A 54,592-nucleotide genomic window follows, 5' to 3' on the forward strand; every position below is an offset into this window, starting at 1 on the left:
CGACCGCACCACCGCCTCCACGGCATCCGCAGCCAGCACCGCCAACCGCTCCGCCGGAGCGATCACGACCTCCATCAGACCCTCGCCTCCTCGGGCACCGTCCGGTGCTCCACCGCGACCACGTCGCCCGTCTCGACCGAGCGGTACGCCGCGTCGATCACGGCGAGCGACGCGCGCGCCTCCTCGATCCCGTAGTCCGGCCGTCCGCCGGCCAGCACCGCCCCGACCACGTGCCGCAGGTACGCCGCCGCGGCGACCTGGCCCGCGTCCGCGGCGATCGTCGTCCGACCGTCCGCGCCGAACCGCGCGACGGCCGGGGCGTCGTCGTCCGTGACGGCGTGGCCGTGCGACCCGAGCAGCCGCACCGACGACGTGGTGGGCGTCCCGCCGGGCGCGAACGGGACGCGCCCGAGGGTGATCGTCGCGGTCACGCCGCGCTCCAGCTCGAGCGTGACGACCGCCGTGTCCTCCACCCCGGCCTCGCGGTGCGGCTCCAGGAACAGCGACCCCGCGAAGGCGTGCACCTCGACGGTGCGCAGCCCGGTGAGGTGGTGCGCCGCGTCGGCGCAGTAGCCGAGGAAGTTTCAGCAGCTCGCCGCCCCCGGAGAGCGTGCGGTCGACGACGAGGCCCGGGCGCTCGACCGACGTCGCGAAGTGGGCGCCGGACGCGAGGAACTCGAGGTCCAGGTGGCGCGGCAGGCCCACGTGGCCGGCGTCGACCCACGCGCGCAGACGGCGCAGCGCGGGCGCGTGCGTGCGGTTCACGACGGCGCACGTGCGCTCCGTGCGGGCGGCGACGGCGACGAGGTGGTCGGCGTCGGCGAGGGTCGTCGCGACGGGCTTGTCGACGAGCACGTCGAGGCCCGCCTCCAGCAGCGCCGCCGCCAGGCGCGCGTGCCGGGTCGGCTCGGCGCACACGACGACGAGGTCGACGGTGCTGCCCAGGGCCTCCGCGGCCGCGGCCACGTCGGCGACCTCGGCGTAAGGCACTCCGGCGCGCTCGGCGACGGCGCGCGAGTCGCCCCGCACCCAGCCGGGCGCGTCCGCCTCCTCGACGACGCCGACGAGCTCGACGCGGTCGTCGGCGCCGAGGATCCGCAGGTAGTCGGCCGCGTGGCGCACGGCCGACGCGAACGCGACGCGCAGGGTCGTGCTCATGCGGCCACCCCCGTGGTCGCGTAGCCGGGGACGTCGGCGACGCGCTCGCGCCGCTCGGAGACGAGCGAGCGCTGCGCGGCGAGCGCGGTCGCGAGCGCGGCCCGCACCTGCGGCGTCGTGACGACGGGCGCCGCGTCGCCGCGCACCACGTCGAGCCAGTGCGCGAGCTGGATCCCCAGCGCGCCCTCGACGGAGACGGGCGGGGCGGTCGTGGCGTCGGAGTGCAGGCCGTCCTCCTCGGTGGTCGAGTGCGCGAGCGTGCCCTCCGTCCCCACGAGCACGACCCGGCGCACGAGCTCGCCGCGGCGGCGCAGCGCGTAGCAGAGCTCGAGCGTCGCGAGCGCGCCCGACGCCGTGCGGAGCTGCACGTGGAACGAGTCGGGCGACTCCATGTCGGGCGAGAACGTGCGGAAGCCGCGCGCGAAGACCTCGACCGGCTCGTCGTCGAGCAGCCACCTCGCGGCGTCCATGATGTGGGTGCCGTTGTGCACGGGGTGCCCGCCCGAGAGCTCCGGGTCGAGCTGCCAGCCGCGCCACCCGGCGGGCCACGCGTGGCCCGTGTACCAGGAGATGTGCGCGAGCCGCGGGGTGCCGATCTCACCCCGGCGGGCTGCGGCGGCGAGCGCCGTCACGGCGGGCTGGAAGCGTACGGTCTGCCCGACGACGAGCGTCGTGCCCCGGCCCTCGGTCGCCGCGACCATCGCGTCGAGCTCGGGCAGCGACAGCGCCGCCGGCTTCTCGACCTGGACGTGCTTGCCGGCCTCGCCCGCGGCGATCGTGTCGCGCGCGTGCGTGGGTGTCGCGGTGACGACGTCCACGGCGTGCACGGCGTCGTCCGCGAGCGCCTCGTCGAGGGCGGTCGTCGCCCGGGCACCGGGGACGAGCGCCGCGAGCGCGCGGGTGCGCTCCAGGTCGTGCCCGACGACCCAGCGCACGTCCGCGCCGTCGAGCGCCGCGAGCGCGGTGAGGTGCTCGCGCGCGAACGCCCCGATGCCCACGACGGCGATCCCGACGGGGCGGCGGCTCGAACGTCGCCCGGCCGGGGGGAGGTGCTGGGGTCTCACGCGGTCGTCACCCCGAGGGCCCGGTCGATCGGCTGGTAGTGCGAGGCGACGGCGGCCCGGAACGCGTCGACGTCGCCGGCCTCGGCGGCGTCGAGCATCGCGCCGTGCGCGCGGGCGGTCTGGTCGAGGTCGGCGGCGACGGAGAGCCCGAGCTTGGGGATCACGGCGGTGTGCACGTCCCAGAACGCGGCGACGAGCTGCCCGACGAGCGAGTTGTCGAGCCGCGCGAGCAGGCCGGTGTGGAAGGCCCGGTCCTGGGTGGGGAACGACTGGCCCTGCGACGCCGCGGCGACCATCTCCTCGACGAGGGCGTGCAGGTCGGGGTTCGACGTCCCGGTGAGGCTCGCGACGATGCGCTCGGCCATGGCGAGGTCGAGGGACTGGCGCACCTCGACGACGTCGCGCAGCGCCCGCAGGTCGTCGCCGGGGGAGAGGACGCCGCGGAAGACGAGCGCCTCGACGAGCGCGTCGAGCGACATGCTGCCGACGAACGTGCCGTGCCCGTGGCGGACCTCGACGATGTCGAGGGTCGACAGGGTCCGGATCGCCTCGCGCACGCTCGACCGGGAGACGCCGAGGTGCTCGCACAGCTCGGCCTCGGTGGGGAGCGGGTCCCCGGGCCGCAGCCCCTCGCCGAGGATGAAGTCCTTGATCCGGTCGGCGGTGGTGGTCCGCCGCGGTGCGGTCGCACCGGTGCTGCCGGCTCTGGAGGCGTCGAGCGTCGCGAAGCTCCTCCGCCGTGGTGTCGCCATCTTGACCCCTTCGGTTTCTGGTCCTAGTGTCATGCTACACAACGTCAGACATCAGACATCTTCTCTCCGGAAGAGTGTCGGTCTCATGTCAGGAGAACCAATGAAGCTTCACGTCAGCTCACCTCCCCGTCGCCGGGGAGTCGCTGCGGTCGCCGCGGGCGTCGTGCTCGCGCTCGGCCTCGCGGCGTGCTCGGGTGGCGACGCCGCGCAGGACGACCCGACCGAGGGCACCGCCGCCCAGGGCGAGATCGACCAGGACGCCGTGATCGAGGCGGGCATCTCGTACTCCCTCTCCGGTGGTTTCGACCCGATGATCACCACCGGTGCCGTGACAGTAGCCGCGAACTGGCACGTGTTCGAGGGACTCACCGAGCTCGACCCCGCGACGCGCGAGGTCTACGCGGCGCTCGGCACCGATCTCCCGGCGCAGGTCGACGACACCCACTACGAGGTGGACATCCGCGAGGGCGCGGTCTTCCACGACGGCACCCCCGTCACCGTCGACGACGTCGTCTTCAGCTTCGAGCGCGTGCTCGACCCGGCGAGCGAGTCGCTCTACGCCGGATTCATCGACTTCATCGAGTCCGTCACCCCGGTCGACGACGACACGGTCTCGATCAACCTCAAGTACCCGTTCAGCCTCGTCCCCGAGCGCGTGTCGGTCGTCAAGATCGTCCCGAAGGCGCTCGTCGAGTCCGACTACGAGGCCTTCAACGCCCTCCCCGTCGGGACCGGCCCGTTCAAGATGACCCAGGCGACGCCCGACGACAAGATCACGTTCGAGCGGTTCGACGACTACAACGGCCGTCGCCCCGCGCTGGCCGCCGGTCTCGTGTGGAACCTGCTGTCCGACCCGGCCGCGCGCGTCACCGCGATGAGCTCCGGCACGGTCAGCGCGATCGAGGACGTCCCCTACATCGACGTCCCGACGCTCGAGGGCGCCGTGGACGTGGAGTCGGTCCAGTCGTTCGGCACGCTCTTCATGATGTTCAACACCGACCTGCCCCCGTTCGACGACGTCCGCGTGCGCCAGGCGTTCTTCTACGCCCTCGACATGGACAAGATCATCGACAACGGGCTCCTCGGCAACGGTGCCGCGGCCACGAGCTTCCTGCCGCAGAGCCACCCGAACTACCACGAGGCGTCGACCGTCTACTCGTACGACCCGGAGAAGGCGAAGTCGCTGCTCGCCGAGGCCGGCGTGAGCGACCTGTCCATCACCCTCATGACGACGGACACCGGCTGGGTCGCGGACATCGCCCCGCTCATCAAGGAGAACCTCGACGCGATCGGCGTCGACACGACGCTCGACATCGGCCAGTCCGGCGGCCAGTACACCAAGGTGGACAACGGTGACCTGCAGGTCATGGTGGCGCCCGGCGACCCGTCCGTCTTCGGCAACGACCCCGACCTGCTCATGCGCTGGTGGTACGGCGACAACGTCTGGTCGCAGTCGCGCTACCGCTGGAACGACGACCCGAAGTTCGCCGAGCTCCAGTCGATCCTCGACGACGCCGTCCGCACGTCGGGCGACGAGCAGCAGGAACTGTGGAACCAGGCGTTCGACCTGATCTCCACCGAGGTGCCGCTCTACCCGCTGCTGCACCGCAAGCTGCCGACCGCGTGGGACGGCGACACGCTCTCCGGCTTCAAGCCGCTGCCCATCACGGGCCTGTCGTTCCTCGACGCCGGCCTCGTCAAGTAGCCGCGGGCGCGTAGCCCTCGGCGCCGACCGACCCCGGGCCCCTCGCCCGCCCCGGCGAGGGGCCCGGTACGCGCCCGGCACCCAGAACGGACAGACATGCACCGCACCCCCGACGCACCAGGAGGTCGACCATGAGCGCGCTGCTGCGACTCGTCGGACGCCGCCTCCTGCAGCTGCCGATCATGATCCTCGGCATCACGTTCCTCGTGTTCCTCGTGATGTCGTTCTCGCAGGTCGACCCCGCGATCCAGGCCCTCGGCGAGGGTGCCTCGGTCGAGGCGCGCGAGGCGTACCGCGAGGCCAACGGGCTCAACGACCCGCTCCTCGTCCGGTACGTCGCGTTCCTCGGCGGCCTCCTGCACGGGGACCTCGGCACGTTCAGCGCACGCCAGGTGCCCGTGGCCGACGAGGTCGCGCGCGCCCTGCCGATCACCCTGCAGCTCACGCTCATGGGCCTCGTCATCGCCGTCGTGGCCGCGCTCGTCATGGGCATCCTCGCGGCGCTCTACCGCGACCGGTGGCCCGACAAGGCGATCCGCGTCGTGTCCGTCGCGTCCCTCGCGACGCCGTCGTTCTGGCTCGCGGTGCTGCTCATCCAGGTCGTCACGCTGAGCGCCGGGTGGCTGCCCGCGAGCGGGCCCCTGCCCGACCCGTCCGAGGACCTCGGCGGCTACCTCGCGCGCATGACGCTGCCCGCGCTCGCGCTCGCGATCCCCGTCGTCGGCCAGCTCACGCGCGTCGTGCGCACGTCCGTCGTCGAGGAGCTCGACAAGGACTACGTCCGTACCGCGATCGGCGCGGGCATCCCGCGCCACGTCGTCGTCGGGCGCAACGTGCTGCGCAACGCGCTCATCACCCCGATCACGGTCCTCGGCCTGCGCGTCGGCTACCTCATCGGCGGCGCCGTCGTCATCGAGATCATCTTCGCGCTGCCCGGCATGGGCACGCTCATCCTCAACGGCGTCACCAACAACGAGCCCAACCTCGTGCAGGGCGTGACCCTCACCGTGGCGCTCGCGTTCGTGCTCATCAACATCGTGGTCGACATGCTCTACGTGCTCGTCAACCCGCGGATCAGGACGGTGTGACGTGCGCCGACAGCTCACCGAACGACTCTCGACCCCCGGGCTGCGCCTGCGCGCGCTGCCCCTCGGGTCCAAGATCTCCCTCGCGTTCGTGCTCCTCGTGGCGCTCGCGGCCGTCTTCGCGCCGCTCGTCGCGAGCCACGACCCGCTCGCCACCGGCACGCCCGTCCAGCCCCCGGGCGCGGAGAACTGGTTCGGCACCGACCGCCAGGGGCGCGACATCTTCTCCCGCGTCGTCTACGGCGCGCGGTACTCGCTCGTCATCGGCCTCGGGGCCACCGCCATCGCGCTCGCCGCGGCCGCCGTGCTCGGCGCCGTCGCCGCGACGGCGCGCAAGAGCGTCTCCGAGACCCTCATGCGCGTCCTCGACATCGTCATGTCCTTCCCCGGCATCGCGCTGGCCGCCGTGTTCGTCTCGGTCTTCGGCCGCTCGCTGCCCGTGCTCGTGCTGACGATCGCGTTCCTCTACACGCCGCAGCTCACGCGCGTCGTGCGGGCCAACATCCTCGACCAGTACGGCGAGGACTACGTCGCCGCGACCCGCGTCATGGGCGCCCGCACGGCCTGGATCCTCGCGAAGCACGTCGCCCGCAACTGCGCGGCGCCCGTGCTGGTGTTCACCACCGTGCTCGTGGCCGACGCGATCGTCTTCGAGGCGTCGCTGTCCTTCATCCAGGCGGGCGTGCCCGACCCGGAGCCCTCGTGGGGCAACATCATCGCCGCCGGCCGCGACCTCGTCATGGGCGGCTACTGGTGGGCGACGTTCTTCCCGGGCCTGGCCATCATGCTCACCGTCCTGTGCCTCAACATCTTGTCCGAGGGCATGACGGACGCGATGGTCGCCGCCCCGCGGGCGACGCGCGCCACCCCGGCGAAGGCCCTCGCGACCGACTCCGACGACGCGGCGGTCGCCGCGGAGCTCACCGCGATGGACGCCGACGAACCGGTCGAGACGGCGGACGAGGCACGCCTCGCCGAGTCCGAGCCGGTCGTGCCGGACGTCGAGCCGCAGGTCGCGCACGTCGGGCGGGCCGTGCCCCTCGCCTCGCGCCTCGCCACGCTGCGCGCTGCCGAGTCGGCCCGCACCGACCGTCCCGTGTACGACGGCGACGCCGAGCCCCTGCTCGAGGTGCGCAACCTGTCCATCCGCTTCCCGCGCCACGGCGACGTCGCGGTGGTCGACGACGTCTCGTTCTCGGTCCGCCCCGGCGAGACCATGGCGCTGGTCGGCGAGTCCGGCTGCGGCAAGTCGATCACCTCGCTCGCCGTCATGGGCCTGCTGGACCCCTCCGCGCAGATCAGCGGCGAGATCCGGTACGGCGGCAAGGACCTGCTGGCGATGGGCAACCGCGAGCGCGCGGCGCTGCGCGGCACCGAGATCGCGATGATCTACCAGGACGCGCTGAGCTCCCTCAACCCGTCGATGCTCGTCCGGGCGCAGATGAAGCAGCTCACGCGCCGCGGCGGGACCCGCACGGCCGAGGAGCTCCTCGAGCTCGTGGGCCTCGACCCGGAGCGCACGCTCAAGAGCTACCCGCACGAGCTCTCCGGCGGGCAGCGCCAGCGCGTGCTCATCGCCATGGCCCTCACGCGCGACCCGAAGCTGGTCATCGCGGACGAGCCGACGACGGCGCTCGACGTCACCGTCCAGGCCCAGGTCGTCGCGCTGCTCGACGAGCTGCGCGTCAAGCTCGGCTTCGCGATGGTGTTCGTCAGCCACGACCTCGCGCTCGTCGCGCAGATCGCGCACCGCATCACGGTCATGTACGCGGGCCAGGTCGTCGAGCAGGCGCCGACGAGCGAGCTGCTCACCGACCCCCGCCACGAGTACACGCAGGGCCTGCTCGGCGCGGTGCTCTCGATCGAGCAGCGCTCCACGCGCCTGCACCAGATCCCCGGCACCGTCCCGTCGCCGCGCGACTTCCCGACGGGCGACCGGTTCGCGCCGCGCTCGTCGCGCCCCGACCGCGGCCTCGACGTGCGGCCCGTGCTGCGCGCCGTGGACGCGGACGGGCAGCACCTCGTCGCGATGCCGCCGGACGAGCCGGTCGGCGCCGTCGCGGGCGGTGGCCCCGCCCCGATCACCACCGGAGGGACGCGATGAGCGCCACCGACCAGACCCCGTCCGCCGCGGAGCGGGGGTCCGCGACCGACCACGACACCCCCGTCGTCGAGCTGCGCGGCGTGCACGTCGTCTTCAAGGCCCGCACGGGCACGCTCTTCAAGGCCAACCGGGTGCACGCCGTGAACGACGTGAGCGTCGCGGTCCGCCGCGGCAGCACGCTCGGGATCGTCGGCGAGTCCGGCTCGGGCAAGTCGACCATGGCGAAGGTGCTCGTCGGGCTGCAGGCGCCGACGTCCGGCGAGATCCGCTTCCGCGGGCAGCCGGTCGACAAGTACACGACGCGCGTGCGGCGCGACGTCGGGCGGGTCGTGTCCGTCGTCTTCCAGGACCCGGCCACCGCGCTCAACGCCCGCATGCGCGTGCGGGACGCCCTGCGGGACCCGCTCGACGTGCACCGCGTCGGCGACGCCGCGTCGCGCGAGGCGCGCGTCCGCGAGCTCGTGCACCTCGTCGGGCTGCCCGAGTCGGCGCTCGACGCGCTGCCCGGCCAGCTCTCCGGCGGGCAGCGGCAGCGCGTCGCCATCGCGCGCGCCCTCGCGCTCGCGCCGGACGTGATCGTCGCCGACGAGCCCACGTCCGCGCTCGACGTGTCCGTGCGGGCCCAGATCCTCAACCTGCTCGCCGACCTCAAGGCCGAGCTCGACCTGGGGATGGTCTTCATCTCGCACGACATCCAGACGGTGCGCCACGTCTCCGACGAGATCGTCGTCATGCAGGGCGGCCGCATCGTCGAGTCCGGCCCCGCCGCGCGCGTGCTCGACGACCCCCAGGACGACTACACCCGCACCCTGCTCGGCGCGGCGCCCGCGCTCCTGTGAGCGCCGCCGCGCCCCGCCCGACGCCGGGCACCACCCCGACCACCACACCGCTGAACCCAGAACCGGAGCTCCTCGTGACCACCCCCTTCCGCGGGATCGTCCCGCCCGTCCTCACCCCGCTCACGACCGAGGGCGAGGTCGACGTCGCGTCCCTCGAGCGTCTCGTGGACCACCTCGTCACCGAGGGCGTGCACGGCCTGTTCGTGCTCGGGTCGACCGGCGAGGTCGCGTACCTCACCGACGCGCAGCGCGACGTCGTCGTGCGAACCGTCGTGCGCGCTGCCGCCGGTCGCGTGCCCGTCATGGGCGGCGCCATCGACCTGACGACGGCGCGCGTCGTCGAGCAGGCGAAGGCGCTCGTGGCGGGCGGGGTGGACGCGGTCGTCGCCACGGCCCCCGTCTACGCGCTCAACGACCTCGACGAGATCGAGCGCCACCTGCGGGCCGTCGCGGCCGCCGTCGGCGTGCCGCTGTTCGCGTACGACATCCCGGTGCGCGTGCGGACGAAGCTGCCCGCGGACCTCCTCGTCCGGCTCGGCACCGAGGGCGTCCTCGCGGGCGTCAAGGACTCGTCGGGCGACGACGTCGGCTTCCGCCGCCTCGTCGCCGCCAACGCGGCGGCCGGCTCGCCCCTCGCGCTCTTCACGGGGCACGAGGTCGTGGTCGACGGGATGCTGCTGCTCGGCGCCGACGGCGTCGTGCCGGGCCTCGCGAACGTCGACGCGGGCGGCTACGTGCGCCTGTGGGACCTCGCCCAGGCCGGGAAGTGGGACGATGCCCGGGTGGAGCAGGACCGTATCGCCGCGCTGTTCGAGATCGTGTTCCAGGCACGCGGCCGCTCGGGCGACGCCGCGGGCGTCGGGGCGTTCAAGGTGGCCGCGCAGCGCCAGGGGCTCATCGCGACGGAGACCCTCGCGTTCCCCGTCGAGCCGCTCGCGGACGACGTCGCCGCGCGCGTCGAGGAGATCACGCGCGCCGCGGGGCTCCTGCGTGGCTGACGCCTCTCCGGGCGCCGCCGCGCCGACGGTCGTCGTCGGCGTCGACCTCGGCGGCACCAAGACGGCCGCGGCGACCGTCGCGGCCGACGGGACCCTCGGTCCCGTGCTCGCCGTGCCGACCCCGGCCGCCGGCGGCCCCGACGCGGTGCTCGACGCCGTCGCCGGGGTCGTGCGCGAGGTCGTCGCCGCGCTGCCGGGCGCGGCGCGCCTGCGCGCGCTCGGGGTCGGCGCGGCCGGGGTGGTGGACGTCGGTCGCGGCGTGATCGTCTCCGCGACCGACACTCTGCCCGGCTGGCCCGGGACCGACGTCGCGGGTGGCCTGCGCCGCCGGCTCGCCGACCTCGCTGAGGTCCCCGACCTGCCCGTGTTCGTCGAGAACGACGTCGACGCGCACGCCGCGGGCGAGGTGTGGCGCGGCGCCGCCGCGGGCGCGCGCAGCGCGCTGCTCGTCGCCGTCGGGACCGGCGTGGGGGGCGCCGTCGTGCTCGACGGGCATCCCCTGCGCGGCGCGCACCACGTCGCGGGGGAGCTGGGGCACGTGCCCGTCCCCGGTGCGGAGCTGCTGCGCTGCCCGTGCGGACGCACCGGCCATCTGGAGGCCATCGGGGCGGGCCCGGCCGTCCACCGCCGCTACCTCGCGCTCGGCGGGGACGCGACCAGCCCCGACACGCGCGACGTCGTCGCCCGGGCCGACACGGGCGACGAGCTCGCGGCCTCGGTCGTGCGCGACGCCGCCCGGGCCGTGGGCCGCGCCGTCGCCGGGGTCGTCACCGTGCTCGACCCGGAGGTGGTCGTCGTCGGGGGCGGCATGGCCGGCGCGGGCGACCTGTGGTGGTCCGCGCTCGAGGAGGCGCTGCGCGCGGAGGTCGTCGACGTGCTCGCCGACCTGCCGCTGCGGCCCGCCGCGCTGGGGAACGTCGCGGCGGTCGTCGGCGCGGCGCGCGGCGCGTGGAACCTGCTGGACGACCGCACGACCGACGGAGGAGCGCGATGAGCGCGGAGCAGCACGACCGGACGCCCTGGACGCGCGAGCGCGTCCTCGACGCGATGCGCGGACGCCTCACGGTGTCGTGCCAGGCCTACCCCGGCGAGCCCCTGCGCGACCCGCGCACGACGGCGCAGATGGCGCGCGCCGTCGTCGCCGGGGGCGCGGCCGCCGTCCGCGTGCAGGGCCTGGACGACGTCGCGGCCGTCGTCGCGGCGGTCGACGTGCCCGTCGTCGGGCTGTGGAAGGACGGCGACGGCGGGGTCTTCATCACCCCGACCCTCCGGCACGCCGTCGCGGTCGCGGACGCGGGTGCGCACGTCGTCGCGCTCGACGGCACGCGCCGGCCGCGCCCCGACGGGCTCACCCTCGCCGAGACCGTCGCGCGCCTGCGCGAGACGACGGACGCGCTCGTCATGGCGGACTGCGGGTCGCTCGACGACGCGCTCGCCGCGCAGGACGCGGGCGTCGACCTGCTCGGCACGACCCTCTCCGGCTACACCGGCGAGCGGCCCCGGACCGACGGTCCGGACCTCGCGCTCGTCGACGAGATGGTCGCGGGCTGCACCCTCCCGGTCGTCGTCGAGGGCCGCGTGCACACCCCCGCCCAGGCCGCCGAGGCGATGGCGCACGGCGCGTTCGCCGTGTGCGTCGGCACCGCGATCACCCACCCGACGACTCTGACGTCTTGGTTCGTCGACGCGGTGGCGCCGCCCGTCTGACGCGGTGCGCGCCGGGGTTGCGACCCGTCATCCCGGTTTCCGGGAGGGGAACGGGCGCGTCCAGCGCGAGTTCGTCACCGCCCTGGCTCGCGAGTCCGGCCATCGCCTGGACTGGACCAGGGTGACGCTCGGCAGGCCCGGGTACGAGTCCGAGAACGACCAGACCTCCCGCCTGGCCCGCACGGGAGACCGCGGCCCGCTGCGCACCATGTTCGCGCGCATCACCACCAAGGCCGGCGCGATCGACGACCACGTGAACGACGCCCTGCGCCTGGTCGCCGCCTCCCGACCCCCGTCCACCGCCCCGCCGCCCGCCAACGCGTCGGCCGTCGCGCGCGTCAGCCGTCCCGCACCCGGCGCACCCGGCAGGGACTACGGCAGATGAGCCCTCGCCGCCGCCTCACCGTCCTGGCCGCCACCACCGTCGTCGTCGCCGCCGCGTGTAGCTCGCCGCGGCCCGAGGTCACGGTCGAGGTCGGGGGAGAGGCGTTCGCCGTGGAGCTCGCGGACACCGCCAGCGAGTAGAAGGAAGGTCTGGCCGGGCGCGAGGAGATCCCGTCCGGCACCGGGATGCTGTTCCAGTTCGCAGAGCGAGCCGAGCACCAGATGTGGATGGCCGGCATGCAGGTCCCGATCGACGTCGCCTGGATCGACGACGCTCGCGTGATCGGCGTCGCGACCCTCGACCCGTGCACCGAGGTCGATCAGACGACCTGCCCGCGGTCGACGGCACCGGGCCCAGCGACCGCGCTGCTCGAGGTACCGGCCGGAGCCCTGGCCGACGTCGCCGCCGGCGAGGCGGTGACGCTGCGCGAGCCCTGAGAAACCAAGCGCTATAAGATGCCTAATGAATGGAGGTGGTGAGCATGTCGACCATCGATCAGCCCACCGTGCAGGAGCTGCGCCGGCTACGTAGCCGGCGCTCGGTCACCGAGCTGTCCTACCAGCGGACGCTGCGCGCGCTCGCAACGACGATGACGCAGAGCGAGCTCGCCGCCGAGCTGCACGTCACGCAGTCCGCGGTGAGCCAGGCGCTGAAGACCGCACGGATCGTCGACGACGTCCGGCCCGGGTTCTCCGGCGCGAGCCCGTACGAGATCGCCCAGCGGTACGCCGCGGGGGAGCTGGACCGCGACCGTGCGCTGGAGGAGCTCATGCGCTGGCCGTACGACCCGGTCGCGCGCAGCGACGGGTACGACGCCCTGGTCGTCGACGCGCCCGGGGCGCACACGCTCGAGGAGGTCGTGCGCGCCTACCGCGAGGGCCTGATCGACCAGGACATGTATGTCGCGGTGGGCCAGGCGCACCAGACGAACTAGGCTCCCAGGCCGTGACGACGGCCGCCGAAGTTGACCGCCATGCCCAGACTGTCCGGGCCCTGTCGGCACCCGGCGCGCCGCTGTCGCGCGAGAGCCCGCATGCCACGATCGCGAACCCGGCCTGGTTCTTCACCCCCGGGATGCCCACCCCGATGCGCGAGGAGCTGCACCAGCAGATCCTCGGCCGCTTCCGCGCCACGATGGAGACCGAGGTCGCGCACGACAAGCGCGCCATCGTCCTCGCTGGGCCGCCCGGGCCGGTAAGTCACGCCTTCTGGGAGAGCTGATCGGTGAGCCCGGCACCGAGGGCCGACGCCGGTGGCTCGAGGTCGACCCCGACGAGATCAAGACCCAGCTCCTGGACGCGGCCGCCGCTGACGGGTCCTACGAGACGTTCATCAAGCCGCCCGCGGTGCGCGAGTTCGAGGCCCAGGGAGAGCGGTTCTTCCCGCTCGACTTCGCCGCCCTCGTGCACGAAGAGTCCTCCGCGCTGGCCAAGGTCGTGCGCGAGGAAGCGATCCGCGCCGGCGCCAACGTCGTCATCGACTCGGTCCTGTCCAAGCCGGACGCCGCCGTCGAGCTCGGGCACCAGCTCGAGCGCGCCGGCTACCGCGTCGACGTCGTGGACGTCGAGGTCCCCTTCGACGTCTCCGCCGCCAGGATCGCTCAACGCTGGCGTCACGACTACACCCTGGCGCTCCAAGGAGACCCCGAGCACCGCCACGGCGGCCGCTGGGTCCCCGAGGACTATGCCCGCAGCGTGTACGCGGGGGAGGGGCCACGCGCGATGTCCCAGGAGTCCGCCATACGCCTCGCGCAGTGCAGCAATATCACGAGCTTCCGCCGCTACTGGACACCCGCTAGCGACCGCCCGCGCGTCACCGAAGTGGATCAGGTGCGCGGCCTGAACGGCGGTCTCGTCGATCGCCGTGCAGCGGACGCCGCTCGCAGCGCCCGCGCTAGTTTCCCGGCCGCCCCACAAGTACGTCAGACGCATCGAGGAAGGCGTCCCGGGCGGACCGGGCCTGAGCGTTAGGTCGGGTCCAGAGCGCCGACGGCGGACTCCAGCTGAAGTGATGCGGGAGCGGACGGGGGAGGGCGCGTCCGTGTGCGCGGTGCAGGAGGCGGGAACCCCGCCGGGCCGGCGCGGCGGTGCGCAGCACGGGAAGAAAAAGTAAACCCGTCCCCAGAGGGGACGGGCGGTATGAAGGCAACATTACGTGCTGGGGTTGAGATACCGCAACCTTCTGTCCGTGTGTTACAGCGGAGACTATGCCGCGGAGAGGATGTCCGGAAGCAATATGCGGTGACGATATGCCTGAGCGGAGCGTCGGAGGCAAGACGCGGAAGCCGTCCGCCCATGGTAGGCGTCTGCGTCTGCGGGCGGTCTGACCTGCTGGAACACGCCCATCACAGGGCCGGAGAGGTGGCACCTACCAGGCAGCCGGGCGAGTGAGCTTGCCAACGGTCACCGGTAGCTGTGAGGCGTACAGGTCGTCGCACGTCAGCTGGTACCACCAGTGCCCACCTGGTCCCTGGGCGGGGTCGCCGTTGAGCTTGCCGGCCGGGTAGCCCTTGGTCGGGTTGACCAGACCGATCGGCACGAGGCCGCGGGCATGGCGCACAGGGAACTCCAGGTCGGAGTCGTTGGAGATGACCACTGCCGCATCCACAGCGCCGGTGAGGACGTCGATCAGCAGGTGCGCGGCGACGTTGACGTCCGAGCCCTTCTCCTCGCGCCGCGAGACCGAGGCCATGAACGTCGCGTCCGGCACGTCGCCGTCTGAGTTGCGCACCATCAGCGGCCAGCGCGGGTGAGCGAGCACCGGCCGTCCCCGCGGGCCCACGGTGGCCAAGGGCGCCATAGCGACCCGCGTCACGTAGGCGCCCATCGCGAGCTCGTCAACCGCACCAGCAGCCTCGAGCGCGCGCAGGTACACGTCCTGCTCACGCTGACCCACCGCGTTGTCCGCCCCCGAGATCCGCGCCGTGCAAAAGACGACCCGTGACACCTCCGGCGCGTCCCATCCCGATTGTTCCGCAACCAGGCGCCCCGACAAGGCACGCAGATCCAGCCACCGCCACCCCGCGGTGCTGCGCCCGCATAGGCCCCGCGCACCGTAGTAGAGGTTGAACCCGTCGATGTAGACCCCGACTCGCATGCACGCACGGTAGCCCGCCGATGTGGGCCGCAGGTGTCACACTCACCTGCATGGACGCTCAGGCAGCGGTTGGTGTTCAGTTCGAGGCCGTCGACCTCGCCGACTTCGGTGTCGCTCCTGGCGAGTCACCCGTCACCGAGCTCGTCGCGTGGTGCGCGCTGACGCTCGGTGCGAACGCCATCGAACCCGAAGCGGTCCGACTCGTCATCGCGGGGGACTTCACCGCGTCGGTGAACGCGCGCATGGGGGATCTGGGTCCAGTCTTCGACACCCGGCGCAACGGCGGGACCGTGGGCGGCAAGACCATGGCGCTCGAGGACGGGACGATCGACGTCGTTCTGCCCGCCGCCTTCTTCAGCATCGACATGGAGCCCCTGTACCGGGCCCGTGTAGACCAGCTGACCAAGCGGACCGTGACGCACGAGAGTTTTCACGTGGCGATGATGCAGGCAGGCGAGGGCGAGCAGAGCTACGCAACCGCGCCGCTCGCCCGCCAGCAGTTCCTTGCGTGCGCGGACTTTGTGATCGGCGAGTACCGGGCCGAGGCCGCGGTCCCGTCCGAGCTGCGAGGCGACGAACCTGGTTGGGACCTAGCCGACGTACTCGAGACGCTGCGCCGCGACCTAACACAGATCACCACGATGGACTACCAGCAGCACCGCGACGTCGGCCGGCTCACCGATGCAGTCATGTCGGAGGTGCTCACGGCCTGGAAGATCCTTGCCGTCGACATCGCGGTGAACGAAACCCTCGAGCCCGACGACGCCAACGGCCTCTGGGACACGATGGTCGGTCCGCACGGCGACGCCCTCACGGAAATCCTTCACGGGCTCCCGCCCGGCAGCGAACGAGTCAACGCGGACGACCTTGAGCGCGCCACGGCTCGTCTCGCCGACGAGTTCGACGATTGGCTGCACCGTCTCGGGTTCCACCTCGTCGACTACCCAGACGGTCACGCCCAGTTCAATATCGTGAGCTGGGACCTCTTCGTCCAGTCCTAGTTGACGCCGTGGCCAAGGTGAGGGCCGCGCTACGCGCCTGTCCGGTGGCGCTACACCCTCGGGACGCAGTGTGCTCATCCGACTTCGAGAAGATGGGCACTGACGTAGCAGCGCTCAGTCTGACCCTTGGTGGGATCTACGACTGGCTGTACGAAGAGCGCTAGCGGTCGCGGACTGAGCACTGGTAGAACCGTCGGGTCTGCTACACAAGTTGGTGACCTGGCCAGGCTGTCGAGTGACTCGGTGCACGCTGCCGGGCTGTACGCATGGCCAAGGGAGTGGAGACAGGTCGCATATCGTGGAGGATCCTGTGGCGGATAAGTCCAAGAAGTCACGCAAGAAGTCGAAGGCGCGGACGAAGCAGCGGCAGTCCAAACACGTTGCCGCGGACATCGGTGTCGAGATCGTTCGCCGCAAGCTGCCGCTTCAATGGGTAGCTCGGCCCATCAACCCCGACTACGGACTCGATCTCCATGTCGAGGTGTTCGAGCCTGACGACGATGACCCGACGAGTGGCAATACCTTGGGGGAGCACCTCTACGTGCAGGTGAAGGCCACGAAGAGCGTGGAGCTGAAGCGGGTGACGGTCCGCAGTCGAAGAAACGTCGCGAAGTGCGAGCCCGAAACACAAAGCGGCGAGCCGATCGAGATCGAGGTAGCGAAGTTTGCGCTGGATACTGAGACGCTTCTGACGGTGGAGGCGATGGGTGCTGCCGTCCCGGTTCTTCTGTGCTACGTCGACCTTTCCGCCGAGAAGGTCTACTACGTCTGCTTGAACGACTACATCACCAAGGCTCTGCTGCCCTATAAGCCGACGTATGAGGGCCAAGGCTCCGTAACCATCATGATCCCGAGTTGGAACGTGCTGGACTGTACAGACCCAAGCATCACGTACCTGTGGTTACTGGCTCGCAGGGGAAAATACTACGCGGCCTTCAATATGTTCGGCTACCAGTACAACGAGCTTATGTGGGCGCAGTCAGAGCATCCGAATCTCGTACACGAGGACCATCCGGAGATGGTTTTGCCTGCCGCCGAGATGCTTACGATGGCCCGAAGCTTCCTGCGCTCGGCTCTGCGACTGTCGATCTGGGGCCCGGCGGGTCCCGGGTATTGGGCTCCCCTTGGAGACGTTCAGAAGCACTTGCTGTTCCTTCAGGAGCACCTGCCGCCAGCAGGACGCCTGCTGCCAGCGGTGGAGGTTGCCCAGTACCAGCACTACCTGCTCGACGGTTTCAGACGGGCTGCCAACCTGGGACGGATGTACGAGGAGTTAGTCCGCGAGTGGCGCATGCCGACGGCCCTCGCCGCACTCTTGGACTTCGACGAGGGCAACAAGTACAACCCGCCAGACTACGCGCCGTAGGTCGGCTCGACCGGTGGCGGTGGGATCGTCTCGCCGGTGAACGTCAGCAGCAAGTAGATGACGAGGGCGACGGCGAGGATGGCGGTCACGATCTTGCTTACATGCCTTGGGTGCGCGATGAGGAGCCCGACGACGGTCGGCGCGACCAGCATCCCGATCGACTCGGCATACCCCTGAGCCGCTGTGTGGCCGCATGTGTCAGGGATCGGCCCCGACTCGCGACAGTTGCCGTTCTTGAAGTCGGTCGCGACGGCGAAGGTGATCACCATCGGGATGAACAGTGCGACGGTGCCACCGAGAGCAACGATCAGGCCGAGCAGCGCGCGCCACCACGGAACTCGCGGCGCTGTGGTCTGCGGGGCTCCTACCTGTGAGCTCACCACCGGAGTGTCCCATCGCGCGCCGCGCGCAATGGGATGCCTCCCGAGGTTTCGTGCATCAGATGCACGGAACCTGCAGTGATCTGCGCCAACACGGCATGGGCCGAGAGATCCCGGCGACGGATATGGCAGGGAGACGGGCGCCCTGACCTGCACAGGCGCGGACTTCGTCGCGAGGCGCGAGCTCCTGCGTCAGATGCAACTCGCACTCCTCGCGCGCCGATAATTGCCCTTATGTCATTACTCATACGTTTTGTCGGGTTTGACATAATGTGGCGATAGTTGCTGTTGTAGCACCATCGTCTCTTGGATCGCCACAGACCGGTTATCCGGGCAATTGCTCCATTGCTCGTTCGATCTGCTCGACCACGACCCCGCCCAACGCTCCTCCGGCACCAGCAGCGATCGTGGTCTTGATCTTCGCCAGGATCGACCTGATCAACCCAGGTTCCTTGGAAGGGTCTACGGTGCGCGCTTGCTCGAGCGCTTCAGCGAGGGCTGCTCGATCGGCACCTGCCTGCGCGAGGGCTTCGAGGGTCTCGCGCACGAGGTCCAACGCATTGGTCGCTGCCTCGACAGCCTGCAGGTCGAGGGTTGTGGCTGTCTGGGTGAAGCCACTGCCGCCAACGGCGACGTTCGAGATCTGCCCGGTGAACTTGGTATGGAACGTCTGCTGTACGGGGGCAGCGTGAGGGCTGTTCACGTCGGCACCGCTCTCGACCACCTGAGTCCCGCTTGCTGTGATCGTCGGACGCGCGATACCGCCACCGGAGGACCCCTGTCCGTCGATGTGCCCAGTCTCACGGAGCCACCTGGATGCCTGGTGAAGCTCGCGCTTGCTGAACGGCTGACCGTGAAACTGGTTGTGCTCAGACTGTAGGAAGTGGTCCAGGGTCGGGTGGGCACCGACCCCTTGGTCGTAGACCCAGCGCAGCAGACTGTTCCGCACCGCCTTGTTGCGCTCCACAGCCGACGCGCGCACACGTCGCACCCGCTCGACCAGGTCCTCACCGACTGGTAGGAGGATGCCACCGCTGAACCCCGCGATGCTCGCCCACGAAGAGACCAGCCTCATGTCCACCAGCGCCTGCAACGCATCCTGCACCCGCTCAACACCCAACTCGTCGTTCAGAGGCTCGATGGACGTCTCCTGGGAAGACGAACGGCCTGGCGCGTCGTACAAGAACTCCAGGACGCGCAACTGCCTGGTGCGGGTTGCTGAGAGCATCGGTGCTTCGAGCGGCGACATCGCTACCTCTCCTCTGGTCTGGAACGCGTTAACGCACCGGCCCTAGCCAGCGCCCAGGACGCCAACGTCTACGCACAGTTTGTTGCCGTACGCATAATCAAGGAGCCGGGCACGATGCATCTGGTGAACAGCGACACCCGGAGAGACGCCCACACGGGCGGCAGTAGACCGGATGTCATTGTCCCAGCTCAAGCCCTTGAACGGTGTCAACCCATCAGCGCCGAACAGGGTGTCCATCGCGAACTTGTTCGCCGCCTTCTCGGCGACGCTGTTTCGCTTCTTCTCCGTGCTGTACTCCACGTGGACGTCGCCGCGCGGATCGTTCAGTACGTGCCCGATCTCGTGGAACAACGTCCAGATGACAAATCCGTCTTTCTGTCGTCGCCCAGACTGCTGAATCACCGGCACGCGCTTGTCTATCCAACGAGTTACCCCGTACAGGGGCAGCTTCTTCGGTGCTGGTGTCAGCATGAAGGCGACGCCAGCTTTGCTGAGAATGTGGCTCAGGTCGGACAGCATTGACTCGTCTGGGTGGGCAGCCCGTGCGCGTAGCTCTGGCAGCAACGACCGAAGGGCATCCTCGTCGTACTTGGTGTGCCGCGCGAGCTCGAACCTCTCGTCACGTTCTGCGGCGCACAACCAGGTGGACAGGAGCGTCGTGTCCAGACCGGACTTGCTCTCGACGAGTGCCGCCAGGGCGAACTCGCCCGAGGACTCTGCGGCCATGCGCTGCTCGTACGCGCCCCAGGTTCCGCACCGGTGGAAGGACAAGAAATCTGAGACGAGCAGTCCAGGGTCGCGTTTGGTCGCCCGCGTCGCGCCGACCTGACGCAGGTAGGAAGCGGCCTGGGGGTGAATCTGGTCGGCGTGCTGCGCGAGGCCTTCCTCGTCGCGTAGGCGCTGGAGGTCGGCACGGTAAAGGGCCTCGTAGCGCAACCAGGCGTCGACTGGGATGCCGGTGAGGCGGGCAAGCCTGGACGCGGTGTCAGCGGTGATGGGGGCGTGGCCGTTGACGACCTCGTTGACCTGCTTGCGGGAGTACCCCAGGCGTGAGGCTGCCTGGCCCTGCGTCATGTTCTCGTCGTCCAGCCACTCCTCTAGGAACGCGCCTGGGGCGACTGCGTAGTTGGTGGTAGCCACGTCTACGGCCCCTTCCTCTAGTGGTAGTCCACCCCGGCGGCGATCACTGTGACCGTCACCGAGTCGGGACCTGGTTCGTCGCCCTCTGGGCGCACGATGATGCGGTGGTTGCGGCTGACACGCCCTGACCATGTTCCCGCCCGGTCGCCAGTGAGCTGGTGCCAGTGGCCCCCCGGGTCTTGGTCTGGCAGGGCACCGACGTTAGGTGCCGCCTCGAGGGCCTTGATCCGCAGAGGGAGCTTGGCGGCGATGTCGGCTCGCTTCTTCTTCATCTCCTTCTCGTCGGTGCACAGTCGCTTGAGCGACTCGTTGTCGTACGCCACCTGCATCCTGTCACCGATCTCGTTACAGCGTAACCGCGTCTGGAGGTTGGATCTTCCCACATCCGTGGGGATCGTGTGGTGATTCCGGTCGCCGAGACGCCGCCGCCAGGGTTTCGCGCTCGTCTATGGCTACGACATACTTCGAACGGGTGTTCGATAGGCTGGTGTCGTGGGTACTCGTCGACGCCCGCCTCCGGGTGGCTGGCCGTCTGGCATCGAGACCGTGCCGATGCGCGACCACGCCGAAGAGGCGCCTGAGCTCGCGCGCCGCGGCGTGACGATCAGCGCCAGAGCGGTGAGGCTCGCGTCGACGGTGAGGCCGTCGCATGGGCCGGCCGCCAGGTCCACGTGCGCTACCTGTCCCCCAACGGACGCGAGGGATGGGTCTGGCTGTGGGCCGACGCCGTCGAGAGGCGCTGAGGACGCCGCCTACCGGTGCTCGTCAGCGCGCCCTTCGACCCGGATGCCGATGAGCCGCTCGCCGTCCCGCACCTGCTCGTCGAGCAGGGCGCGCGCCACCTCGTAGGTCGCGGCGTCCACCGTGACCTCGCGCACGGGACCGTCGGCGCGCTGGCCGGGCTCGGGGACGAGCTGGTACGTGCCGTGGACGATTACCACTGCGCTCCTTCACATGGTCGCGACGATTATCGTCGCACCATGACAGCACCCGTCATCGTGCCGACACGGCTTCTCGAGGTCCGAGGTCGGTCGTCGGATGGCCCGCGCTGCGGAACGTGGGGCATGTTCTGCACCGAGCGCTTGACCGTAGATTTCTGCGTGGGGCAGCGTTCGCGCCATGCAGGTACTACCCCTTCTCACTTGCCCGAACAGCCAGAAACACGCCGACCCGTACCAGGTGGCGAGAGCAGAGCTTGTTACGCCCCATGCCCCGGCCGTCTACCGGTCCGAGTTCCGCAGCGGAGCGACCAGTGCTCGCAGCGTTCCTACGGTCTCCCCGAAGCCGGCGAGCGGCACCTTTCGCTGCCTCACCTGCGGACGCGAGTTTGACTCGGAGGTCGCCGACTAGCGACCCATGTCGCGGGTACGGCTCATCGTCAGCAGGCCAGGCCGCATGCGTGGTCGGGGCGCCTCGAACTCGGCCGCGAGCTGCGACGGGGTCATGCCGCCCGTCGTCATCAATCCCCCTTAGACACGCGCCGCGCACCACGGCCACGTCGCGGCGTCCCCGTGCGGTCGAGGCTTCGGCGCACCGCCGTCTGCGTGCGCCCGGTCAGTTCCCCGATTTCGCGGAGCGAGCGCCCGGCCGTGTACTGCTCGGCCACGAACCGGTCGAGCCGGTTTCGCTCGACCGGGATGTCTCGGTGCTTCGCGTCGTCGCGGAACTGCGGCAGCACCTCGAGCACGGGACGCGACGGGTAGACCACGGGCCAGACCGTAGCCGAAGGCCGCTCGCGAGAGCCCGCAGTCCACAGATCCATGGGCTCGGTGCCAGAGCCTGCGGCTGTCAGTCCGCGAATGCTGGAACGATGCACCGGTGATCGAAAATCCTCGAACGGCGATGCTCGCTGGCATTGGCGCTGTCGCTATGGACAGTGCGTACGCGTCCATGGCGCTGCAGCAGGTCGCCGAGTCCGTCACCGGCACGGGCTTGGTGCACTTCACCCTTCAGGACATGACGCTTGGGTCGCAGGTCAAGCAGGTCAAGACCTGGGTGAGCAAGGCGGGCACGAACGAGTGGATCGAGCACCCACCGGTCCATGACGGCACGCGCGAGATGCTCCTCTCCGCCCTGGGCGACCTCTCCTGGCTCGTGTCGCTGCGGAACCGCGTGGTGCACGACGTCTGGGAGGCGGTCCCCACAGACGAGCAGCCAGATGCCATCCGCGGCAGCGCCGCCGCTCGATGGGGCTCGCGTTCCGATGTGGAGACGACCGTGGCTTCCCTGCGTCTGCTCGCCGGCACGCTCTACCTATCCGCGTGCTTCTTGAGCCACGCCGGCGCGGCATTGGTCCAGCTTCGCGAGCAGAGCGACGACAGATACTCGCGGACGCACGAGATGAGTGAGACCGAGCGCTATCACCGTGAGCTGAGGGATCGTGCGGAAGCCATGCGGGCCGGGACGCTGACGGGGTGGCGGTGGCCAAAGGGCCGCTGACCTCTCCCGCGCGTCCCAGGGCAGGCCGCCGACGGCGCGACGACGTCTACGTGACCGAGGGGAGGTGCCGGTAAAGGGTGTCCCGGGAGACGCCCAGCGCCCGAGCGACAGCGGCGCGGGACTGTCCGCCGGCGAGCGCGACGCGCGCGGCAGCGATGCGGTCGGGCGTCATGACGGTGGGGCGGCCGCCGACGCGGCCGCGGGCGCGGGCGGCCGCGAGGCCGTCGAGGGTGCGCTCTCGCGCCAGGTCGGCTTCCATCTGCGCGACGGCGGCGAGCACGTGCACCATGAGGCGTCCGGCCGCGCTCGAGGTGTCGAGCGTCTCCGACAGTGACCGGAGCGTGACGCCGCGCTCGTCGAGGTCGCGCACCAGCCGAGCAACGTGCGCGGCCGAGCGGCCGAGCCGGTCCAGCTTCGTCACGACGAGGGTGTCCCCCTCGCACAGCTGCGCGAGGACCCGCGCGAGCTCGGGGCGGTCCTCGCGGCGCCCGGAGGCCTTCTCCACGACGACGTCGCGGACGTCGACGCCGCCGGCGCTCGTGAGCGCGTCGACCTGGGCGTCGAGGTTCTGCGCCGTGGTGGAGACCCGGGCGTACCCGTAGACGTGTGCCATGGCGGCGACGGTAGCGAAAACCCTCGGGTCACGTTCTGCGACACCGTGGGTTTCCGGACACTAGTTCTGCGGCATGTTCTCTCGGCGTGTCGCGGCGGCGGCCGCGGTGTCCGAGAAACGGTCGGTTCTGCGGCGTCGGACAACCTTGTGGGAAGTGACCAAAGACGTGGCGAGGGTGAGACGCTGAGGCGACCGGGGGCGCTCGGACGCCGGAGGTGACCGTGATCGACATTCCAGGGCTACCGGAGCCGGACGCGGGCCCGGTGTTCGATCTTGCGCTGCTGGTGCACGTCGCCGCGGGGGTGACGTCGGTCCTTGCGGGGTTGGTCGCGATGCTCGCGCGCAAGGGCGGGCGGTGGCACGTCGCGGCAGGGCGAGTCTTCCTCGGCGGGATCGTCGCCCTCTTCGGGTCGATGGTCGTCATGGTGGTGATCCGCTGGCCCGCCACGGTCCATCTGGCCGTGCTCGGAGGTGTCGCCCTGGCCGCCGTGCTGCTTGGCTGGCGCAACCGGCGCCGTGGCGGCAGCGACGGTGCGCACATCGCGTGGATGGGTCTGGCGTACATCGCGATGCTGACGGCGTTCTACGTCGACAACGGACCACACCTGCCGGTGTGGGAACGGCTGCCCGCCTGGTCGTTCTGGTTCCTGCCCGCCGCGATCGGGACACCGCTCACGATCTGGGCGATGCGACGACACCGCCCACACCACCCGACAGCCTCGCGCGAACCCGCACCGACACCGTAGGTCGGTCGAGCTCAGTCAGCGCGCGGCCCGGGCCGCGACAGCCGCGGCAAGCGCCTCGTCGTCAGGAACACCGCGCAAACCTGCGCTCGTGGGATAGACGCGGCACGCCACACCAGGACGAGCCCCGGGCACGGGGAACACGTCCTGCCCGTCGACGTGGAACGACGGCGACCCGTGGAAGCCATACCTCTGGGCCTGGTCGTCGTCCGCGATGACCACGGTCGCGATCGGCACGTTCACCCCGACCCGGTCCAGGACCCGGCGCAGCACGTCCCGGGCGGGTGCCTCATTCGGACACGCGTCGACGACCAGGAGCTCAACCTTCACCGGTCCATCATCTCTCGCCGGCGCCGTTGCTGCCGCGCTCACAGCAGCGAGGCGATGTGGGCCAGGGTGCCGGACTCGATGAGGATGAACACGCCGAGGCCGATGAACACCACCGGCACGAGCCAGTGCTCGACCTTCTCCAGCCCTTCGGTCACCTTCTCGTTCGTGCCGATCGCGCGCGCGAGCAGGCACCACAGCGCGAGCAGGACGAGGAACACCGCGATCGTGACCAGGGCGTCGGTGGTGGAGATGGTGCGGAACACCGGGGTGTAGATCGCGATGTTGTCCCCGCCGTTGGCGATCGTGATGCCCGCGACGCCGAGCAGCCCGACGGCCTTGAGCGCGGACTCGGCCTCGTCGTCGTCGTCCTTGCCGCGCAGCGTGCGCACCAGGGCCAGCACACCGATCGCGAGCGGGATCAGACCGAGCAGGCCCACCCACTCGTCCGGCACGATCGTCAGGCCGAGCGCAGCCAGGAAGCTCACCGCGATCAAGGTGACCAGGCCCAGGTACTGCCCTGCCACGATCTGCCACCCGCGCAGCCGCGACGTCCCACGCGCGGCGACCGCGAACAGGACCGTCAGGACCACGATGTCGTCGAGGTTGGTCGCGACGAACAACCCGACCGCGGCCGCGATCGTGCTCAGCACGCCGACACCTGCCCGTCCACGCCGTACGTCGGGCACAGCGCGACCGCGCTGCCCGTTGCCGCGAGCAGCGTCTCCGCGGCCGCGAGCATGTCCAGCAGCTCCGGGCGGGCCAGCGAGTAGAACACCCGCCGGCCCTCCATGCGCCCGGCCACCAGGCCGCAGTCCTTCAAGCACGCCACGTGCGAGGACACCGTCGACTGCGCCAGCCCCAGATCAGCCGTCAGTTCCGCGACGCGCGCCTCCCCGACCGCGAGCCGGCGCACGATCGCCAATCGCGCCGGGTCACCCAACGACCGAAACAACGCGACCGCTGGCTCAACATCGGCCGTGGTCGCGGCGCACACCTCAGGTTCTATGATCGACACAGGACGATAATAACCGGTCGCTGACGATCAACGCCGGGTTGCCGCAGCACGCCGTCAGCGCGGCTCGCGAGCACGCCGCGCCCCTGTGCGCCCCTACGGAGCGGCCGTGCGCAGAACCCACCGTTTGCCGTACGTCGCAGAACCCTCTTCTCGGACGCCCGACAAACGGTCGTTTTCCGCCATCTGTACGGCCGCGCTGTACACCCACGTCATACTCGGCGGATGGCGTACGAGCGATCGCCCGCACACCGATTCAACCCTTGTCGAGGTCCGATGCGGCCTTGGGTGTTGCTAGTTCGTTCGAGAATGTTGCTCGCGAGCGTCTTGCCCGCCTGGGACAGAGCGGGCTTCGATGGCTTTCGCAGACTTCGCCATGACCTGATTTCCCGCGCCTCGCTCGTCGATCCCGCGCTGCGTCAGGCGCGCCCGGTGCGCTCGAGCACGCCGCGGAGGTACGCGGCCTGGCCCGCGTGCTCGAGGGCGTCCACCGCGACGCTCACGAGCCGGACGCCCAGCGTCACGGGCGGGTCCCACGCCTCGTCGACGACCCGGTCGAGGTCGTCGGCGGTGAGGGACGCGAGCACGTCGCGGGACTCGACCTGGACCGCGTGGACGTAGCCGAGCAGCAGGTCGTCGCGCGCGCGGACGCGCGCGACGTCGTCGGCCGACTGCCCGTAGCCGGTCGCGCCGTCGTCGAACGGCAGGTCGAACCGGCGGGCCCACCCGTCGCGCGTCCACACCTGGTCCCGCCCGACGGCGCCCGCGACCTGGGCGTCCTGCCCGCGCGCGAGGTGCCACGCGAGCCACGCGATCGTGTTGGCGCCCGGGTCGACGCGCGCGGTGAGCGCGTCCTCGCCGAGGCCGTCGACCGCGCGCGTCGCGGTCGGCCCGATCCTCCCGAACAGGTCCTCCAGCACGGTGATCGCGTCCACGGTCCTCCCTCTCCTCGGGTGCCCGGCGGTTCGTCGCCTCTGGCAGCGTCTCCGGACCGCGGGACGCTCGCGACCGGGAGCGGCCTCAGGTCGACACGCATCGCGGCGCGCACGGGCGAAGGTCCAGGTCCCAGACGTGCAGACGGCCTCCTGCCCCTGCGGCGCGCAGCACTCCGTGATAGATGTCAGGAGGTCGCGTCTCGACGCAGGGGACGAGCAGGGGGAAGAGACTTTGACGACGACCGACGCGCTCCAGGACGAGCGCACGCGGGTCCTGGCGCTCCAGCGGCTCGGGGTGCTCGACAGCTCGCCCGAGGAACGGTTCGACCGCGTGACGCGGCTCGCGCAGCGCCTGTTCGGCGTCCCGACGGTGAGCATCACGCTCGTGGACGCGGACCGGCAGTGGCGCAAGGCCTTCGTCGGCCTCGACGGCCCGGTCGCGCAGCGCGAGGGGGCGTTCTGCGACGTGACGATCCGTGCGGACCGCACGCTCGTCGTCGAGGACGCGGCGCAGGACGCCACGTTCGCCGACAACCCCTTCGTGGTCGGCGACCCGCACCTGCGGTTCTACGCCGGGCACCCCATCGCGGCGCCGGGCGGCGAGCTGGTCGGCACGCTGTGCGTCATCGACACCCGGCCGCGCCGGTTCGACGACGCCGACCGCTCCCTGCTGCGCGACCTCGCGCTGTGGGTCCAGGGGGAGCTCCAGCACGACGTCGAGCTCGACCGGGCGGGCGCGGTGCAGCGCGGGCTGCTCCCGCGCCGCGCCCCGGAGCTCGAGGGCTACCGGGTGGCCGCGCGGTGCCTGCCGGCCCGCGGCGTCGGGGGCGACTTCTACGACTGGACGACGACGGCCGACGGCGCCGGGTTCGTCGTCGCGGACGTCATGGGCAAGGGCATGCCCGCCGCGATCGTGGCGGCGTCGGCACGCGCCGCGCTGCGGCCCGCGCTCCGGTCGCCGTCGCTCGCGGCGGGCGTCGAGACCGCCGACGACCTGCTCGCCCCGGACCTGGAGGAGGTCGGGTCGTTCGTCACCGCCTGGTGCGCCACGGTCGAGCGGGACAGCGGCCGGCTGGCGTACGTCGACGCGGGGCACGGCCTGGCGAGCGTGCTGCGGCCCGACGGCGGCATCCACCGCCTGGAGGCGGACGGCCTGCCGCTCGGCGTCGCGCCGGGCACCGCGCGGGTCGTCCACCACGTGACCCTCGACCCGGGCGACCGCCTCGTCGTCGTGAGCGACGGGCTCGTCGACCTGCTCGCCGACCTCGGGGTCCCGGGCGGGGACCCGCGCCTCCTCGACCCGGACGTCCCGCTGCCCGTCCCGGACGGGCCGGCCCTCGCGCGTGCCGCGCGCGAGGTCCGGCAGGCCGGGGACGCCGCGGCGACGCTCGACGTGCTGGTCGGGCTCGCCGAGGGGCGGTACGTCGGGGACGACCTCACGGTCCTCGTGGTCGAGCGGGTCGCGGGATGAGGGGCTCCGCGCGGCGGCTCGTGCTGATCCGCGTGCTCGTCGTGCTGGCGCTGGTCACGGGCGTCAACTACGTCGCCTGGCGGTGGCTCGAATCCGTGGCGTGGTCGCACTGGTGGATCGCCGTCCCGCTCGTGCTGGCCGAGACGTACAGCCTCGTGGACACCGCCCTCTTCGGCGTGACGATGTGGCGCCTGCGCGAGCGGGGCGAGCCGCCGCCCGCCCCGGAGGGCGTCACGGTCGACGTCTTCGTCACGACGTACGACGAGCCCGAGGAGCTCGTCCTCGCGACCGCCCGCGCGGCCCGGGCCATCCGGTACCCGCACCGCACGTGGATCCTCGACGACGGCGCGCGCGAGAGCATGCGGGCCGCCGCCGCGGAGGCGGGCGTCGGGTACCTCACGCGCAGCGCGAGCTGGGCGGGCAAGCCGCGGCACGCGAAGGCCGGCAACCTCAACAACGCGCTGTTCCAGACGGACGGCGAGCTGCTGCTCGTGCTCGACGCCGACCAGGTGCCCGACCCGGCGATCCTCGACCGGACGGTCGGGTACTTCGCCGCCGACGAGCGCGTCGCGATCGTCCAGACCCCGCAGTGGTTCGTCAACGTCGACGACGCCGACCCCCTCGGGAGCCAGGCGCCGCTCTTCTACGGGCCGATCCAGCAGGGGAAGGACGGGTGGAACGCCGCGTTCTTCTGCGGCTCCAACGCGGTGCTGCGGCGCGAGGCGCTCATGCAGCTGGGCGTCGTCGGGTACGTGCGGGGCGTGACGGTCGGCGTGCGGCGCGCGCTGCGCACCGCGGGCTCGGTGCTCGCCCGGGCGGCGCGCTCGCCGGAGGCGGCCGACCCGGCGGTACGGACCGCCGTCGAGCGGCTGCGCGCGGAGGCCGACGAGGCCCGCCGCGCCCTCGCGGCGGGGGAGCCCGCCGCCGACGTCACCTACCGGTTCCAGCGCCGCGTCGACGAGGCGTCGCGCAGCGTCGTCGCCGGCCAGGTGGAGGCGCTGCGGGCGGAGCTGGCGACGGTGGAGCCCGAGCTCGTGTCCGGCGGCCCGCTCCAGGTCGACGAGGAGATCGGCCAGCTCGTCGTCGACGAGGAGGCGCTCGACCGGCTCGCGCGGCGCGACCTCTCGCCCCTCGTCGCGGTCGAGGCGGTGCGCCGCCTCGCGGACGCGGTCGACGTCGGGCGCAGCGACGAGGCGCAGGCCGTCATGCCGATGGCGACGATCTCCGTCACCGAGGACATGGCCACCGCGATGCGGCTGCACGCGCTCGGCTGGCGGTCGGTCTACCACCACGAGGTGCTGGCCCACGGGCTGGCGCCCGAGGACATGCCGACGATGCTCCAGCAGCGCCTGCGCTGGGCGCAGGGCACGGTGCAGGTGATGCTCCGGGAGAACCCGCTCACGCTGCGCGGGCTGCGCGTGGGGCAGCGGCTCATGTACTTCGCGACGATGTGGAGCTACCTCGCGGGCTTCGCCGCCCTCGCGTACCTCGCGGCGCCCATGGTGTACCTGTGCTTCGGCATCCTCCCGGTCCAGGCGTTCGGGACGGACTTCTTCGTGCGCTTCGTGCCGTACTTCGTGCTCAACCAGCTCTTGTTCCTCGTCGTGGCGCGCGGGGTGCGGACCTGGCGGGGGCAGCAGTACTCGCTCGCGCTCTTCCCGGTGTGGATCCGGGCCTGCTGGACGGCGTTCGCGAACGTCGTCCTCGGCCGCCCGCTCGGGTTCGTCGTGACGCCCAAGACGCGGACCGGCGAGCACCGGCCGGCCTGGCGCACCATCTGGCCCCAGCTCACGGCCATGGTGCTGCTCGTGGTCTCGGCCGTCGTCGGCACGGTGCGCCTCGTCGCGTTCGACGCCGACCTCGGCGCGACCCTCGTCACCCTCGCCTGGGTGGCGTACGACCTCGCGGTGCTCGGGGTGCTCGTCCCCGCCGCGCGGTACTCCGGCCCGCGCCCGCCGCGCGAGCCCGTGCCGGAGACGACGATGACCGGACGACGGACGGAGGACCAGTGAAGCTCGACGTGACACCGCTCGAGGAGACGGGGGCGGTGATCGTGCCGCGGGGGCGGCTCACGCTCACCACGGCACCCCAGCTGCGCGACGCGGTCGCCGACCTCGTCGAGGCGGGCCGGACCCGGCTCGTCGTCGACCTCGGGAGCCTCGAGTTCGTCGACTCCTCGGGCCTCGGCGCCCTCGTCGGCGGGCTGCGCACGACGCGCGCCGCCGGCGGAGACCTGCGGCTCGCGAACGCCGCGCCCTCCGTGGCGACGGTCCTGCGGCTCACCAACCTCGACCGCGTGCTGCGCGTGCACGACGACGCGGCGAGCGCGTTCGCCGACGGGTGACCCCCGCGTGACCCCGCCGGACGACGCCCCGCTCGTCGTGCTGAGCGCGACCGCGTCCCCGCCGTGGCTCGACGCCCTCCCGGACGCGTTCGCCGCGCTCTGGGGCCAGGCGCCGTGGGTGCCCGCCGACGACCGGCTCGCCGTCGAGCTCGCCACGACGGAGATCGCCGCGAACATCGTGCGGCACTCGCCCGCACCCGAGACGGTCGAGGTCCGGGCCGAGCTCGACGCCGGGGCGGGACGCGTCGTCGTCGTGCTGCGCGACACCGCGCCCGCCGCCGACGTCGACCTCGACCGCACCATGCCGCCCCCCGAGGCCGAGTCCGGGCGCGGGCTCGCGCTCGCGCGGGCGTGCGTCGACCGGCTCGAGCACCGCTGGGTCGCGGGGACCTCCGGCAACGAGTGGCGCCTCGAACGCCGCGTGCGCACCGCCGGAGGCGGCCCCGGCGGCTAGCGTGGGGGCGTCCCGCGCGCGCCGACCCGGGCGCGGCGCCGGTAGCCGGAGGTGCAGATGGAGTTCCCGTTCAGCCTGACCGAGGAGCAGATCCTCTCCCTCATCGTCGTCGGGACGCTCGCGGTCGTCGCGATCGTCGGGGTCAACGCCTTGGCGCCGAAGGCGGGCGTGGCCGCGCCTCTCGTGCTCGTCGCGGTCGGCGTCGTCGTGAGCTTCGTGCCCGCCGTCCCCGAGATCGAGTTCGAGCCCGAGTGGATCCTCGCCGGGATCCTGCCGCCGCTGCTCTACTCGGCGGCCGTCGGCCTGCCCACGATGGACTTCCGGCGGGACTTCACCGCGATCAGCGGTCTGTCGGTCGTGCTCGTCCTGCTCAGCACCGCGCTCCTCGGCTACCTCTTCACGTGGCTCATCCCCGGCATCCCGCTCGCGGCGGGCTTCGCGCTCGGCGCCATCGTCAGCCCGACCGACGCCGTCGCGACGTCCATCGTCAAACGGCTCGGCGCGTCACCCCGCGTCGTCACGCTGCTCGAGGGCGAGAGCCTGCTCAACGACGCGTCCGCCCTCGTCCTCCTGCGCTCCGCCATCGCCGGGATCGGGATCGCCGTCGCGACCGGGGAGTCCGCCACCCGCGTGTCGCTGTGGTCGGTCGCGGGCGACTTCGTGTTCGCCGTCGTCGTGGCCGTGCTCGTCGGGTTCCTCGTCGGGTTCCTCGGCCTCTTCGTCCGGCGCCGCCTCGCCAACCCCGCGCTGAGCACCGCGGTGTCCTTCGTCGTGCCGTTCCTCGCCTACCTGCCGTCGGAGGAGCTCGGCGCGTCGGGCCTCGTCGCCGTCGTCACCGCGGGCCTCGTCACCGGCAACGGCGCCGCCAAGTACCTGCGCCCCCAGCACCGGCTCGCCGAGGAGTCGAACTGGCGGACCGTCGAGCTCCTGCTCGAGGGCACCGTCTTCCTCCTCATGGGGCTCGAGCTGTTCGCGCTCGTCACCGACGTGCAGGAGGCCCACGGCAGCCTGTGGCGCGCGGTCGGCGTGGCGGCGCTCGCGGCCGTCGTCATCCTCGTCGTGCGCTCCGCGTACGTCGCGACGCTCCTGCGGTCGCTCGCGCGGCGCGCGCGGCGGGGAGAGTCGATGCGCGGCGTCATCGCGGGCATGCAGGAGAAGCTCGACGCGCGCTTCGCGGCCGACGGCACGCCCGTCACGCCGGCCACGCCGCCCCCGGCCAGGCCGGCGCCCGGGACCCCGGAGCGACGCGGCGCGGAGATGGTCGCCAAGGCGCCCCCGGAGCGGGTGGGCCGGCTGCGGTCGTCGCTGCGTCGTCGTGCGGCCGACATCGACTACCTGACGGCCGAGCGGCTCGGGTGGCGCGAGGGCACGCTCCTCGTGTGGGCGGGCATGCGCGGCGTCGTGACGCTCGCCGCGGCGCAGACGCTCCCGCTCGACACCCCGCAGCGCTCGTTCCTCGTGCTCGTTGCCTTCGGGGTCGCGGCCGGGACGCTCGTCGTGCAGGGCGGCACGCTCCCGTGGGTCGTGCGCCGGCTCGGCCTCTCGGGCGGCTCCACGCGCGCCGACGAGGACCGCGGCGCCGTGCGCGCCGAGCTCGACGGCGCGGCCGTGGCCGTGATCGACGCGCCCGACCTCCGCCGCGCCGACGGCACCACCTACGACGGTGCCGTCGTCGCCCGCGTGCGCCGTGACGTCGTGCGCGAGCTGGAGAACCGCGACACCGACGCCGCGACGTCGGCCGACCTGTTCGCGCAGTACAAGGAGCTGCGGCTCCGGGCGATCGCCGCGCAGCGCGTCGCGCTGCTCGACGCGCGCACGTCCGGCGCGTACAGCTCGCAGGCGCTGCGGCACGCGCTCGACCTGCTGGACGCCGAGCAGATCGACCTCGAGCTCCGCCGCGGGCCCTACGTGCCCGGCGACGACGACTGAGCCGACCCCTTGCGGCTGCCCCAGGGGAAGGCCCTAGCGTCGCGGGCATGGACGAGTACACGACGGGTCAGGTGGCGCGCGCGACGGGGCTGAGCGAGAAGGCCGTCCGGATGTACGTCGACCGCGGGCTCCTCGACGCGCGCCGCACCTCCGCGGACGGCCCGCGGCTGCTCGACGGCGGCCAGGTGGAGCGCGCCCGCCTCGTCCGGCTCCTGCGGGGCGTCGGGCTGTCGCTCGCCGAGGTGGGCGACGTGCTCGCCGCCCCCGACCCGGTCCCCGCGTTCGACGCCGTGTGGAGCGACCGCCGCTCGGCGCTCGCGGCGTCGCTGACGGCGGCGGAGTACGTCCGGTCCGCGCTCGTCGGCGCGCCACGGCTGGACGTCGTGGTGCACCGACGGCACGTGCCGGAGCGGCTCGTGCTCGGGACGGAGCGCCGCGCGACGCTCGCCGAGCTGCCGTCCGTGCTCCCCGAGGCGACCGGAGCGGTCTTCGCCGTGCTGCGCGCCGCCGACGTGCCCCTCGCCGGCCACCCCTACGTCGAGCTCCACGAGCGCGCGACCGAGGGGTACGCCGCCCGCCTCACGCTCCGGGTGCCCGTCCCCGCGCCCGTGCGGCCGCCGTCGGGCTTCGCCCTCACGACGGACGACGCGCACGAGGAGGCGTACGTCGCGCTGACGGCCGCGGAGGCCCGCGACCAGGAGCGCCTGGTGCTCGTGCACGACTACCTGGCGTCCGGGCGGGCGCTCGCGGGCGGTGCGCCCGCGGGAGACGACCGGGAGGTCTACCTGCCGACCTGGGAGGCGGGCGGTCCCGGCCCGGTGATGGAGGTCGCCGTGCCGGTCGCGCCCGCCCCCGGTCCCTGAGGTCAGGCCTGCTCAGCGCGGCGGGCGGCGGCCCGACGGCGCAGGACGCGCGCCGTCGTGACGAGCGCGAGGCCGGCGACGAGGAGCGTCCAGGCCGCGACGACGTGGAACGCGGTCGCGACGCCGGTCACGGCGAGGACGGGGGCGGTCTGGGCGAGGGTCGAGTTGTACATGGCTGCTGTCCTTCCGGGACGGGTGAGGGCATGCCGAGGACGTCCCGGTCGCGTGCGCGGCGGGGCGGGTCGGCGGGGGTGAGGGTCAGGCGGTGGCGGCGACGTGGTTCCACGTCGTCTGGCGCCGCGTGACGAACAGCGCTGCGGCGTGCAGGAACGCGCGCTGCAGGGCGAGGTCGTAGAGGAGCTCCGGCAGCACGAGCGCGGCCAGCAGCCGCGCGCGCCGCCCGGCGCCCCAGACGGTGACGAGGCGCTCCGCGGCGAACACGAGCCCGACGGCCGCCCACAGCGGGGACAGCGTGAAGGTCCCCGTCACGAGGGTGACGGCCGTGAGGAGCAGGTAGGCCGCCATCATGAGCGTGCCGACGGCGAGCATCACCTGCTGGCCGACGTAGCGCCACGTGGTGCGCGTGAGGCCGTACTCGGCGAGGTTGTCGAGCATCCCCTTGTACCAGCGGACGCGCTGCCGATGCAGATCGCCTGCCGTCGGCATGAGCTCGGTCGTGCAGCTCATGGTGACGGGGGAGCGCAGCTCGTGGCCGAGCGTGCGCAGCGCGAGGGTGAGCTCGGAGTCCTCGGTGATCGCGTGCCGGTCGTACACGTCGCCGCGCTCGCCGGGGAGGACCGAGCCGCGGGCGTCGGCGACCTCCTGGAGCGCGGTGCGGCGCACGAGCGCGGCGGTCCCGGTGAGCACGGCCGTGCGGCCGGTGAGGTCCACCTGCACGCCGTAGCGCGTGTACTCGTTGGCCTGGCAGTGCTGCAGGTAGCCCTGCGGCGGCCGACCGCGGAACACGCCGCCGACCGCGGCGACCTCGGGCTCCGAGGCGAGCACGGCGAGCCCTTCCTCGACGAAGGTGGGGGCGATCGTGGTGTCCGCGTCGAGGACCATGACGACGTCCTCCGTCGTGGTCGCGATCGCCTGGTTGAGCGCCCCCGCCTTGCGGGCCGTGTTGCCCACGGTCTCCATGACGTCCGCGCCGGCGGCGCGGGCGACCGCGACGGTCGCGTCCGTGCTGTTGTCCGAGACGACGAGCACCCGGTCGGGGCGGCGCGTCTGGGCCGCGAGCGAGGCGACGGTGGCGGGGAGCGCCTGCTCCTCGTCGTGGGCGGGGATGACGACGACGACGCGCACGGCGGCCCCGTCCGCGGGACGGGCGGCCGCCTCGGCGCGGTGGCGGGGGGCGTGCGGGGCAGTGGTGTTCACCGGAGGCTCCAGGTCGACGAGTGCTGTCGACAAGGAGCCTCGGGCGGTCGCCTCAGCGTTCCCCCGGGGGTGGCGCAGCGGTCGGCGAGGTCTGGCTCAGCGTTCCGGAAATCTGATTGAGAGTTCAATCAGAGGAATTCTTGAGATTCGCGCCGCCCTCGCGGCGCGGACGCGGTCAGACGTCGGCGGCCGCGAGCGCGCCGTCCACCCCCACGACCCCGAGCTCGAGCCGCGCGATCCCGTCCACGGGCACCGCCGACGACGCGCCCAGGCCCGACGAGCTCCCCGCCTCCGTCGAGGACCACGTCGCCACGACCGAGCGCGTGCCGTCGTCGTCCACGAGCACGAGCTCGTACGTCGCGCCGTCCTCCCAGACCCCGGCCGGGTACGAGCACGACCAGTCGAGGCGCGTGCCCCACGAGGCCGGCGTGAGCGTGAGCTCGGCGCGCACGTCCGCGCCGCCGACCGGCTCGAGCGCGACCTGGGTCGTGCCGGACGTCGCGGGGGGTGGGACGTCGTCGGGCCGCGTCACCGCCGCGCCGCCCGCGGCGCCCGCGACGACCAGACCCACCGCCGCCACGGACAGGAGCGACCGCCGTCGGGTGCGGCGGCGCCGGGCGCTCGCGGCCACCACCGCGAGGGGCACGACGGCGCCCCCCGCCCCGCCGGACGCCTCGGCCGGGACGTCGGTGCGCGCGTCGTCCACGAGCGCGTCCGCGTGCTCGGCCGTGAGCATGCCGAGGATGCCCGGCATGCCCGCGAGCTCCGCGACGGCCTCGCGGCACGCCACGCACGTCGCGAGGTGCTGCTCGAACGCGCGCCGGTCGCGCGGGCTGAGCGCGCCCAGCACGTAGGCGGCGTCCCACTCGCGGTACGGGTCCGGGGTAGCGGTCATGACGAGACTCCCTTCTCCTGCAGCGCGAGCCTCAGCGCGCGGAGCGCGTAGTGCATGCGGGACTTCACCGTCCCGGGCGGGACGCCGTGCGCCGACGCCATCTCGGCCACGGAGCGCCCGTGGTAGTAGGCGTCGACGACGACCGCCCGGTGCTCGGGCGAGAGCGAGACCAGCGCGTCCGCGACGAGCCACGCGTCGAGCACGGCCTGGGTCGCGTCGGCCTCGCCGCGGTCGGGCACGTCGGCGCTCGCGAGCTCGCGGCGGTGGTGGGCGCTGCGCAGCTCGTCGACGACGAGGTTGCGCGCCACCGTGAAGAGCCACGCGCGCACCGAACCCTCCGGCCGCTCCAGCACCTCCGGGTGGCGCCACGCGCGCAGCAACGTCTCCTGCACCACGTCCTGCGCCTGCGCCGGGTCGTCGGTGAGGCGCGCGACGTAGCGCTCCAGCGCCGGCCCGTGCGCGGCGTGGACCGCCCGCAGCAGGTCGTCGGCGTCGGCGCGCACGCGCGGCACCTCCCCGTCGGTCACGACCCGGCCGACCGCACGAGGTCGAGGCCGAACTCGACGCTGCCCGCGTCGTCGACCGTGACGAACCCGAGGCTCGGCGCCTCCACGTCGAAGTCGGAGAACGTGATCGGCACGCTCCCGACGACCTGGACGCCGTCGGTGGTCGGGCCGACCTGCGCCTCGACCGTGACGGCCTGCGTCACGCCGTGGATCGTCAGGTCGCCCGCGAGCTCGACGTCGCCCGACCCGGTCGGCAGGTCCACGGGACCGGTCAGCTCGAACGTCGCGGTCGGGTACGTCCCGACCTCGAGCGCGTCGCCCCGGAAGTACGCGTCGCGCGGCGGCTCGTCGGTCGCGACGCTCGCCATGTCGACCTCGATCGTCGCCGCGGTGAGCGCGCCGTCCGCGACGGTGAACGACCCCGTGACCTCCTCGGTCCGGCCGGTCACCGTGACGTCCTCGCCCTGCAGCACCTCGTGCACGCGGTACCCCGCGTACGAGCCGTCCCCGACCGTCCACGCACCGGCCAGGTCCGCCGGGTCGAGCGCGGCGCCGTCGCCCGACGGCGCGTCGAGCGTCGGCTCCTCGGCCGCCGCGCGGTTGGACCAGTCCGCGTACAGGCCCGGGCCGAACGCGACGGCCGCACCGCCGAGCACCACGACACCGACGCCGACCCCCACGAGCACCTTCGTCCTCCTGCGCACGTCTGCCCCTTCCGATCATCCTCTGCGACTCCGTCACCTGGGAGACGAGGCAGCGCCCCGATCGGTTCACCCGGGCCCGTCGACGCTACGCGGCCGGGCGGTGGGCCCGACGGTCGGACGGGCCGCCGGACGGGCGTGCGGGCCGACGCGCGGGCGGGCCGGTGAACCTCGCGGCGCGCCGCGCCGTCGTGAGAGTAGGGGCCGTGCTCGCGACCCCGACCGTCCTTCCGAGGAGTCGACATGCGACGCACCCTGACCACCGGTGTCCCGGCCGCCACCACGTGGGCCGTCACCGCCCTGCTCGCCGCCACCCTCGCCGGGTGCTCCGGCGGGGGAGGCGGCCTGTACGGGGGCGGTGGCTCCAGCCCGTCGAGCTCGACCTCCGACGGCTCGGCGGGCGACGGCTCGTCGGACGTCGCGCTCGGCACGGCGGACTCCTCGCTCGGGACCGTCGTGGTCGACGGCCAGGGCATGACCGTCTACTACTACGACAAGGACACGAAGGGCTCGGGCACGAGCGCGTGCGAGGGCGAGTGCGCCGCCGCGTGGCCCGCCGTCCACGCGGCGAGCGCGGACCCCGAGGTCGACGGCGTGACGGGCGAGGTCGGCACCATCACCGGGGTCGACGGCGAGCTCCAGGTCACCGTCGACGGCCGCCCGGTCTACACGTACGCGGCCGACACCGGCCCCGGCGACGTCACGGGCCAGGGGGTGAACGGCGTCTGGCACGTCGTGGCTCCCGACGGGACCGAGATCATGGACGCGGCCCCCGGCGCCGGGTCGGGCTACTGACCGGTGCGCCGGCGGGACGCGCGCGGGCTGGTCGTGCGGGGACCGGCCTCGCGCGGGTCGGCCCTGCGCAGGCCCCTCACGGGTGGTCGAGCGGCGGCGAGCTCAGGCAGAACGGGTGGCCCTCCGGGTCCGCGTAGACGCGGAACAGGTCGTCGGGGTGGCCCTCGTCCTCCGGCGTGCCCGTGAGCGGGCGCGCGCCGCAGGCGAGCGCGTGCTCGTGCGCCGCGTCGAGGTCGGGGACGTCGAGGTCGACGTGCACGCGCGCCCCGCCGGGCCAGGGTCGTACCTCGGCGTCGGAGCGCTGGAACGCGAGGCGGGACGCGCCGCCCGGGACCTGGAGCGAGAGCCAGTCGTCGCCCGCCGGGTCGGCGACCTCGTGGCCCGGCGTGTACGCCCAGCCGGTCAGGCGCCGGTAGAACTCCGCGAGCGCGCGCGGGTCGCGCGCATCGACGGTGACGTTGCGGAGCCGCAGCGGGCGCGGGTCTCCCACGGCTCAGCCGACCTGCTCGCGCAGCCACGCGACGTCGGCCGGGACGTCGGCGTGCGTCTCGCAGACGACCGACGTGCCCGCGGCGCGCACGACCCCGAGCAGGAGCTCCGGGTCGATCGTCCCGGCCGTGAGGCCGGCGTGGCGGTCCGCGCCGGAGCCCGCGGTGTCGCGGCTGTTGTTGAGGTGCACGAGGTCGACGCGGCCGGTGATCGCGCGCACGTCGTCGACCGCCGTCGTGAGGTCGATGCCGCCCGCCCAGGCGTGGCACGTGTCGAGGCAGAACCCGACGTTCCCGGCGCCGTCGGCCTGCTGCACGGCCGCCCACAGGCCCTCGATGCGGTCGAGGCGGCGGGCCATCGAGAAGTCGCCGCCGGCGGTGTTCTCGATGTAGACGGTGACGTCCGTCTGGAGGGCGTCGATCGCCTTGCGCCAGTTGTCGAAGCCCTTCGCCGGGTCCTCCTTCGCGGTGACGTGCCCGCCGTGGACCACGACGCCCGTCGCGCCGACCGCCGCCGCGCCGTCCACGATCTGCTGGAGCAGCTTGCGGCTCGGGATGCGGATGCGGTTGTTGGGGCTCGCGACGTTGATGACGTACGGCGCGTGCACGACGAGCTCGAGGTCCGCCGCCGTGGCGGCGTCCTTCAGGGCCTCCGCGCCGCCCGGGAACGTGAACTCCGGACCCTTCCACGACTGGGGGTCGCCGAGGAAGATCTGGGCGACGTCCGCGCCGATGCTCGCTGCCTGCGCGATGACGTCCGACTGGTCGAGGTGGGCTCCGATCCGCATGGGGACCAACCTACGCGGCGCCGCCCACGCGCGCGGCCGTTCGTCACCAGCCGGTCGAGCTCCTCCGGATGACGTCACGGCGCAGGTCGAGCAGCGCCGCGCGGGCGCGCCGCCGGCGGTCGGTCGGGTCGACCGTGAGCTCGTCGCCGGGGTTCGCCCGTCGGCGCGGCTCGCCGTGGACGTTGAGGTCGGGCGCGGAGCCGTGGTCGGCCGCGCGGTGCGCCGTCGTGGTCGTCGGGCCGGCCGACGTCGGGGCGGACGGTGCGGAGAAGAGCGGGCGGTTGTCCGGCACGGGAGCCTCCTCGGGGACTCCGTCGCGCGGGGCGGCGGAGGGTCGGGACGATGCTGGTGCGCCGGGCTCGCCGCCTGGCGCCCCCTCATCGTGCGACCGCGACGTTTCCCCCGGTCGTCCTGGACGTTTCGGCGATGTTGCGGTCCCACCCGGCCGTCGAGCACGGGGTTCCCGACCGCCCGAGCCCGATCCCGGTCGCCGACCCCGTGCTCGACGACGCCTGGGCGGGTGGGGGGCACTCCCGCGTCAGGACGGGCCGCGGGCTCCGCAGGTGGCGACCGTCTGCGGACCTTCCTCGCCGTCGACCACCACCGAGGCCTCCCAGCGCCAGCCCTGCGGCAGCAGGGCGACCGTCCCCGCCGGAACGTGGACGGTGTCGAGACCGGAACCGGGCGGTGTGGGGGCGACGGCCTCCCACGACACCCCGCCGTCCGGCGTCGGCTCCACGTGGAAGGGCGAGCGGAGCTCCGCGAGCTCGTCGCCCTGCCACGTCTCGAGGCGCAGGACGAGCGCGCCGTCCAGCGGGGCCGCGAGCGTGGGGCCCGGGAGGTCCAGGCCGAACCTCGCGTCGAACCCGGCGTCCGTGCCGGTCGCGGGCGGCAGGGGCGTCGTACGGGTCACGCCCCACCGCGTCGTGGTGCCCGCCGTCGACCAGCTCGACACCTGGACGTCGTCGACGAGCAGAGGCGCGGGGGCAGTCGTGGGCGGCGTGCACGACGACGTCCACACGTCCCCGCTGGTGGACGTGGCGGGGCCGAGCATGAAGAGGGCGCTGCCCGCCGCGAGGACCGTCGCCGCGCCGGTCACGACGCGCGACGGCGTCGGGCCGCCGAGACCGGTGCCCGGGCCGAGGAACGGGACGGGCGGTCGGACGCGCCGGAGCACGACGGTGCTGCACAGCGAGTCGGCGAACGTGCGGCGCTCCGCGTTCCACAGGGGGCGGAGGAAGCCGATGTAGAGCAGCGCGTCGAGGATGTGCGCCACGCTCCGCAGGATCGTGCGCACGAGGCCCGCAGGGCGACCCGTGGCGTCGTGCACGACGACGATCCCCACCGTCCGCTTGCCGGGCGTCGCGCCGGTCCAGGCCTGGAGGGCGAGGAACGCGGCCGCGGTGCCGAACGCCCACCAGCCCCCGCCGGGCACCGGTGCCTCCGTGCTCACGCCGAAGCTGATCGTCGGGATCCACGCGACCTCGTAGGCCGGCCCGACGGCGAGGAACAGCACCGTCGCGGCGATCGCGGTGTCGAGCAGCGACGCGACGACCCGGCGCGACCAGCTCGCGTAGGGGCCGTGCGCGGGTTCGAGCTCCGGCAGCGTGTCGTCGAGGTCTCCGGCTCCGACGGCGTGCGTCGGCCCCCTGCCGGTCGGGGCGTCGATGGCCACGCGCGCATCCTGGCACAGCGCGACCTCGGCGACCACACCCTTCCGCCGAGCACGACGTTGCTGTCGTCGTCCGACGGATAGCGACGGCAACGTCGTGCTCGGCCGGGGATGGGCAGGGGCGTGGGCGGGCGGACTCGGTCACTCGGGGCGCGGGGCGTACATGATGACGGCGACGCCGACGAGGCACAGCAGCGCGCCGGCCACGTCCCAGCGGTCCGGGCGGAAGCCGTCCACGACCATGCCCCACGCGAGCGAGCCGGCGACGAACACGCCGCCGTACGCGGCGAGGATGCGCCCGAAATTCGCGTCCGGCTGGAGCGTCGCGACGACGCCGTAGAGCCCGAGCGCGACGACCCCCGCCCCGATCCACAGCCAGCCCCGGTGCTCGCGCAGCCCCTGCCACACGAGCCACGCCCCGCCGATCTCGAGCAGGGCAGCGAGCACGAACAGCGGGATCGAGCGCGCGAGGTCCATGCGCGCCAGCGTAGGGGCGTGCTGCTCAGCGGGCGGTGCTTTCCGCGCGGTCCGCGGCGATCGCGCGGACGGGTCGGCACGGGTTCCCCACCGCGACGACGCCCGCGGGGATGTCCCGCGTGACCACGGACCCGGCGCCGATGATGCTGTCGTCGCCGATCGTCACGCCGGGCGTGATGGTGACCGAGCCGCCGATCCACACGTTGCTCCCGATCGTGACGGGCTCGGGGCGCTCCCAGCCCTCGCGGCGGCGGACGACGTCCTCGGCGTGGTTCGGCGTGTAGATCGAGCAGCGCGGGCCGATGAGGCAGTCCGGGCCGATCGTGACGAGGCCGCCGCCGATGACCATGAAGTCGGCGTTGATGAAGGTCCGCGCGCCGATCAGCAGCCGGTCGCCGTAGTCGATCGTCAGCGGCGGGCGGAAGTCGATCCCCTCCTCGGCGCCGGGGACGAGCCGGTGGAAGAGGCGGCGTGCCTCGTCGACGTCCTCGAAGTACACGCGCCCGATGCGGGCGCACGTCGCGTGCGCGTCGCGGGTCAGCTCCTGCAGCGCGGGCGACGTGCGGTAGCGCAGCCACCCGCCGGAGAGCAGGCTGCGGAGGTCCTCGTCCGTGGCGGCCAGCTCGGCCATCCTCGTCGTCGGCTCGGTCGTGCTGCTCATCGGACTCCCTCGTCGTTATTAGTATTTCGGTTAAACATATCGGCGCGCGCGAAGGGACGCAAGACTCCTCGGGCTCGACCTCTCTGGGCCGCCGTCGCCGGGCGGCCCCCGGAACGCCGTGACCGGGGCGGCTCCCGGCGCCCGGTCAGGACGTGCGGTCGAGGACGCGGCGCAGGCGCGCCTTCTTCTCGTTCTCGCGCACGACCCACGCCACGTCCGGGTCCGACGACCCGCGCAGCGCCGCGAACCGCGGCACGCCGGTGGCCGGGTCGCCGACGACGGCGACGCTCCAGCAGTACCCGAGAGCCTGGCGCAGCGTGCGCACGTCGGGGTCGCGGCGCGCGTCGGCGGGGAGCGCGCCGATCGAGGCGGTCGCGGCCGCGCACGCGTCCAGGGCGGCGGTCGCGGTCGCGGGGTCCCGCAGGAGGCGCGGCTCGCAGATCCCGGCGACGGCGGCGCGGCGGACCAGCGGGTCGGGGTCGGCGACCCACGTCGCGACGAGCGCGCGGAGCGTAGCGGGCTCGGCGTCGCCGATCCGTTGGAGCGCCGTCGCGGCGGCCTCACGGACGCGCCACGACCCGTCCGACGCGCGGGCGCGCACCCGGTCGGTCGGCTCCGCGCGCGCGTCGGCGGGGGCCTCGACGACGAGCCGGCCCAGCCCGCACGTCCCGCAGCACCGGAGGTACTCGTCGGGGTCGTCGGCCAGGGCGCGCACGAGCTCGGCGGGCGCGACGTCGGCGAACGCGCCCAGGAGCTCGAGGTTCGCGCGCGGGCCCGGCAGCCCCGATCCCGCGGTGAGGTGCGCGCGCACCGCCGCCGGGTCGCCGTCGAGCGCGCGCAGCGCGGACCGGTGCTCCTCTCGCACGGTCATGCCGACCACGCTAGGACGCGGCGCCCCCGCCCGACAGGGTCTTTCGGCCGGGCTCGGCCGGCCGCGATCCGCGAGCCGGGAGCCGTCCGAGGACGCCCGGCCGCCGGGCTCAGCGCAGCGGGTCGAACGCGCGGATCTCGTCGGGGGTCTCGCCGGTCGTCACGAGGTGGGCGAGCGCCCGGCCGGTCGCGGGCCCGAGCACCATGCCCCACATGCCGTGGCCGCCCGCGACGTAGACGCCGCGCGTGCGCGTCGCGCCGACGAGCGGCAGGCCGTCGGGCGTGACGGGGCGCGAGCCGACCCACTCGTCGTGCCGGTCGTCGAGGTCGACGCCCTGGAACAGGTGCCGCACGGACGCGAGGATCGCGTCGATCCGCCGAGGCTGGAGCGGCTCGTCCGGGCCGCGGAACTCCATGGTCCCCGCGATGCGGAACCGGCCCTGGTAGGGCGTGCACGCGACGCGGCGCGCGGGCAGGTAGATCGGTGTCTCGACGGGCTCGTCGGTCTTCACGGTGAACGAGTAGCCGCGTCCGGCCTGCACGCGCGTGCGCACGCCGAGCGGCGCCGCGAGCGAGGGCAGCCATGCCCCGGTCGCGAGCACGACGGCGTCGCCCCGCAGCACGACGCCCTCCTCGCGGTCGGCGGGGGAGCCAGCCGGGCGCGGCGCCCCGGCGTCCGGCCCGACGCCGTCGGTCACCCCGGGCCCGTCGCTCGCCCCGGCGCCCACGAGGGCAGGGTGCCGGGCGGCGTCGGGGTGCACGGCGCGCGCGAAGACGCACGCGCCGAGGCGGCCGGGCTCGACGTCGAGCACGTCGAGGCCGGTGAGGATGGTGCCGCCGCGGGCGCGCACGGAGTCGGCGAGCGCGTGGACGTACGGTCCGGGCTCGAGGAAGCGCTGGCCCTCGAGGGCGTAGACGGTGGAGACGCGCTCGGTGAGCTGGTGAGCGCGCTCCCCGGCCTCGACGCGCCGGACGGGGACGGTCTGCCCGGCGGCGGCGACGTGCTCCAGCTCGCGCAGGAAGGGCCGGGCCTCGCGGACGTGCTCGAACGCGACGGTGAACGGGCCGGGGGTCGTGCCGGCCTCGACGCCGTGGCCGAGGCTGCCGCCCGCGGCGAGCTCGTCGAACGCGTCGAGCGCGACGCGGTCGATCGGGGTGAGGGCCGCCATCGCGCGGTCCCAGCGGGCCTGCGTCGCGTGCGCCATGAAGCGCGCGAAGAACGTCCACAGGCGCGGGTCGAACCGCAGCGGGACGTGCAGGGGAGCGGCGGGGTCGAGGAGGGCGCGCGGCCCGTACGTCCACAGGGACGGGTCGGCGAGCGGCATCGCCATGCCGGGGGTGAGCCACCCGGCGTTGCCCCACGAGGAGCCCGCGGCGACGCCCTCGCGGTCGACGACGGTCACCTCGACGCCCTGCTCCTGGAGGTGCCACGCGGTGGCGAGCCCCACCATGCCGGCGCCGACGACGACGGCCGTGCGAGGGGCGCGGCCGGGGGGTGCCGACCGGGCGTCGCGAGAACGGGGACGGGGACGAGAGGTCGTGCTCACGCCGGGCTCCTTCGACCGACGCCCGCCCCGCGGGTGGCGAGGCGGGCGCGTGGCTGGTGTGCGGCGGGATGGTGCCGCACGACTCACAGCGTGGTGGATCCTTCGGCGTGCGGCAAGATGTGCCGAAGGATCATCGTCCCGGGCTGCTGCCGCCGCCGCGACGTTCGCCCGCTGACCAGGGGAGGCCCACCGTGCCGAAGGATCTTCGACCGTCCGCGCTGGACGACGTCGACCGCCGCATCCTCGACGTCCTCGCGACCGACGCGCGCGCCACGAACGCGGCGGTCGCTGCCCGCGTCGGCATCGCCGCCTCGACGTGCCACGCGCGCGTCCGGGCCCTCGTGGACCGCGGCGTGATCCGAGGCTTCCGGGCCGACGTCGACCCCGCGGCGCTCGGCCGGGGGCTCGAGGCGCTCATCGCGATCCGCCTCCAGGCCGGGGCGCGCAAGGGCCTGGAGGCGTTCCGCGACTACCTGCTGACGCTGCCCGACGTCGAGGGCGTCTTCTTCGTCACCGGCGACCGCGACTTCCTGCTGCACGTCGCGGTCGCCGACTCGGACGCGCTGCGCGACCTGGTGTCCCGGACGCTCAGCGTGCGCCCCGAGGTGGCCGGGACGAGCACGACGGTGATCTTCGAGCACGCGCGCCCCTGAGACCGCGCGCCCCTGAGACCGCGCGCCCCTGAGACCGCGCGCCCCTGAGGCCGTCCGCCCCGCTGCCGTCCGTGCCCGCGCCGTGCGCCCGGGGGAGCCGCGTCCCGGCCTCACGCCACCGTCGTCCCCTCCCTCACGCGCGACCGCAGGACGTGCTTGGTGAGCTTGCCGGAGGGGTTGCGGGGGAGCTCCGTCACGAGCGCGACGTCGCGCGGCACCTTGTAGCGCGCGAGCCGGTCGGCGAGGAACGCGCGCAGCGAGTCGAGCGTCGGCTCGGCGCCGGGGGCGGGGACGACGAACGCGACGACCGTCTCGCCCCAGTCGGCGTGCGGCCGCCCGACGACGGCGACGTCCGCGACCTCCGGGGAGCCGCGCAGCGCCTCCTCGACCTCCTGGGAGTAGACGTTCTCGCCGCCCGTGATGATGACGTCCTTGAGCCGGTCGACGATGAACAGGTACCCGTCCTCGTCGACGCGCACGACGTCGCCGGTGCGGTACCAGTCGCCGACGAGCACGGCCTCGGTCGCCTCCGGGTCGTCGAGGTAGCCGACCATCCGGGTGTCCGACCGCAGCCAGATCTCCCCGGTCCCGCCCGGGCCGACGTCGTTCCCGTCGAGGTCCACGACCCGCACGTCGACGCCGGGCATGCCCGCGTGCCCGATCGAGCCCGCCTTGCGCTCCTGGTCGGCCGGGCCGAGCGCGGTGCCGACCGGCCCCATCTCGCTCATGCCGTAGACCTGGTGCAGCTCGCCCGGGTAGGCGGCGCGGATCGCCCGCACGGTGTCGGCGCCGACGGGCGCGCCGCCGGCGAGCCACAGCCGTGCGCTCGACAGGTCGAACGTCGACAGGTCGATGCCCTGCGCGGCGGCGACCTGGAGCGGCGCGACGTACGCGATGGGCGCGCCGAAGAACGCGGTCGTGCGCTCGGCCTCGACCGTCCGCAGCATCTCGATCGGGTGGTACTCGCGCAGCAGCACGGTCGTCCCGCCGAGGAACACCATCGACAGGAACCAGTTGTTGAGCGGCGAGGCGTGCCAGATCGGCATCGCGAGCAGGAAGCGGTCGTCCGCGCGCAGCCCGACGGCCGCCGTCGTGTAGGCCGCGACCGAGCTCAGCCCGCGGTGGGTGTGCTCGCAGCCCTTGGGGGCCGCCGTCGTGCCGGACGTGTAGAGCAGCTGGGCGATCGTGTCCTGGTCCGGCGGCACGCCGTCCCACGGCGCGGCGGCCGCGACGAGCGCGTCGAAGTCGTCGCGCCCCGGCGTCCCCTCCGCGTCCTGCCCGACGGCGTCCGCCTCCGTCCACAGCCAGCGCACCGCGGGCGCGGCGGCGGTCGCGACGGGGGCCAGGCTCGCGTCCGCGACGCCCAGCACGGCGCCGCTGTGGGCGACGAGCCGCGCGACCTCGGGCGCCTGGAGCTTGTGGTTGACGGGGACGAGCACGGCGCCCGCGCGCCACAGGCCGAACGCCGCGACGACGAACCCCGGCGTGTTGTAGGTCATGACCGTGACGCGGTCGCCGGGGCGCACGCCGGCGTCCCGGAAGACGGCCGCGGCGCGGCGCGCGGCCGCGTCGAGCTCGGCGTACGTGAGCCGGCGCTCGCCCAGCACGAGCGCCTCCTTGGTCGGGACCTTGCGTGCCGTGCTCTCGAGCATGCTGCCCAGGTGCATGTCGTCCTCCTCGACGTCGTGCGCGGCGTCGTCCTCGACGCCTCCGGCCCGGCGGCCGGTACCGCGATGAATTGAAGCATGCTTCAATTCTTCGTGGAAGCCGCCCCGAGGCGGTTCACCCGACGACGACGGAGGACCCGTGCCCTACCGCGAGACCCCGGCGACGCGCGCCGCCCGCGAGCGCAAGCGCGACGCCCTGCTCGACGCAGCGCGGACGATCGTCGCCGAGCACGGGTTCGCCGGCGCGAGCGTGCAGGCGCTCGCGGCGCGCGCCGGGGTGAGCACCGGCGGCGTCTACTCCTACTTCCCGACGAAAGCCGACCTGCTCGTCGCGGTGTTCCGCCAGGCGGCCGACGTCGAGCTCGACGCGGTGCGCGCGGCCGCCGCCTCGCGCCCGGACGACCCGCCCGGCGGCGGCACCGCGGAGCGCCTCGGCCGCGCCGTCGACACGTTCGCGCGGCGCGCGCTGCGCGGCCCGACGCTCGCGTGGGCGCTCCTGCTCGAGCCCGTCGACCCGGCCGTCGACGCCGCGCGCCTCGAGTACCGCCGCGCGTACGCGACGACGTTCGCGGACGTCGTGCGCGACGGCGTCGCGGCGGGCGAGATCCCCGACCAGGACGTCGCGGTCGTCGCGACCGCGCTCGTCGGGGCGGTCGGCGAGTCGCTCACCGGCCCGCTGTCGCCGCTCGCCGCGGTCCGCGACGGCGGGTCCACGGGCCCGGCGCCGACCCCCGGCGAGCGGGACGCCGTCGTCGCCACGATCCAGCGCTTCTGCCTGGGTGCCGTCGGCGCGCGGGCGGTGGCGCCTGCCCCCGCCTGACCATCCCGCCCGGACCACGCACCCGAACCACCCGCCCGACCCGCCCGTCCGGGCCGCACCCGAGCACCGCCGCACCGACCCCGAGCCACCCGCAGAGCCGCAGGAGGACACCGTGACCCCGACCGACACCCGCAGCGACACCCCCACCTGGACCGCCGGCACCACCGGGACCGCAGGCGTCACCGACGCCGCGACCGCCGTCGCGCACCCGGTACCCCGCACGACCCACCGCGTGACCAACCAGCCGCCGGAGCGCGAGGGGGTCAACGAGTACCTCGACCACCCCGTGCTGCGCGAGGCGGTGCACGCGTACGGCGGGGCGTGGGGCGAGGACCGGCTCGTCGAGGTCGGCGCGCTCGTCGGGACGGGGGACTTCCAGCGCGCGGCCGAGCTCGCGAACGTCCACGAGCCCGTGCTGCGCACGCACGACCGCCGGGGCCACCGCATCGACGAGGTGGAGTACCACCCGGCGTACCACGAGGTGATCGGGGCGGCCGTCGCGCACGGCGCGCACACGAGCGCGTGGGCGGAGCCAGGGCCGGGCGCGAACGTGGTGCGGGGCGCAGTGTTCTCGCTGTTCGCGCAGGTCGAGCCGGGCCACGCGTGCCCGGTCTCCATGACGCACGCGGCCGTGCCCTCGCTGCGGCACGCGCCGTCGCTCGCCGCGGCGTGGGAGCCGCGCCTGCTCTCCCGCGGGTACGACGGCGCCCTCGCGGCCCCGGGCAGCAAGCCCGGCGTGCTCGTCGGGATGGCGATGACGGAGAAGCAGGGCGGCTCGGACGTGCGCGCGAACGCGACGACGGCCGTGCCCGCCGGGGTGGACGGCGCCTACCTGCTGACCGGGCACAAGTGGTTCTGCTCGGCGCCGATGTCCGACGCGTTCCTCGTGCTCGCGCAGGTGCCGGGCGCACCGGGCGAGGGGGCGCCGTCGTGCTTCCTCGTGCCGCGCGTGCTGGACGACGGCACGCGCAACGTGTTCCGCATCCAGCGTCTCAAGGAGAAGCTGGGCAACCGGTCGAACGCGTCGTCGGAGATCGAGCTCGACGGCACCGTCGGGTTCCTCGTCGGGGAGCCGGGCCGCGGCGTGCGGACGATCATCGAGATGGTGTCGCGCACGCGGCTCGACTGCGTGCACGGCTCGGCCGCGGGCATGCGCCAGGCGGTCACCGAGGCGCTGTGGCACGCGCGGCACCGCACCGCGTTCGGCGCGGCGCTCGTGGACCAGCCCGCGATGACCGCGGTGCTCGCCGACCTCGCGCTCGAGTCCGAGGCCGCGACGCTCACGTCGGTGCGCCTCGCCGCCGCGCACGACGGCGAGTCCGAGCACGACCGCGCGTTCCGCCGCCTCGCGACGGCCGTGAGCAAGTACTGGGTGTGCAAGCGCGGGCCGCACCACGCGTACGAGGCGATGGAGTGCCTGGGCGGCAACGGCTACACGGAGGCGTTCCCGCTCGCGCGCCGCTACCGCGAGCAGCCGGTCATGGCGATCTGGGAGGGGTCGGGCAACGTCATCGCGCTCGACGTGCTCCGCGCCATGGGCCGCGAGCCCGCGTCCGTCGCGGCGTTCGAGGCGGAGCTCGCCACGACGGCGGGCGCGCACCCCGTCCTCGACGCGCACGTCGCGCGCACGCGCCGTCTGCTCGCGGAGGTCGCGGGGGCCGACGCCGGGGCGAAGCAGGCGCAGGCCCGTCGCGTCGTGGAGTCGCTCGCCCTCGCGCTCCAGGCGTCGCTCGTGGTGCGGCACGCGCCGTCGGGCACGGCCGACGCGTTCGTCGCCGCGCGGCTCGGCGAGGACCGCGGCCACGGCTACGGCGTCCTGCCGCGGGGCACCGACGCACACGCGATCCTCGCGCGGCACACGCACCTCGGGATCGCCCCGGGCCGGTGAGCGGACCCCGCCCGCGCGACGCCGGCCCGTGCCCGGGTCGCGCCGGGTCGGGTCGTGCGGCGCCGGGTGGCGCCGCGTCCGGTCGGTCGGTCGGGCGGTGTCGGTCGCCGAGGCTACTGTCGCGCGCATGGATGTCAGCCTCCGGGAGCTCGCGGACCGGGACCTGGACCGCGTCTACGCCTGGGAGCGCGACCCCGCCGCCGTCGCGCTGGCGGCCTTCACGCGCCCTGATCCCGCCGACCGCGAGGCGTTCGACCGGCACTACGCGCGGATCCGCAGCGACCCGACGTGCACGGTCCTCGCCGTCGAGCACGACGGCGAGCTCGTCGCCACGATCGGGAGCTTCACGATGGACGGCGAGCGCGAGGTGACCTACTGGGTCGACCCCGCGCGCTGGGGGCAGGGGATCGCGTCGGCCGCGCTCGCGGCGTTCCTCGCCGTCGAGCGCGAGCGTCCGCTCGTGGCGCGCGTCGCGGCGCACAACCCGGGCTCCGCGCGGGTGCTGGCCCGTGCGGGGTTCGTCGAAGTGGGGAGCGAGACCTCGTACGCCGCGGGCGTGGGTGCGGACGTCGTCGAGCAGGTCTACCGCCTCGCCGGGTGAGGAGGAGCGGGTGCCTGGTCGGCTGTGGGTGCCTCGCCGTACCGTCCGCGCCATGGACCGAGAGACCTTCTGGGGCATCGTCGAGACGGCACGCGAGCGGGCGGGCGCGGGTGCCGACGACCGCGGTGCCGAGGAAGACCCGCTGCCCGGCGCCCTCACCGACCTCCTCGTCGAGCGCCTCACCGCGGACGAGATGCTGGCGTTCGTCGACGTGGCAGGGGACGTGGCGAACGACGCCTACGCCTGGCCGGTGTGGGGTGCGGCCTACCTCGTCGAGGGCGGGTGCAGCGACGACGGGTTCATGGACTTCCGCGACGGGCTCGTCCTCGCCGGCCGGGCGGTGCTCGAGCGCACCCTGGCCGACCCGGACTCGCTCGCCGACCACCCCGTCGTCGCCGCGATGGCCGACGGCGGGTCGCCCTGGTTCGGGTTCGAGTCGCTGGACTCGCTCGTGGGGGACGCGTGGTCCCGCGCGACCGGCGAGGACGACGAGGCGTACTACGCGGCGCGCGAGCGGACGTCGTCGGTGCGGGCACGCAGCGAGCCCGCCGGCGAGCCGTGGGACTTCGACGACGACGAGGAGAACGCGCGCCGCCTCCCGCGGCTCACCGCCCTGTTCGCCGTGTGACGGAACGGCCCGCCCCCGGGGGACCGGGGGCGGACCGGGTCACACGCGCCAGGCGAACAGGCCCGTCGGGTCGTACGCCGCGCGCACCGACGCGAGGCGTGCCGCGGTCTCGGGCGACCAGGCCCGGGCGAGCGCGTCGTCCGTCCAGGGCCCGGGCAGGAAGTTGATGTTCGTCTCCGTCGCGGCCCACGGCTGCGACCACTGCGCGAACGAGGCCGCGGCGGCGACCATGTCCGGCAGCCGCGGCGGGTTGACGCCCACGAGGCTCAGCAGGAACCCGGCGGTGCGGCCGCCCGCGGCGGACCCGCCCTCGACGTCGCGCGCCCCGGCGCCGCCGACGTGCCGCAGCTCGGCCGCGACGAACGGCGACCCGCTGCCCGGCCCGAGCTCGGCGAGGAACCGGTCGAGGAACTCCTCGTCCACCTCCCGCAGGCCCGCGCCGTAGACCCACGACGGCCCGGCGTCCTCCGGGTCCGCGTGGATCGTCGCGACGGCCGTCACGGGCAGCTCGCCCACCGTGTCGGCGAGGGCGGGCGCGAGCGCCCGCAGCGGCGCGGCGAGGCGCTCGCCCTCCGCGGGGTCGCCCGGGTAGGCGAAGCGCAGGGCGAGCACCGTGCGGCCGCGCAGGTGCTCCGGGACGAACGGCAGGTCCGGGAGGGCGAGCACCGCGACCGAGGTCGTGACGTCGTCGGGCGCGGTCGCGGTCCACGCCGCCCAGCCGCGCAGGACGTCCTCGACGTGCGGGGCGTCGAACGTGAGCGACCCCGCGTACAGCGTGCGCAGCGGCACGAGCTCGAGGTCGAGCCGCGTCACGACGCCGAGCCCGCCCTTGCCGCCGCGCAGCGCCCAGAACAGGTCCGGCTCCGTGTCCGGGCCCGCCTCGACGACCGACCCGTCGGCGAGCACGACCCGGAACCCGCGCACCCGGTCCGACGTCAGGCCGTGGCTGCGCGTCAGGGGCCCGTACCCACCGCCGAGCGTGTACCCGACGACCCCGACGGACGTCGACGAGCCCGTGACGGGCGCGAGCCCGTGCTCCGCGGCCGCGTCGACGACCGCGTTCCAGCGCGTCCCGGCACCGATGCGCGCGACGCGCGACGCCGGGTCGACCTCGACGCCCGCGAGGCCGCTCGTCCCGAGGACGACTCCGTCCGTGATCGGCGACGACTCGCCGTGGCCCGTCGCGTGCGACCGTACGCGCAGCCCGTGGTGGGCCGCGAACCGCACGGCCTCCACGACGTCGGCCTCCGTCTCCGCGAGCACCGCGACGTCGGGGTCGTGCGCGACGAGCGTGCTGTGCGCGGCGACGGCCTCCGCGGCGGTCGGGCCGCCGTCGGGCAGGTCGCCCCGCGCGAGGACGCGACCCGTGACGCGGTCCCGCAGCGCGGCGACGTCGGTGGGCGAGAGCGTGGTGGAGGCGGTCATGGTGCTGGTCCCCTTCGTCGGTGTGCGCGCTGCACGGCCGGAGGTGCGGTCAGGTCACCTGGACGACGACGCGCGGGCACGGTCTGTGACATGCCCGAGGGGTAGGGAGGGCGCCGCCTCAGGTTCGTGGCGTCCCGGCCAGCGGCAGCCAGTCGAGGACGTGCTGGATGGTGCGGTCCCAGAAGCCCCACTCGTGCGTCCCGGGCGAGAACTCCGACCGCAGCGCCACGCCGGACTCATCGGCCACCCGCTCGAACGCCCGGTTGCCGTCGACGAGGAAGTCCTCCGTCCCGCACGCGAGGAACAGCGCGGGGAGATCGGCCGTGCGACCCTCGGCCGCGGCGCGCCGCAGCAGGGCGAGCAGGTCGTCGTCCGAGCCCGCGATCTCGCGGTCGCCGAACACGCGCTCGATGTCCGGCAGGCGCCGCTCGCGGTACGACTCGTCGGCGAGGTCGAGCACCCCGGACAGGCTCGCCGCCGCCGCGAACCGCTCGGGGTGCCGCAGCGCCCAGCGGAACGCGCCGTACCCGCCCATCGACAGCCCCGCGACGAACGTGTCCTCGCGGCGCGTCGACACGCGGAAGAACTGGTCGACGAGGCTCGGCAGCTCCTCGGACAGGAACGTCCAGTAGCGGTGCCCGTGCACCTCGTCGGCGTAGAAGCTGCGCTCCACGCGCGGCATGACGACGGCCAGCCCGCGGTCGGCGACGTACCGCTCGATCGACGTCCGGCGCGTCCAGATCGTCTCGTCGTCGCTCATGCCGTGGAGCAGGTAGAGCACCGGGGCGCCCTCGGCGCGGGCGCTCGCCGACCCGGCCATGCCGATCTGGGTCGTCGTGGCCTGGGGGAGCACGACGGTCATCGACGTGCTCACCTCGAGCACGTCGGAGTAGAAGCTGCAGCGGACGAGAGCCACGGGTCGCCTCCCGGCGGGGTCGGACGGGCCGCCGGCGGTCCGCGGCGGCGGACCCAGTCTGCCCTCCGGACGGGCGGCGGCCGCTCAGCCGCGCAGCGCGTCCAGGAGGCGCTGCACGGACGACCCCAGACCCCAGCGCTCGCCGAGCTCGGCGAGCGCGTCCGGGTCGGCCGGGGCGGTGGGCAGCGCGTCGTCGACGTCGCCCAGCGGGGCGTCGGGCGCGACGCGCACGACGAGCGGGGCGACCTCCAGGTACGGGGCCGCCTCGGTCAGCCGGCGCCGCTGGGTCGCCGTCAGACCCGGGTCGCCCGCGTCGCGCGCCGCGAGCACGCCCGCGAGGTCGCCGTACCTCCCGAGGAGGGCGACCGCCGTCTTCTCGCCGATGCCCGGGACGCCCGGCAGGCCGTCGCTCGGGTCGCCGCGCAGCACCGCCATGTCCGCGTAGGCCGCCCCCGTCGCGACGCCGTACCGCTCGCGCAGGCGCGCCTGGTCGACGACGTCGAGGTTCTTCACGCCCTTCGTCGGGTAGAGCACGCGCACGCCCGCGGCGTCGTCGACGAGCTGGAACAGGTCGCGGTCGCCCGTGACGACCTCGACCGCCGCCCGGCCCGACGGGTCCGGCGTCGCGCCCGCCGCCGCACGGCGCGCGACCTCGCGCGCGGTGAGGGTGCCGATGACGTCGTCCGCCTCGTAGCCCGCCGCCCCGACGCGCGCGATGCCCAGCGCCGCGAGCACGTCGACGATGACCGGGACCTGCGCGACGAGCTTCTCCGGGACCTCCTCGACGCCCGTCGTGCCCGGGACGACCTCCGCGACGCGGTGCGCCTTGTACGAGGGGATCGCCTCGACCCGGAAGGACGGCCGCCAGTCCACGTCCCAGCACGCGACGAGGCGCGTCGGACGACGGTCCGTGACGAGCGTCGCGACCATGTCGAGCAGGCCGCGCACCGCGTTGACGGGCGTGCCGTCCGGCGCCTTGATCGAGTCCGGCACCCCGAAGAACGCCCGGAAGTACAGGCTCGCGGTGTCGAGCAGCATGAGCTCGCCGCCGGGGGTGGCTTCGCTGCGCGCGGGGGCGCCCTCGTCCGTGCTCTGCGTCATGCGGTCATCCTGCCGCACGGCCCCGACACCGGTCTCCCCGGGGCGTCGCGCGGGCCGGCCTGGCCGTCGGGCGGCGCGAGCGGTTCACTGGTGCCCGGAGGTGAGCGACATGTCCACGACGACACGACGAGCAGCCGGCACGGCCGTCGCCCTCGCGGTGCTCCTGCTCCTGGGGGCGTGCGCGGCCGGGCCGAACGTCGCCGCGAACCCCGGGGGCTACGGGTTCTGGTGGGGCCTGTGGCAGGGCGCGATCCTGCCGGTGACGTTCATCGTGTCCCTCTTCACGGACACGGTGAGCATCTACGAGGTCGACAACAACGGGACCTGGTACGACGTCGGGTTCGTGCTGGGCATCGCGCTCTTCTCCGGCCCTGCGATCGCGCTGCGCGGCCGACGGTCCTGACGAGCCGGTGTCAGCCCTCGGCCGGCTGCGGCCCGAACACACCTCGCGCCGCCAGCGCACGGTCCGCAGGAGACGACGAGCAGGGTGCCTCGCTCGTCGTCGGACGACCGTCGCCGACGGCCGGTCGGTGCGGACGGCGCCACCGACAGGGGCGAGCGTAGGGACAGGAGGAGGGAGCGCGCGGCGAAGCGGCGCTCAGCGCCCCGCGATCTCCGTGAGCGACTCCGCGACGCGGGCGAGGGCGCCCGGGACGAGCGAGTAGTACGCCCAGCGGCCGCGCTGCTCGCGGGTCAGCAGACCGGCGTCGACCAGGATCTTGAGGTGGTGGCTGACGGTCGGCTGGGAGAGGCCGACCGGCCCGGTGAGGTCGCACACGCACGCCTCGTGCCCCTCCTGGGCGGCGACGATCGCGAGGAGCTGGACCCGCGTCGGGTCCGCCAGGGCCTTGAAGGTGCGCGCGAGCTCGCGCGCGGCATCGGGGTCTGCCGCCCCGGTGGCGGCCGGGCCGCAGCAGCCGGGTGCGCCGCGCGGGGGCGCCGGGGGCAGTGTGG

Annotated in this window: 62 protein-coding genes and 2 pseudogenes (1 of these 64 cut by a window edge); 30 read left to right on the forward strand and 34 right to left on the reverse strand. The window is 73.5% G+C overall.

What is annotated here, in order from left to right:
* Positions 1 to 74: 74 nt before the first annotated feature.
* The 4 genes and pseudogenes from E1O70_RS20345 to E1O70_RS05900 all read right to left on the reverse strand — a co-directional run.
* Positions 75 to 560 (reverse strand): annotated as a pseudogene (locus tag E1O70_RS20345) (Gfo/Idh/MocA family protein); the annotation flags it as partial.
* A 265-nt stretch (positions 561 to 825) separates the two neighbouring features.
* Positions 826 to 1,158, reverse strand: a pseudogene (locus E1O70_RS20695) (Gfo/Idh/MocA family oxidoreductase); the annotation flags it as partial.
* Positions 1,155 to 2,222, reverse strand: coding sequence for a Gfo/Idh/MocA family protein (locus E1O70_RS05895; protein WP_061269242.1), 1,068 nt, complete (start codon positions 2,220 to 2,222; stop codon positions 1,155 to 1,157). The pseudogene E1O70_RS20695 and the gene E1O70_RS05895, both read right to left, overlap by 4 nt.
* Positions 2,219 to 2,974, reverse strand: a complete 756-nt coding sequence (locus E1O70_RS05900; protein WP_082774815.1) for a FadR/GntR family transcriptional regulator — start codon at positions 2,972 to 2,974, stop codon at positions 2,219 to 2,221. Before E1O70_RS05900 ends, E1O70_RS05895 begins: the two co-directional genes overlap by 4 nt.
* Before the next feature lie 100 nt (positions 2,975 to 3,074).
* On the opposite strand from E1O70_RS05900, the gene E1O70_RS05905 reads away from it, so the two are divergent.
* The 13 genes from E1O70_RS05905 (at position 3,075) to E1O70_RS05950 (ending at position 13,767) form a co-directional block, all read left to right on the forward strand.
* Complete coding sequence (locus tag E1O70_RS05905) at positions 3,075 to 4,679, forward strand: ABC transporter substrate-binding protein (protein WP_061269241.1); 1,605 nt, start codon at positions 3,075 to 3,077, stop codon at positions 4,677 to 4,679.
* 131 nt (positions 4,680 to 4,810) lie between these two features.
* Entirely contained in the window at positions 4,811 to 5,767 is a 957-nt protein-coding gene (locus E1O70_RS05910) for an ABC transporter permease (protein ID WP_021481963.1), read from the forward strand.
* A 1-nt stretch (position 5,768) separates the two neighbouring features.
* Positions 5,769 to 7,868, forward strand: a complete 2,100-nt coding sequence (locus E1O70_RS05915) for a dipeptide/oligopeptide/nickel ABC transporter permease/ATP-binding protein (RefSeq protein WP_061269240.1) — start codon at positions 5,769 to 5,771, stop codon at positions 7,866 to 7,868.
* A complete protein-coding gene (locus tag E1O70_RS05920) occupies positions 7,865 to 8,707 on the forward strand; it encodes an ABC transporter ATP-binding protein (RefSeq protein WP_061269239.1) in 843 nt (280 codons plus the stop codon). Before E1O70_RS05915 ends, E1O70_RS05920 begins: the two co-directional genes overlap by 4 nt.
* 74 nt (positions 8,708 to 8,781) lie before the next feature.
* Positions 8,782 to 9,705 (forward strand): dihydrodipicolinate synthase family protein, encoded by a 924-nt coding sequence (locus E1O70_RS19845; protein ID WP_061269238.1) that lies wholly within the window; start codon positions 8,782 to 8,784, stop codon positions 9,703 to 9,705.
* Positions 9,698 to 10,699 carry an ROK family protein gene (locus E1O70_RS05925; protein WP_061269237.1) on the forward strand — a complete coding sequence of 334 codons (1,002 nt, stop codon included), beginning with the start codon at positions 9,698 to 9,700 and terminating at the stop codon, positions 10,697 to 10,699. Before E1O70_RS19845 ends, E1O70_RS05925 begins: the two co-directional genes overlap by 8 nt.
* A complete protein-coding gene (locus tag E1O70_RS05930; RefSeq protein WP_061269236.1) occupies positions 10,696 to 11,412 on the forward strand; it encodes an N-acetylmannosamine-6-phosphate 2-epimerase in 717 nt (238 codons plus the stop codon). The genes E1O70_RS05925 and E1O70_RS05930 overlap by 4 nt, the downstream gene beginning before the upstream one ends.
* A 121-nt stretch (positions 11,413 to 11,533) precedes the next feature.
* Positions 11,534 to 11,797, forward strand: coding sequence for a hypothetical protein (locus E1O70_RS05935; protein ID WP_061269235.1), 264 nt, complete (start codon positions 11,534 to 11,536; stop codon positions 11,795 to 11,797).
* On the forward strand, positions 11,794 to 11,937 hold the full coding sequence (locus E1O70_RS20090) for a hypothetical protein (RefSeq protein WP_205688616.1): 144 nt from the start codon (positions 11,794 to 11,796) through the stop codon (positions 11,935 to 11,937). Before E1O70_RS05935 ends, E1O70_RS20090 begins: the two co-directional genes overlap by 4 nt.
* Before the next feature lie 9 nt (positions 11,938 to 11,946).
* Entirely contained in the window at positions 11,947 to 12,234 is a 288-nt protein-coding gene (locus E1O70_RS20095; RefSeq protein ID WP_276321412.1) for a DUF192 domain-containing protein, read from the forward strand.
* 44 nt (positions 12,235 to 12,278) lie between these two features.
* A complete protein-coding gene (locus tag E1O70_RS05945) occupies positions 12,279 to 12,731 on the forward strand; it encodes a LysR family transcriptional regulator (RefSeq protein ID WP_061269233.1) in 453 nt (150 codons plus the stop codon).
* 11 nt (positions 12,732 to 12,742) lie between these two features.
* Positions 12,743 to 13,018: a hypothetical protein gene (locus E1O70_RS19850; protein ID WP_061269232.1), complete on the forward strand. Its 276-nt coding sequence runs from the start codon at positions 12,743 to 12,745 to the stop codon at positions 13,016 to 13,018.
* Positions 13,018 to 13,767: a zeta toxin family protein gene (locus tag E1O70_RS05950; protein WP_338077833.1), complete on the forward strand. Its 750-nt coding sequence runs from the start codon at positions 13,018 to 13,020 to the stop codon at positions 13,765 to 13,767. The genes E1O70_RS19850 and E1O70_RS05950 overlap by 1 nt, the downstream gene beginning before the upstream one ends.
* 397 nt (positions 13,768 to 14,164) lie before the next feature.
* On the opposite strand, the gene E1O70_RS05955 is transcribed toward E1O70_RS05950, so the two are convergent.
* Positions 14,165 to 14,893, reverse strand: coding sequence for an NYN domain-containing protein (locus E1O70_RS05955; RefSeq protein WP_061269230.1), 729 nt, complete (start codon positions 14,891 to 14,893; stop codon positions 14,165 to 14,167).
* A 50-nt stretch (positions 14,894 to 14,943) separates the two neighbouring features.
* Between E1O70_RS05955 and E1O70_RS05960 the strand changes: the two genes are divergently transcribed.
* Positions 14,944 to 15,894: a hypothetical protein gene (locus E1O70_RS05960; RefSeq protein ID WP_061269229.1), complete on the forward strand. Its 951-nt coding sequence runs from the start codon at positions 14,944 to 14,946 to the stop codon at positions 15,892 to 15,894.
* 298 nt (positions 15,895 to 16,192) lie between these two features.
* Positions 16,193 to 17,260: a DUF4365 domain-containing protein gene (locus tag E1O70_RS05965; RefSeq protein WP_167496860.1), complete on the forward strand. Its 1,068-nt coding sequence runs from the start codon at positions 16,193 to 16,195 to the stop codon at positions 17,258 to 17,260.
* Here the strand turns inward: E1O70_RS05965 and E1O70_RS05970 are convergent.
* From E1O70_RS05970 to E1O70_RS05995, 6 genes are all read right to left on the reverse strand, one after another.
* A complete protein-coding gene (locus E1O70_RS05970) occupies positions 17,248 to 17,640 on the reverse strand; it encodes a hypothetical protein (protein WP_128957657.1) in 393 nt (130 codons plus the stop codon). The two genes, E1O70_RS05965 and E1O70_RS05970, sit on opposite strands and share 13 nt — an antisense overlap.
* 325 nt (positions 17,641 to 17,965) lie before the next feature.
* On the reverse strand, positions 17,966 to 18,889 hold the full coding sequence (locus E1O70_RS05975) for a hypothetical protein (protein ID WP_128957656.1): 924 nt from the start codon (positions 18,887 to 18,889) through the stop codon (positions 17,966 to 17,968).
* 42 nt (positions 18,890 to 18,931) lie between these two features.
* A complete protein-coding gene (locus tag E1O70_RS05980) occupies positions 18,932 to 20,029 on the reverse strand; it encodes a HigA family addiction module antitoxin (RefSeq protein WP_061269225.1) in 1,098 nt (365 codons plus the stop codon).
* A 17-nt stretch (positions 20,030 to 20,046) separates the two neighbouring features.
* Entirely contained in the window at positions 20,047 to 20,352 is a 306-nt protein-coding gene (locus tag E1O70_RS05985; protein WP_205688617.1) for a type II toxin-antitoxin system RelE/ParE family toxin, read from the reverse strand.
* A gap of 429 nt (positions 20,353 to 20,781) precedes the next feature.
* On the reverse strand, positions 20,782 to 20,970 hold the full coding sequence (locus tag E1O70_RS05990) for a hypothetical protein (RefSeq protein ID WP_061269223.1): 189 nt from the start codon (positions 20,968 to 20,970) through the stop codon (positions 20,782 to 20,784).
* A gap of 518 nt (positions 20,971 to 21,488) precedes the next feature.
* Entirely contained in the window at positions 21,489 to 21,737 is a 249-nt protein-coding gene (locus tag E1O70_RS05995) for a helix-turn-helix domain-containing protein (RefSeq protein WP_082774810.1), read from the reverse strand.
* Positions 21,738 to 21,919: 182 nt separating this feature from the next.
* Between E1O70_RS05995 and E1O70_RS06000 the strand changes: the two genes are divergently transcribed.
* Entirely contained in the window at positions 21,920 to 22,468 is a 549-nt protein-coding gene (locus tag E1O70_RS06000) for a hypothetical protein (RefSeq protein WP_128957655.1), read from the forward strand.
* Positions 22,469 to 22,514: 46 nt separating this feature from the next.
* On the opposite strand, the gene E1O70_RS06005 is transcribed toward E1O70_RS06000, so the two are convergent.
* Positions 22,515 to 23,081, reverse strand: a complete 567-nt coding sequence (locus E1O70_RS06005; RefSeq protein WP_061269220.1) for a recombinase family protein — start codon at positions 23,079 to 23,081, stop codon at positions 22,515 to 22,517.
* Between the two features lie 215 nt (positions 23,082 to 23,296).
* On the opposite strand from E1O70_RS06005, the gene E1O70_RS06010 reads away from it, so the two are divergent.
* Positions 23,297 to 23,827, forward strand: a complete 531-nt coding sequence (locus E1O70_RS06010; RefSeq protein ID WP_024841847.1) for a DUF2306 domain-containing protein — start codon at positions 23,297 to 23,299, stop codon at positions 23,825 to 23,827.
* 15 nt (positions 23,828 to 23,842) lie between these two features.
* Here E1O70_RS06010 and E1O70_RS06015 read toward each other — a convergent pair whose 3' ends face one another.
* The 4 genes from E1O70_RS06015 to E1O70_RS20355 form a co-directional block, all read right to left on the reverse strand.
* Complete coding sequence (locus E1O70_RS06015; RefSeq protein WP_024841848.1) at positions 23,843 to 24,154, reverse strand: DF family (seleno)protein; 312 nt, start codon at positions 24,152 to 24,154, stop codon at positions 23,843 to 23,845.
* A 38-nt stretch (positions 24,155 to 24,192) separates the two neighbouring features.
* Positions 24,193 to 24,804, reverse strand: coding sequence for a cadmium resistance transporter (locus E1O70_RS06020; RefSeq protein WP_024841849.1), 612 nt, complete (start codon positions 24,802 to 24,804; stop codon positions 24,193 to 24,195).
* Positions 24,798 to 25,163, reverse strand: coding sequence for an ArsR/SmtB family transcription factor (locus E1O70_RS06025; protein WP_085951391.1), 366 nt, complete (start codon positions 25,161 to 25,163; stop codon positions 24,798 to 24,800). The genes E1O70_RS06020 and E1O70_RS06025 overlap by 7 nt, the downstream gene beginning before the upstream one ends.
* A 422-nt stretch (positions 25,164 to 25,585) precedes the next feature.
* Positions 25,586 to 26,101 (reverse strand): mycothiol transferase, encoded by a 516-nt coding sequence (locus tag E1O70_RS20355; protein ID WP_021483452.1) that lies wholly within the window; start codon positions 26,099 to 26,101, stop codon positions 25,586 to 25,588.
* A 232-nt stretch (positions 26,102 to 26,333) separates the two neighbouring features.
* On the opposite strand from E1O70_RS20355, the gene E1O70_RS06035 reads away from it, so the two are divergent.
* The 6 genes from E1O70_RS06035 to E1O70_RS06060 are packed head-to-tail and all read left to right on the forward strand — an operon-like array spanning position 26,334 to position 33,162.
* Complete coding sequence (locus E1O70_RS06035; RefSeq protein WP_061268412.1) at positions 26,334 to 27,572, forward strand: PP2C family protein-serine/threonine phosphatase; 1,239 nt, start codon at positions 26,334 to 26,336, stop codon at positions 27,570 to 27,572.
* A complete protein-coding gene (locus E1O70_RS06040; protein ID WP_061268411.1) occupies positions 27,569 to 29,584 on the forward strand; it encodes a glycosyltransferase family 2 protein in 2,016 nt (671 codons plus the stop codon). The genes E1O70_RS06035 and E1O70_RS06040 overlap by 4 nt, the downstream gene beginning before the upstream one ends.
* Positions 29,581 to 29,916 (forward strand): STAS domain-containing protein, encoded by a 336-nt coding sequence (locus E1O70_RS06045; RefSeq protein ID WP_034650954.1) that lies wholly within the window; start codon positions 29,581 to 29,583, stop codon positions 29,914 to 29,916. Before E1O70_RS06040 ends, E1O70_RS06045 begins: the two co-directional genes overlap by 4 nt.
* Positions 29,917 to 29,923: 7 nt before the next feature.
* Positions 29,924 to 30,370, forward strand: a complete 447-nt coding sequence (locus tag E1O70_RS06050) for an ATP-binding protein (protein ID WP_061268410.1) — start codon at positions 29,924 to 29,926, stop codon at positions 30,368 to 30,370.
* A gap of 57 nt (positions 30,371 to 30,427) precedes the next feature.
* Entirely contained in the window at positions 30,428 to 32,299 is a 1,872-nt protein-coding gene (locus E1O70_RS06055; protein WP_061268409.1) for a cation:proton antiporter, read from the forward strand.
* A gap of 47 nt (positions 32,300 to 32,346) precedes the next feature.
* Entirely contained in the window at positions 32,347 to 33,162 is an 816-nt protein-coding gene (locus tag E1O70_RS06060) for a MerR family transcriptional regulator (RefSeq protein WP_061268408.1), read from the forward strand.
* Between the two features lie 2 nt (positions 33,163 to 33,164).
* On the opposite strand, the gene E1O70_RS19855 is transcribed toward E1O70_RS06060, so the two are convergent.
* The 5 genes from E1O70_RS19855 to E1O70_RS20365 form a co-directional block, all read right to left on the reverse strand.
* Positions 33,165 to 33,335, reverse strand: coding sequence for a hypothetical protein (locus E1O70_RS19855; RefSeq protein WP_156186415.1), 171 nt, complete (start codon positions 33,333 to 33,335; stop codon positions 33,165 to 33,167).
* Between the two features lie 85 nt (positions 33,336 to 33,420).
* A complete protein-coding gene (locus E1O70_RS06065; protein WP_061268407.1) occupies positions 33,421 to 34,539 on the reverse strand; it encodes a glycosyltransferase family 2 protein in 1,119 nt (372 codons plus the stop codon).
* A gap of 175 nt (positions 34,540 to 34,714) precedes the next feature.
* Entirely contained in the window at positions 34,715 to 35,434 is a 720-nt protein-coding gene (locus E1O70_RS06070) for an anti-sigma factor family protein (RefSeq protein WP_061268406.1), read from the reverse strand.
* Positions 35,431 to 35,937 carry a sigma-70 family RNA polymerase sigma factor gene (locus E1O70_RS20360; protein WP_269467723.1) on the reverse strand — a complete coding sequence of 169 codons (507 nt, stop codon included), beginning with the start codon at positions 35,935 to 35,937 and terminating at the stop codon, positions 35,431 to 35,433. The genes E1O70_RS06070 and E1O70_RS20360 overlap by 4 nt, the downstream gene beginning before the upstream one ends.
* Positions 35,938 to 35,957: 20 nt before the next feature.
* Complete coding sequence (locus E1O70_RS20365) at positions 35,958 to 36,644, reverse strand: YceI family protein (protein ID WP_061268405.1); 687 nt, start codon at positions 36,642 to 36,644, stop codon at positions 35,958 to 35,960.
* A gap of 240 nt (positions 36,645 to 36,884) precedes the next feature.
* Between E1O70_RS20365 and E1O70_RS06080 the strand changes: the two genes are divergently transcribed.
* Entirely contained in the window at positions 36,885 to 37,436 is a 552-nt protein-coding gene (locus E1O70_RS06080; RefSeq protein WP_061268404.1) for a COG4315 family predicted lipoprotein, read from the forward strand.
* Positions 37,437 to 37,512: 76 nt separating this feature from the next.
* On the opposite strand, the gene E1O70_RS06085 is transcribed toward E1O70_RS06080, so the two are convergent.
* The 8 genes from E1O70_RS06085 to E1O70_RS06120 form a co-directional block, all read right to left on the reverse strand.
* A complete protein-coding gene (locus E1O70_RS06085; RefSeq protein ID WP_076403994.1) occupies positions 37,513 to 37,926 on the reverse strand; it encodes a VOC family protein in 414 nt (137 codons plus the stop codon).
* Positions 37,927 to 37,929: 3 nt separating this feature from the next.
* Positions 37,930 to 38,712: a deoxyribonuclease IV gene (locus E1O70_RS06090; protein ID WP_061268403.1), complete on the reverse strand. Its 783-nt coding sequence runs from the start codon at positions 38,710 to 38,712 to the stop codon at positions 37,930 to 37,932.
* A 43-nt stretch (positions 38,713 to 38,755) separates the two neighbouring features.
* Positions 38,756 to 39,004, reverse strand: a complete 249-nt coding sequence (locus E1O70_RS06095; protein ID WP_061268402.1) for a hypothetical protein — start codon at positions 39,002 to 39,004, stop codon at positions 38,756 to 38,758.
* Between the two features lie 246 nt (positions 39,005 to 39,250).
* Complete coding sequence (locus E1O70_RS06100) at positions 39,251 to 40,387, reverse strand: RDD family protein (protein ID WP_167496858.1); 1,137 nt, start codon at positions 40,385 to 40,387, stop codon at positions 39,251 to 39,253.
* A gap of 138 nt (positions 40,388 to 40,525) precedes the next feature.
* Complete coding sequence (locus tag E1O70_RS06105) at positions 40,526 to 40,861, reverse strand: YnfA family protein (protein WP_043658574.1); 336 nt, start codon at positions 40,859 to 40,861, stop codon at positions 40,526 to 40,528.
* Between the two features lie 25 nt (positions 40,862 to 40,886).
* The gene (locus E1O70_RS06110) at positions 40,887 to 41,522 is read right to left on the reverse strand and encodes a sugar O-acetyltransferase (protein WP_061268400.1); all 636 of its coding nucleotides are present in this window, start codon (positions 41,520 to 41,522) and stop codon (positions 40,887 to 40,889) included.
* Positions 41,523 to 41,667: 145 nt separating this feature from the next.
* Entirely contained in the window at positions 41,668 to 42,393 is a 726-nt protein-coding gene (locus E1O70_RS06115; RefSeq protein ID WP_061268399.1) for a HEAT repeat domain-containing protein, read from the reverse strand.
* 109 nt (positions 42,394 to 42,502) lie between these two features.
* On the reverse strand, positions 42,503 to 43,939 hold the full coding sequence (locus tag E1O70_RS06120) for an NAD(P)/FAD-dependent oxidoreductase (RefSeq protein WP_128957653.1): 1,437 nt from the start codon (positions 43,937 to 43,939) through the stop codon (positions 42,503 to 42,505).
* A gap of 191 nt (positions 43,940 to 44,130) precedes the next feature.
* Between E1O70_RS06120 and E1O70_RS06125 the strand changes: the two genes are divergently transcribed.
* Complete coding sequence (locus E1O70_RS06125; protein WP_061268397.1) at positions 44,131 to 44,592, forward strand: Lrp/AsnC family transcriptional regulator; 462 nt, start codon at positions 44,131 to 44,133, stop codon at positions 44,590 to 44,592.
* A gap of 110 nt (positions 44,593 to 44,702) precedes the next feature.
* On the opposite strand, the gene E1O70_RS06130 is transcribed toward E1O70_RS06125, so the two are convergent.
* Complete coding sequence (locus E1O70_RS06130) at positions 44,703 to 46,259, reverse strand: class I adenylate-forming enzyme family protein (RefSeq protein WP_061268396.1); 1,557 nt, start codon at positions 46,257 to 46,259, stop codon at positions 44,703 to 44,705.
* Positions 46,260 to 46,398: 139 nt separating this feature from the next.
* On the opposite strand from E1O70_RS06130, the gene E1O70_RS06135 reads away from it, so the two are divergent.
* The 4 genes from E1O70_RS06135 (at position 46,399) to E1O70_RS06150 (ending at position 50,196) form a co-directional block, all read left to right on the forward strand.
* Positions 46,399 to 47,079, forward strand: coding sequence for a TetR/AcrR family transcriptional regulator (locus tag E1O70_RS06135; protein ID WP_061268395.1), 681 nt, complete (start codon positions 46,399 to 46,401; stop codon positions 47,077 to 47,079).
* 112 nt (positions 47,080 to 47,191) lie between these two features.
* Positions 47,192 to 48,967, forward strand: a complete 1,776-nt coding sequence (locus E1O70_RS06140; RefSeq protein WP_082774624.1) for an acyl-CoA dehydrogenase family protein — start codon at positions 47,192 to 47,194, stop codon at positions 48,965 to 48,967.
* 127 nt (positions 48,968 to 49,094) lie between these two features.
* The gene (locus tag E1O70_RS06145; protein WP_061268423.1) at positions 49,095 to 49,568 is read left to right on the forward strand and encodes a GNAT family N-acetyltransferase; all 474 of its coding nucleotides are present in this window, start codon (positions 49,095 to 49,097) and stop codon (positions 49,566 to 49,568) included.
* 52 nt (positions 49,569 to 49,620) lie between these two features.
* Complete coding sequence (locus E1O70_RS06150; RefSeq protein WP_061268394.1) at positions 49,621 to 50,196, forward strand: DUF4240 domain-containing protein; 576 nt, start codon at positions 49,621 to 49,623, stop codon at positions 50,194 to 50,196.
* Positions 50,197 to 50,235: 39 nt separating this feature from the next.
* Here the strand turns inward: E1O70_RS06150 and E1O70_RS06155 are convergent, their stop codons facing one another.
* From E1O70_RS06155 to E1O70_RS06165, 3 genes are all read right to left on the reverse strand, one after another.
* On the reverse strand, positions 50,236 to 51,621 hold the full coding sequence (locus E1O70_RS06155) for an FAD-binding oxidoreductase (RefSeq protein ID WP_061268393.1): 1,386 nt from the start codon (positions 51,619 to 51,621) through the stop codon (positions 50,236 to 50,238).
* 118 nt (positions 51,622 to 51,739) lie between these two features.
* Positions 51,740 to 52,537 (reverse strand): alpha/beta hydrolase, encoded by a 798-nt coding sequence (locus E1O70_RS06160; protein WP_061268392.1) that lies wholly within the window; start codon positions 52,535 to 52,537, stop codon positions 51,740 to 51,742.
* Positions 52,538 to 52,621: 84 nt separating this feature from the next.
* Positions 52,622 to 53,638 carry a 5'-3' exonuclease gene (locus E1O70_RS06165; protein WP_061268391.1) on the reverse strand — a complete coding sequence of 339 codons (1,017 nt, stop codon included), beginning with the start codon at positions 53,636 to 53,638 and terminating at the stop codon, positions 52,622 to 52,624.
* Between the two features lie 109 nt (positions 53,639 to 53,747).
* Here E1O70_RS06165 and E1O70_RS06170 point away from each other — a divergent pair, with 109 nt between their 5' ends.
* Positions 53,748 to 54,041, forward strand: a complete 294-nt coding sequence (locus E1O70_RS06170) for a hypothetical protein (protein WP_043656410.1) — start codon at positions 53,748 to 53,750, stop codon at positions 54,039 to 54,041.
* A gap of 195 nt (positions 54,042 to 54,236) precedes the next feature.
* Here E1O70_RS06170 and E1O70_RS06175 read toward each other — a convergent pair whose 3' ends face one another.
* Positions 54,237 to 54,592, reverse strand: partial view of an ArsR/SmtB family transcription factor gene (locus tag E1O70_RS06175; RefSeq protein WP_061268390.1) — the 3' portion only. The gene runs 10 nt beyond the window's last position; only the last 356 of its 366 coding nucleotides appear in the window; its start codon lies off the right edge, out of view; it ends in the stop codon at positions 54,237 to 54,239.

The sequence above is a fragment of the Cellulosimicrobium funkei genome (assembly GCF_004519295.1).
In the GTDB taxonomy this organism is placed as follows: Bacteria; Actinomycetota; Actinomycetes; order Actinomycetales; family Cellulomonadaceae; genus Cellulosimicrobium; species Cellulosimicrobium funkei.

Excerpts from the sequence above, each read along its gene's own strand:
- E1O70_RS05900 (WP_082774815.1), bottom strand. The coding sequence starts at position 2,974 with ATGGCGACACCACGGCGGAGGAGCTTCGCGACGCTCGACGCCTCCAGA.
- E1O70_RS05905 (WP_061269241.1), top strand. The coding sequence starts at position 3,075 with ATGAAGCTTCACGTCAGCTCACCTCCCCGTCGCCGGGGAGTCGCTGCG.
- E1O70_RS05910 (WP_021481963.1), top strand. The coding sequence starts at position 4,811 with ATGAGCGCGCTGCTGCGACTCGTCGGACGCCGCCTCCTGCAGCTGCCG.
- E1O70_RS05920 (WP_061269239.1), top strand. The coding sequence starts at position 7,865 with ATGAGCGCCACCGACCAGACCCCGTCCGCCGCGGAGCGGGGGTCCGCG.
- E1O70_RS05930 (WP_061269236.1), top strand. The coding sequence starts at position 10,696 with ATGAGCGCGGAGCAGCACGACCGGACGCCCTGGACGCGCGAGCGCGTC.
- E1O70_RS20090 (WP_205688616.1), top strand. The coding sequence starts at position 11,794 with ATGAGCCCTCGCCGCCGCCTCACCGTCCTGGCCGCCACCACCGTCGTC.
- E1O70_RS05945 (WP_061269233.1), top strand. The coding sequence starts at position 12,279 with ATGTCGACCATCGATCAGCCCACCGTGCAGGAGCTGCGCCGGCTACGT.
- E1O70_RS05955 (WP_061269230.1), bottom strand. The coding sequence starts at position 14,893 with ATGCGAGTCGGGGTCTACATCGACGGGTTCAACCTCTACTACGGTGCG.
- E1O70_RS05960 (WP_061269229.1), top strand. The coding sequence starts at position 14,944 with ATGGACGCTCAGGCAGCGGTTGGTGTTCAGTTCGAGGCCGTCGACCTC.
- E1O70_RS05975 (WP_128957656.1), bottom strand. The coding sequence starts at position 18,889 with ATGTCGCCGCTCGAAGCACCGATGCTCTCAGCAACCCGCACCAGGCAG.
- E1O70_RS06000 (WP_128957655.1), top strand. The coding sequence starts at position 21,920 with ATGGCGCTGCAGCAGGTCGCCGAGTCCGTCACCGGCACGGGCTTGGTG.
- E1O70_RS06005 (WP_061269220.1), bottom strand. The coding sequence starts at position 23,081 with ATGGCACACGTCTACGGGTACGCCCGGGTCTCCACCACGGCGCAGAAC.
- E1O70_RS06040 (WP_061268411.1), top strand. The coding sequence starts at position 27,569 with ATGAGGGGCTCCGCGCGGCGGCTCGTGCTGATCCGCGTGCTCGTCGTG.
- E1O70_RS06055 (WP_061268409.1), top strand. The coding sequence starts at position 30,428 with ATGGAGTTCCCGTTCAGCCTGACCGAGGAGCAGATCCTCTCCCTCATC.
- E1O70_RS06060 (WP_061268408.1), top strand. The coding sequence starts at position 32,347 with ATGGACGAGTACACGACGGGTCAGGTGGCGCGCGCGACGGGGCTGAGC.
- E1O70_RS19855 (WP_156186415.1), bottom strand. The coding sequence starts at position 33,335 with ATGTACAACTCGACCCTCGCCCAGACCGCCCCCGTCCTCGCCGTGACC.
- E1O70_RS06070 (WP_061268406.1), bottom strand. The coding sequence starts at position 35,434 with ATGACCGCTACCCCGGACCCGTACCGCGAGTGGGACGCCGCCTACGTG.
- E1O70_RS06080 (WP_061268404.1), top strand. The coding sequence starts at position 36,885 with ATGCGACGCACCCTGACCACCGGTGTCCCGGCCGCCACCACGTGGGCC.
- E1O70_RS06090 (WP_061268403.1), bottom strand. The coding sequence starts at position 38,712 with ATGCGGATCGGAGCCCACCTCGACCAGTCGGACGTCATCGCGCAGGCA.
- E1O70_RS06105 (WP_043658574.1), bottom strand. The coding sequence starts at position 40,861 with ATGGACCTCGCGCGCTCGATCCCGCTGTTCGTGCTCGCTGCCCTGCTC.
- E1O70_RS06110 (WP_061268400.1), bottom strand. The coding sequence starts at position 41,522 with ATGAGCAGCACGACCGAGCCGACGACGAGGATGGCCGAGCTGGCCGCC.
- E1O70_RS06115 (WP_061268399.1), bottom strand. The coding sequence starts at position 42,393 with ATGACCGTGCGAGAGGAGCACCGGTCCGCGCTGCGCGCGCTCGACGGC.
- E1O70_RS06130 (WP_061268396.1), bottom strand. The coding sequence starts at position 46,259 with ATGCACCTGGGCAGCATGCTCGAGAGCACGGCACGCAAGGTCCCGACC.
- E1O70_RS06145 (WP_061268423.1), top strand. The coding sequence starts at position 49,095 with ATGGATGTCAGCCTCCGGGAGCTCGCGGACCGGGACCTGGACCGCGTC.
- E1O70_RS06150 (WP_061268394.1), top strand. The coding sequence starts at position 49,621 with ATGGACCGAGAGACCTTCTGGGGCATCGTCGAGACGGCACGCGAGCGG.
- E1O70_RS06155 (WP_061268393.1), bottom strand. The coding sequence starts at position 51,621 with ATGACCGCCTCCACCACGCTCTCGCCCACCGACGTCGCCGCGCTGCGG.
- E1O70_RS06165 (WP_061268391.1), bottom strand. The coding sequence starts at position 53,638 with ATGACGCAGAGCACGGACGAGGGCGCCCCCGCGCGCAGCGAAGCCACC.
- E1O70_RS06170 (WP_043656410.1), top strand. The coding sequence starts at position 53,748 with ATGTCCACGACGACACGACGAGCAGCCGGCACGGCCGTCGCCCTCGCG.